Raw genomic sequence first — 57,671 nt, 5'->3', positions numbered from 1 at the left:
CATGGTACGAACAAAAAGCAGTACTTGTATTGCTTGCACTGCTCCACCTCGGTGTCAAGAACATAACACTTGGACCTACACTGCCTGCATTTGTGTCTCCGAATGTACTCAACGTCCTCGTTGAGAACTTTAACATCGCACCCAACACAACAGTTGAAGAGGATCTGAAGAGGCTGCTCTAAGCCTTTTATTCCTTTTCAACCCCTATCACTCCCTTTTTTATTTTTAGACACTACAAAAAGTTTCACCAATTCTTTTATAATTAAATAAGCAAGAAGCCACCCATTTCAATTTCGCATTAAATCGAATATCTAATGGGAGTTTCATTTCATAGAAAACATCCAGATCAATCTGGATGTCTTGCAGTGTAACTGCAATATGAAACAGGTGGATGAATTGCATCAAGTCTTGTTTGAATTACTTCGCCCATATATTCCATAAGAATGCGTATATGATATGCCGTCGTATCTCACATTAGTCACTGGTTGTGAGAACCAGGCAACCTCTGTACGATATGTCCACCTACAAGGCGAATCAGGTCGTGGATAAAGTTTCGTTCTTACTCGAAACACGTAAAGCCGAATCGAGATAGGAACGAAGACATAGTAGGGTAGGAACTTCCCCATTTCAAGCTCGTGGAGATTCCGGTAGGTAATCAATGAAACAAGAAGCCACCTATTTTACTAGGCGGTGGTTCACACTAACATCAACCACATTATTAAAGTGGGAAAATGTTCAACCTGAACAATTACAACAAAAACTGGATGGTACTCCTTCTTATTGCAGCCACACTGTTCACGATAGTCGGAGCCATAATGGTGCTGTCAGACTATAATTACTACAATGGCCTGCAATTACTGGCAACAGCGCTGGTCTTCTTTACAACAGCATATCTTATTAAAGCCGGAAAACTGGATATAGGGAGTACTACATCCAACGAGAAAAACCCATTCATAGCAGGTTTTATGATCACGGTCATTGCCCTGGGACTCAAAGGGCTTTTCTGGGCGGTAGGAATTGCCGTATTCATAATAAGTATATATAACATCTACAAAAAGTGAAATGCTTCAATTGATGATAACTTTCGAAAAACTGATATATCCCGGTGGCAATAGCCAGCGAAGCATAAAAACAAAAGAACATGGCGATAAACGATGAAACCTGAAATAAAAGCTGAACTCCTTGCTATTGGAAGCCTTGACATAGAACAATCCCTTCTGGGTAAGATAACAGTACCTACTGCCGGTCCCGGAGCAGGGAAAACCGCTTTTTTCTTCCGTTCAGGCAACCAGAGGGTCAGGTTGGCTTTGAACAAGGAGTCACCACTCAAAGCAGTTGAAGAAGGAAATGAGATAGTCATATTGAAAGATGGAAAGGAGCTTGCAAGAGGCCAGATAGAGGATGAGCTTATTCACTGCCCTGACCAGGCATATATCAATATGACAGAGAAGTGCATCTACGATTGTAAGTTCTGCCCGGTTCCTAAGCTCAATGGCAAAGTAAAGACAATAGAAGAGATAACAGAGCTTATCGGGAAGGCGAATGCCAGCGGTAAGATGAAAGCTATTTCGATAACATCCGGCGTGGATGAATCCACGGAAAAGGAACTCGACAGAGCACTGGAAGTCATTGATGCAGTGAAGAAGTACAATGTACCCATAGGTGTTGCCATCTATGCGACCCCGGATTCTAACAAAAGATTGAAAGCTGCCGGCGTGGACGAGATAAAATATAATGTCGAAACAATGGACAGACCGATCTACAGGGAGGTCTGCGGGGACCAGGACCTTGAGCCTATACTGGCCGCACTGAGAGAGGCTGTGGAAATGTTCGGCAAGAACAAGGTCTGTGCGAATTTTCTAATCGGTCTTGGGGAAACCGATGAAAGTGTTGAAAGCGGAATACGTGAGCTGGTTGCAATCGGAGTTGTACCCATATTGAGACCTGCGAGCAAACATCCATTGCGTGAAGGAGAAGTGTTCATTGAAAGACCTTCAAAGGAAAGGTTGCTCAAGCTTACAAAGCTGCTTCGTGAGGTACTGGACGAATACGGACTCCGTGCTGACACTTTCAAAACAATGTGCCTTCCATGTACAGGCTGTGACCTGAATCCACACAGTGATTTCGTAGAAGAATAACTTAAAGAATGTCATGACAACTGCGCAAAACGATGCCACATTCGAGGCATCCATCGAAATGACCGAGAAGGACTTTGAATTTGCAAACCATCCAATGTCAATGGAGAGCATCGTTAGCACATTCAAGAAGTATGACCTTCGATACATCGTCATTTTTGCAAATAACATGTTCTATGTTGCGCAACAGGACCTGCAGCCATATCATCCCATGTATGTAGATGACTCGTATCCTGAAGACATCGAGCAAATATTCAACCTTATGACCGTTGAGAGAATACGGAAAATAGAATATATCAACGGAGTGCTCAAAAGAAGTCCCATAGAAGAACATCCTGATGTTTGAGTACACGATAAGATATAATACCGATAAGTTACAAACATGAGGACCAACATGATAGAAAAATTATATAAGAAGCCGACCACATACGTTGTTATAATCGGATTGATCTTAACAGTGTACCTTTTCATCACCTTAATGAATTTTGCTGATGAAGGTAACCTTGTGATGGTACTATTGACAAGTGTTTCCATAGGAATTGTAGCATTCTTCATTACAAGGACCTTGGGCCACCAGAAACAGATCGATATTTACAAAAGATGATCATTTTCTTGATCAGGTGAACAAAAGTCCTACAGTGAATATTTCCACGGCTTGGCTCGATGTTCACATCTTTCTTTTATTTTGAGACCCTTTTTGCTGCACACATCATCTTGAAAAAGTGTCCTTTACACTTGCTTTTTTACTACAGTGAGCTTTCATGAATTCACCCTCTGGATCCTTGTTCAGAACCTTTGGAAGAACCTAAATGCATGACAATAACCGGTTGTGCAGATTTTATGAAAAACCATCCAAAACTTTAAATGTTTTAGTAACATTAATCTGCACCAACACAAGAGTACACATTATTTAATGTGATCACTTTAGTAACAATGCGATCATAAAATTGAAATTATGTCCTCACGAAAAGATACAGGTGAGCATTATGGATGATTTAGAGAAGATTAGAAAACAACGGTTGGAACAGATCAAAAAGGGCCTTGAAGCTAAAGCGTTCCCGGATGCACCCATACATGTTATGGATGCAGATTTCAATGAGTTCATATCAAAGTACCCTATCACTGTAATTGACTGCTGGGCAGAATGGTGTGGACCTTGTAGAAAACTTATTCCCATTATTGATGCCCTTGCAAGAGAATATCAGGGAAAGATAGTTTTCGGGAAATTGAACACTGATGAGAACCAGATGATCGCAAGAAATTTTAATATAACATCCATTCCAACACTTTTGGTCTTTAAAAACGGAAAAGCTGCTACCCAGATAGTAGGAGCACTCCAGAAAGAACAACTCGTTGAACGCCTTAACAGATTCATACAGTGACCGGAAGAGAAATAATGTCCCACAAACCAAAAATTGCAGAAAATCCCGGTGTCCGACTCCTTGACCTCAAATCAAGCTCAAAACCATTTTTCATAGTTGCTTCTGTGGAAGTTGGTAACACCACTACGAAGTGTATACTTACAGCCACCAATATGGATGAAGGTAAGACATATCTTGTCACCAAGATAGTGAAGATGACAAGGGATGTCAGGCCTCCAAAGAAAGGAGAGACCATTTTTGGCAGAACTCTAAATGGAATAGAGCTTACACGCGAATCGGTATCAGAACTTGTCAAGAACACATTGATAGAGGCAGTTAAAAAGGCAAACCTTGACATAAAGACCGATATAAATTTTGTTGTCCGCTCAACCGGAGTTGTTGCCGGGTTCGATACTCCCGAAGAAGTAGGAGAGTTCATTAAAGCGCTTGCTGATGGCTGTCTTCTAGCAGGGGTACCTCCTAAGAACATGACACCACCAATGGGAATCGACAACATACCCGAGAAATTCCGAAAGCACAGCAAGCTTGACAAAGTGTTCTTTGACGGTGCTGTTGCCAGTGTACTCCCACCAACCGGAGCTACCGGTGTGGAAATAGTTGCAAACGAAATGGAGGGCGAACTTGCCACCGCCGGCATCAAGGAAGGTGCCAAATGGGTGGATGTGGATTTCCGTAACCCCTGCATGTCAATGGACTTTGGTACAACCCTCGATGGCAGGATAATCAGCCCTGATGAACCCTATGCAAAGACCATTGGTAATTTCTGTGGATTTGCAGGTGCCATTCCGGATGCCATGATAAAAGGAACTGGTTCAGTAGATAAGAAAGTTGGAACCGCCCTTGATGTTTTCAAGGACGTACATGCGGATAAGCTCACATTGCTTCTGAAAGGCAAAAATATACATGAATACGCAAAGAAAGCCCTTGAGTACATCATAATCGAAAAGGTTCCTGAGAATAGGGACCGTTACGGAAGTGTGCCGGTAAACCCTACCGCTGCAAAAGAGATCGGTGTCGTGCTCATCGGCTGTGATGTGGGAGTGAACGGTTCAGATTTCGATAAATTATCAGAGATCGGCGGAGAGATATACGATAAATTCGGCATGAAAGTGCTTTTTGCTGTCATTGATGAGGTAATGGCACATGTGATCTACCGAATTGTCAGTGTTGCAAAGGAAGAAGGACTCGTTTTCCCGGAAACCACGATCGGAATCACCGGAAGAGCCGGCATCAGTGGCGACAAAGCAAAGCTTGCACTGAAATATCTTGACAAACTCGACCTTCATGAGAAGATCGAAGAGAACGTTGTTTTCGTTGATGACGGTCTTGCAAGAGGTGCAGCGGTCATGGCAAGATGTATGAACTCCCTTGGAACTACGTTCAATCCATTGGGAGGACATCGCGGCGGAAGATGTATTCTCGGAAATAGGATCAAGCTTCAGAACAAATAATAGAAACGGCAGACATGCAAATGTCTGCCTGTGATATTTTTATCCTGACAGACCAGTGATCAGTTTTTTAATTGAAGCATCTATTACTTTTTTGTGCATCTCAGATGATTCATGAATTCCGCCCATATTCCCACGAACCGCACGACAAGGGTATTGTGATATCAATAGACCTGCCTTTGCGCCGGCCTCTTCAACAGGTGTACCCACAAGAGCATCTGCCATACGCCAGGTACTGCCACAGGGCGCTCCCCGGATGACATTGACTTTCGAGATCTTACCGTCCTTTACCTCGACATCGAGAACAGGGTTTCCAAAAAAGGAAGTAAAGGCGTCTGTACTGGGATCGGATGCAATGTTGCAGCAAATATCATCGACCTCAATGAAGATACCATACTTTGAAGATATCTCCTCCAGTTCCCGGATAGGTGCCTTTGCCGCACCTCCGGGAACTATCAAAGCACCTACGCCGGCCTCACCGGCTATTTTGGCGATCTGTGGGGTGATGTCAGGGTGCAGCGAGTAAGTGATGATTATATCAGCATCGAAAACCTTCTCGTTAAAATCAAGTTCTGAAAAGAACTCTTCAGGCTCATCGATCAGCTCCGGCAGGTGTTCAGGGACCTCGGCGACGATCACTTCCAGATCCGATCTGGACCTAACGGTCTCAATAAGCCGGCCACCGTATTTTCCACGTACTATAACTCCCAGTTTTGTCATGTTCAATACCTTGAACAATGTTATTGAATAGCGGTATATTAATATTGTTTGCTTTACAATCAATTGACTGTATAAATATTCAGGTGATCAAATGGATGATATTGACCAGTCAAAGGTATATTTCAGATGTAATGTGTGCGACTTCGTCTTTCAGGCAGATCCTAATTTTATCCCTATAAAATGCCCGCAGTGTGGAAGTGAAAGCACCTCGAGGACATAAATTTAAAATTGTAAGGATACATGTAATCCCCATGAAAGGAAAGCTCATAACACTGGAAGGAATAGATGGGTCCGGAAAATCTACCATTACAAGCTTTCTTAACTCCCATCCGAGCTTTGCTAACGCGGTGTTCACAAGAGAGCCCACCACAAGCTGGATAGGGGATGCTGTTTACAAGGCCATCCAGTCAGACACCGATGAACTTGCCGAGCTTATGCTTTTCACTGCAGACCATGCAGACCACATTGCAACCCTGATAAGACCTGCAATCGAAGAAGGAAAGATAGTTATTTCGGACAGGTATTCAGACAGTCGTTATGCCTATCAGGGCATGACTCTGAAAGAGAGAATGGAAGAGCCCATGGAGTGGATACAGATGATCCACAGAGGTTGGACAATTATCCCTGATCTCACGTTGCTTTTTGACATCGATCCGGCTGTTGCGGTACAACGATGCAGCAAAAGAGGGGAACAGACAAAGTTCGAGAAGATAGACCTCCTCAAAGGAGTCAGAGAGAACTACCTGAAGCTTGCAGAAAAGGAACCAGAAAGATTCGTTGTTATCGATACGGACAGGAAATTAAAAGAAATAGAGAAAGATGTGTTGCAAGCAATCACATCGATCATTGAAAATTAAAGGTCGTTAGAGTCTGCGAACTTTACAAGAAGTTCACCGAACTCACGGACGTGTTTTGGATTCAGATTAAAGCGGCTTCTTTTCTGGCCACTCCTTTCCTTTGCAACCTCTACATACTCATTTTCATACTTTTCACTTGTTGCAAGAGATATTGTAAGATACCATCCACCACCCATTTTGATCTCCATATATTCTTCGCTGTCACGGACTTCTTTATTTTCTTCAGATTCATTTACAACTTTATTTTCTTCTGCCATATTTATCACCCAAATTCAATGTAAATTGAAGATCTATTAATTACCTGACCATCTTCATAGGAATGGAACCATTATGCAATCCGGTTGCAACCAATGCACCTTTGATACCAATAGCTTCCAGTTGCCTAATATCTTCCACGTCCCTTACGCCTCCGCCAAGGAGAACATTGTGGTCAGAAATATCTGCTATAAGACTTAAAAATTGTGCATCGAACCCTGAGGAGGTTCCCACCATATCTATGTCAAGGAATATTATGTCATTTATCTCCAGACCGTTCAGTACCTTTACGACCTCAAAGGGATCTTTCGGCATCAAAGGGTCAGACGAGAGGATATTGCCGTTCTTTTTATCAATGCTCACATTTATCTGTGAAGGGTATGCGGCAGCTATCTTAGTAATGGAATCCAAAGATGCGGTCTCTGTACCCAGTACAAGATGCTCTGCAAGCCCTAAAACCCCGGCAACATCTTCAAAGGAGCTGATCCCAGGATCCAGCATCGTTCTGGAAAGCTCTGAAACTCCCCTTATCACATCAAAATTTATGTTTGGCTCACCCTGCCCCTGAAGTCTGTTAAGGTCTGCGATATAGACCTCGGCAGGACGCAGTTCCCGAACAATACCAACCGGGTCCGATGTTGTGCAGATATTACTGATTTCGTGTACCGGACGATATTTTTGCCGGTCCCCTCCCTGCGCATGGACAGCATTACGGTTATATACATCAAATACAAAGACGGTTTGAAACATATTAAATTGATAATTTATCTCATCTTATAAAAAAGAGGCTAATACATGAAATTACTCGTAAGTCCGATCAACACTGAAGAAGCGGTAGCTGCACTCAACGGAGGAGCAGACATAATCGATGTAAAGAATCCAAAGGAAGGTTCACTGGGTGCTAACTATCCATGGGTCATTAAGGGAGTAAAGGATGCTGTTGGAGGTAAAAGACCGATCAGTGCCGCACTTGGGGACTTCAGCTACAAGCCAGGTACCGCAGCCCTTGCAGCATACGGAGCTGCTGCTGCCGGTGCAGATTATGTGAAGATAGGCCTTTATGACATCAACACCGAAGAGCAGGCATACGAAATGCTTACCGGTATCGTTGAATCCGTAAAGGACATGGACGTCACTGTTGTAGCTTGCGGATATTCCGATCACGAGCGCATTAACTCCATCAACCCGAAACTTCTCCCTTCAATTTGTGAGAAAGCAGGCGTTGACCTTGTTATGGTCGATACTGGCCTCAAGGACGGACGATCTACATTAGAGTTCATGACCGAGGAAGACCTTATCGAATTCGTCAACGATGCACACTCCCGCGGACTCGAGACCGCCATTGCAGGAACCATCAAGTTCGATGACATTCCAGCATTGAAGCGTATCCAGCCAACCATCATTGGCGTACGCGGAATAGTCTGTGGTGGAGACCGCAGCACTTCAATTAAACAGGAACTTGTTGAGAAATTGAGACGTGAGATCTGAAAAGGTCTCTTTTTTTTATTTCCAAAAACACTTTTTTAAAACATTTCTTTTTTATACTAGTACTGTGAATTTTACTCAAGTGGATCTTAGCGCCACTACTTAGACCAATACTACTTTTTAATTGAGCAAGGTGATCAGGATGTCCGAAGATATCACAGTACGTGTTACAGAAGCAAACCACCGTGATGCGGGAAGAGGGATTGCCCGACTTCCAAATGCCCTTATGCAGATTATCGATGCAAGAAGCGGAGACGTCATCGAGATCAAGAACAAGAAAAATACCTACGCAAGGGTATATCCGGCAGGTACGGATGATGAAAAAAAGAGCATTATCCGTATCGACGGAAATCTTCGCAGCAATGCGAGGGTCGGTATTGATGATCATGTGACTGTAAAAAAGATACTTGAGAAAGATGCTGAAAAGATAACTCTTGCTCCAACCCAACCTGTTTTGAGCGAAAGGCTGTCACGTTCTGTGCACCTTAGTTTAGAAGGAAGACCTGTTGATAAAGGCCAGCGCATTCGTGTGGAGAACATAAATAACCCGCTTATTTTTTTGGTAAAGGCTACCAAGCCCCGTGGACCGGTAGTGGTCACAAGAACTACCAAGATAGAGATAGTTGAGCCTATAAATGAAGCCGATGCAGGGGAAGAAGTGTCATATGAGGACATTGGCGGGCTAAAGCGAGAACTCGGCTTGATGCGCGAGATGATCGAACTGCCACTAAGGCATCCTGAACTTTTCGATAAGCTTGGAGTGGACCCTCCCAAAGGAGTTTTGCTTTACGGACCTCCAGGTACAGGAAAGACAATGATAGCCAAGGCCGTAGCGAACGAAAGTGAGGCAAATTTCATACCCATAAGCGGACCGGAGATCATCTCAAAATATTACGGAGAGAGTGAACAGAAGCTTCGAGAGATCTTTGAGGAAGCTGAAAAGGAAGGACCTTCAGTGATCTTCATTGATGAATTAGATTCCATTGCACCGAAAAGAGATGATGTTGTAGGTGAAGTGGAAAGAAGGGTCGTGGCCCAGTTGCTTACGCTGATGGATGGGTTAACGAGCAGGGGGAAAGTTATAGTCATTGCTGCAACCAACAGACCAAATTCCATTGACCAGGCACTGCGCCGTGGAGGGCGTTTTGACAGGGAGATAGAGATAGGGATCCCTGACAGGGGTGGAAGGTTACAGGTATTATATGTTCACACCCGAGGTATGCCGGTCGAAGAGGAACTGGACCTTGAAGGCATTGCGGACATCACCCATGGATTTGTCGGAGCTGACCTTGCATCTCTTTGTAAAGAAGCCGCAATGCATGCCCTGCGCAGGATGCTTCCGATGATCAGTCTCGAAGAGGAGATCCCACCTGAGATAATGGAAACGCTTGTGGTGACCGAGAGCGATTTCATAGAGGCACACCGCAATATCGAGCCTTCGGCCTTAAGGGAGGTCTTTGTGGAGATACCACACGTGAGGTGGGAAGATATTGGCGGACTTAATGAAGTGAAACAGGAACTGATAGAAGCAGTTGAATGGCCTCTTAAATATCCCGAGATGTTCACTACCCTGAACACCACACCACCAAGAGGGATACTGCTGTTCGGACCTCCAGGTACAGGCAAGACCCTTTTGGCAAAGGCAGTTGCAAATGAATGTGAGGCAAATTTCATTAGTATCAAAGGACCGGAACTGCTAAGTAAATATGTGGGTGAATCTGAAAAAGCGGTAAGGGAAACGTTCAGGAAGGCAAAGCAAGCAGCTCCGACAGTTGTTTTCTTCGATGAGCTTGATTCAATGGTGCCAAAGCGAGGGATGGGATCCGACCAGCAGGCAACTGAACGCGTTGTCAGCCAGATACTGACCGAAATGGACGGCATTGAGGAACTGAAGGATATAGTCATAGTGGCTGCCACCAACAGGCCGGATATGATCGACCCCGCCCTCTTAAGACCAGGGCGTTTTGACAGACTTATCTATGTAAGGCCCCCTGATAAAGAGGAGCGTACCAAGATACTTGACATCCATCTTTCAGGTAAGCCTATTGCAGAAGATGTCAGACTGGAAGAACTTGCTGAACTTACCGAAGGGTATGTAGGAGCAGATATTGAAGCCATCTGCAGAGAAGCTGCAATGATGACACTTCGAGAGGTTATCAGGTCAGGAATGACAAAGGATGAGGCCTATGAAACTGCAAAGAACGTTGTCATTCAAAGATCACACTTTAGCACAGCGATAAAAAGAGTGAGAGCTTCGACATCCCCGGATGGAATGAAGATGTATGACGAAACTGCACAAATGTTCTCGAATCCAGACGCAAATGAAAAGGACTTAAGGGAAAAGGCATAAGTCTTTGGTTTAATAGTAATTAATAGGGGGAGTAAGTTACGTTGAAACAAAGATTTGTTTTAGATACGACCGCTTTGACCGATCTTCAGACACGGGAGATGCTGGAGATAGAGGACCTTTGCCAGGGAATGAGGGCAATACTTGAGCTTATTGCGGAATCAAGGCTTCATTTACAGATCAGTTGTTATGTTCCATTCCCATCTGTCTACAAAGAGCTCCATGAGTTTGCAAAAAATAATGGCTGCGATGATGAGATCATTGCGATGATAGATACATGGCTTGTCAAAAAGACACCGGACAGACATGAGGTGAAGATACCATCCCATATTTTCCATGAGTACGTATCCTATATGCGAGAACGTATCAACAAGGGTATGACCGTGGCCGAGGAAGCCATCAGAGAAGCTTCGATGCAATGCCTATCCCTTGATTCGGAGATCGAGGATAATACAGATCGTGAGGTTATTGGACCCATTGTAGGTAAATTCAGGAACAAGTACCGTTCAGCACTTCGTTATGGCATCCTTGACAGTGCACCTGACATCGATGTACTGCTCCTTGCAAAGGAACTGGACGCAGCGGTCGTTGCAAGCGACTACGGTATTCAGAAATGGGCAGAACAGCTCGGAGTAAGGTTCGTGCCTGCTAATACGTTCCCCATGATGTTGAAGGAATATCTAAGACACACGCCTTCGGACGGAACTCATCAAAAGTGAGTTTTTCAGGCACCTACGATGAAAGAAATGAGTGCAAAGAGCATTGCGAACTTAAACAGTTTTGATGAGTGTGCAGCATCCTTTTTCCCTAGTATCTGGTAAACCGCGATAAGGAAGAAGATGTCTGCAATGGCCACGACGAAAAGATATTTTTCATTTAATATGGATTGCAAGTAAGGTACCGGACTTGCAAGCATGGCCATAAAGCCAAATACTGCTGCGATATATGATGCTTTTTTGGCTCCGATCAGGATCGGGAGTGTCCTTGCACCATCCTTTTTATCACCCTCGATATCCTCAACATCCTTTACGATCTCACGTGCTATTGTCGCAAGGGTTGCCAGAAGGAAAAGGACTACAAGTGCCTGAAGTCCCGACATGCCGAAGACCGCACCGCCAAAAAGGAAGGTCGAGCCGGTGAGATAACCGACCGAAGCATTGCCAAAGAAGGGAGTGCGTTTCAGGCTTTGTGCATACAATATCAGTATTATAGAATTGAATAGAGCTATGATGCCACAAAGGGAGTTCACCAGAAATGCCAGTGCTATCCCTGTTATGAACAGAAGCAGCGAAAAATAAAGGGCGCTTTTCAAGGAGATCTTACCGGAAGGTATCGGCCTTGAGGGTTTGTTCACTTTATCGATTTCGATGTCGAAATAATCGTTCAAGCCGTTGCCAGCTCCTGTAACGAGGAAGACTATGGCAAAGATCAGTGAAGTATCGAACAATGACAGCGATAAGTAAGGTGAAGCAGAGGAGAGAATATTATAAGCTATCAGAACACCAATGAAGCCTGCAAAGGCAGCCATTGCACAATTTCCGGCACGCATAAGTTCAAGATAGGCTTTCATTCGTTCTCCCGTAATAATTATCGGTTGCGTTTTACTTCCAGCATACGGTCAAGGGTGCGCTTTGCACGTACCTGAATATCTTTTGGCACGGTCACAACGGTCTCCATGTTCTCAAGACAGCGAAGGACAGAACTTAGATCTATCATTTTCATGTCCGGACAGAATGTGAATTTTGAGACGGGATAGAATTTCTTATTGGGATTCTCAGTCTCAAGCTGGTGCAATATACCCTGCTCCGTGGAAATTATGAATTCATTGTTATTGGAGCTTTTCACATGACCTATCATCCCAGTGGTACTGAACACATGGTCTACTTTTTCCAGAACCTCTGAGCGACATTCCGGGTGGGCCATTATCTCTGCCCCTGGATGCTCGTTCATTGCAAGGTCCACATCTTCTGCAAGTATCTGATTATGTGTAGGACAATAGCCATTCCAGGGAATGATGGTCTTATCGGTGTGTTTTGCAACGTATGCTGCAAGGTTCTTGTCAGGAACGAAAATAACTTTGTCTGAATCAAGCGAGTTTACAACTTCCACAGCATTTGCCGAGGTGCAGCAGATATCACTTTCTGCTTTGATATCGGCTCGTGTATTGACATAACAGACGACCATGGCATCCGGGTGTTGCGCCTTTAGTTCACGCAGTGATGCGACATCTACCATTGCCGCCATGGGGCAATCGGCATCTGCATCAGGTATAAGAACTGTTTTTTCAGGAGAGAGGATGAATGCACTCTCTGCCATGAAGCTCACGCCACAAAAAACGATAACTTCTGCATCCTGGTCTACCGCTTCCTGACTCAGCCCCAGCGAATCGCCTACGAAGTCTGCGATATCCTGCACTTCACCCCGTGCATAGCAATGGGCCAAAATAACAGCATTACGTTCTTTTTTCAATGAATTGATCTTGTTGATGAGAGATTGCCTGTCCTGCATACGATCACTTGTTTTTCCGTTCTTTATTATTTATATACGACTCCAACGGACCGGCATACAATATCCGTGTATCTGATAAACGTTTTTCGGCATGCTATCAGGTCCCAACCTTAATTGGATCGGCTATCTTCTTCAATGTGGAAATTGCAGATAAAGCTGCCAGATAACTTGTCTTGGGGTTAGTCGGTGCCGGCACGTTCTCCACTCTTGTTGTGAACATACCGAACTCGCCTTCAACGGTTATCTCATGGATGTTCCTTGTGAGCGCAGGGTTCGCGACGATCTTGACCTTTGTCTTGTCAAAACCAATGCCTGCGATGCTCAAAGATGCTGCAACATTGACATTTGCAGGAAAAGCCTTTACAGCTTCTGATGCCATGCCTTCGAAAAGTACGGTCTTTCCTTTGATGCTGTCAAGATCGATGTTATTCTGGACGATGTACGGAGCACCTTCAAGGCTTCTCGGGTGCTTCTGGGTCGTCAGTGTAACTGAGTATATAGAAGCTGCAGATGCAGATGTTAAACCATCCAGCCCAACGATGGCACCGGATGGGAAATAGACCTTACAACCATTTTCCTTTGCAATATCGAATGTTGTATCGAGAAGTTTTTTGTCTGCAAAAGCGCCGACACTGATGACCATTACGTCACATTTTGCATGAAGGGTGGTCGGAACTACCTCATACACTGCCTGTTGGGATGCGCATTCCACTACTAGGTCAACGTGCTTTACCATTTCCACTATCTCAAGCACTTTTGGGTCAGTGTTTTTGAGCTGTTCTTTCAAATCAATTAGTGACTGTTCATGCCTGTCATATACAGCATACAGTTCGACACCGATGTGGCCTGAATCGATAGCTTTACAAAGCTCAGTACCGATCGCACCACATCCGAACACTCCGATCTTTAGCATCCTGGACTCCTGCAACTTTATTTTATGATATTGAAATGTTAATAATAATATATCTTAATTATCCTGAACATCGTTCGAGATATTCTCTCGACAACGTAGCATTCAAACACGCTAAAAGCATATAAACCTCTTGAGGCATTGGTATACATGGTAATATGATACTGACCAGCGAAATTGAAAGATTCATTGAGGAAGACCTTGGAGCAAATGACATTTCCTGTACCCTTGTTCCTGAAAAAGATATCAAAGCGATCGTTTTTGTCAAACAGGATTGTGTCGTTGCAGGCATTCCGATCGCACAACGAATATTCGAGTACTTTGGACTTGATTCATCCGCAAAACATAAAGATGGAGATAAATTAGTATCAGGAGATACTATTTTTGAGATCTCCGGTAATGCGGTATCGGTACTTCGTGCAGAAAGGATAACTCTCAATTTCCTGGGGCATTTGAGTGGCATCGCAACCAATACCCGGGAATATGTAGAAACGGTCAGACAATACTCAGATGTGAAAGTGGCCGGTACAAGAAAGACAACGCCTGGGATACGAAAGTTCGAAAAACTTGCCATAATTGCCGGAAGAGGCGATCCTCACAGATTCGACCTTTCTGAAACCATTATGATAAAAGATAACCACGTTAACATGATGGGACTTGAAAATGCCATAAATTCAGCAAAGGAATTTGCAGGCTTTACGCAAAAGATAGATGTTGAAGTTGAATCCGTTGAGAACGCAATTCTCGCTGCAAAAATGGGCGTTGACATCATAATGCTCGACAACATGTCACCCGGACAGGCAATAGAGGTAGTTGAAGCATTAAAAAGTGAGGACCTGAGAAATAATGTTATCCTGGAAGTTTCAGGCGGGATCGATCTCTCAAATATTTCCGAATATGCCAAGACAGGAGTGGATGTCATTTCTGTAGGTTCACTTGTACATAAGTCGCAATGGATAGATATCAGCCTTGAATTTATGTAAAATATCAAAATATATATCATAAACTATTTATTGGATTCTTATTGTATTGATACTGGAAGATTATACACTATTGCGTGATTCATTTCTGTGTTGAGGGAAGTATGGTTCAGTTCAAAAATATGTGTTTGTTGATGCTTACATTGGCACTGGTATCTTTATTTTTCACGGGCAATGCCTGTGCTTCTAAAGAGATAGTTTTCAATGGCAGTATCCAAGAAGGGGATGGATATCAGATCAATAACATTGTTATAGATGTGGCCGAAGTTTTCGTGAGCGCTGAGTCTTGCGTCTTCAAAGTATATGATGAAGGAGAGCTTGAACACGATAAACTGATCAATATAGATGATACCATCACTTTTACTGCAGAAGGTGAGACCATTGAGGTCACTTTGTTATCCGTAGGAGGAGGGACATTACCCCAGGCAACTGTTTCTATCACTATTACAGATGATGATGACGTCTACCTGAAACAGGCAGTGGATGGAGGTCATGAAAAGGCAACATATCCCGGAACCCCTTCACTGGAGATCACAAAGGAAGTTAGCAGTTATACTGTTGATCAGGGAGAGGTCGTAACGATCAAAGTGACTGCCAGAAACAAAGGTGATGGGAAGGCTACGGAAGTGAGGTTCTCAGATCCAAAACCTACAGGATTTATCCTTCAGGAGATCCTTCTTGAAGAGACAGGTCAGATGACCATCGACAAATACGAGACAAGGACCATTTTTCTTTACAAGCTTCAGGCAAATGAAGCTGGAACATTTGAATTCCAGCCTACCAGAGCCTCATATTCCAATGAAGCAGAACTGGATTTTCCCGAAGCGGTATCTAACATACCAGTGATAACTGTAGCTGATACGGATAAAAATGCACAAAAAGTTGCTGAGCTTGAGTTTTCCACATCCATCGAAAGTAGTAGTATAAAAAGGAACGATGAAGTGGAAGTGGTCATTAACATCAAGAACCAGGGAGATTCTTCTGCGAATGGGGTCGTACTGAACATCCACCTTCCTGAAGAGGTTGAATACAAAGGCAGCAACTCCAATATTGAAATTATAAATGGAATGCCAAAGGCTTATCTGGAAACATTTGGACTGGATCAGGAAAAAGAGATAAAATTCGTGATAAAGCCAACAGAATTGGGTACTTATACCATTACAACCGATTATTCATATCAGTATGAAGATGGAGTGAACCCTGATCGCCAGGAAGTGACGGGCGAATTCACCACAAGTACGATCGATGTAGCCAGAGGGGACCTCGATTCAGTGATCGAACAACCATGGTATGTGATTGCGATCCCGTTGCTGATCATTGTCGCTATTGGAGGGTGGTTGTTCCATCGGTCCAGACAGTACAGGTTCTGATCAGTTACGATTTCATAAAGATATTCAATTTCATTAAATATGGAGGAATTATTTGCTCAATATACTGATCGTAGGAAATGGTCAATGTGGTAACCGTATCCTTGATGCGATAAACAAAGAGGCTTTTGGTGGTAAAAGCAAATTTGCGAAATTCTATTCACAACAAAAATACAAAAGCAAGGTCGAAACTATCGCCATCAATACTGCGATAAACGACCTGAAGGAATTGAGTTTTACCAAAGCCAAGGACAGGATACATATTCCTCACTTGCATGGCGTTGGCGCCAACCGTACTCTTGGTAAGAGCGTATTTGAAGATAATAAATCCCATATAATGCGCAATATAGAGGAAAGAGGTAATTTCGATGTGGGATTTGTGATAACTTCTGCATCCGGCGGGACAGGATCATCTTTCACACCACCCCTTATCAAGGAAATTAAAGAAAAACATGATTTCCCGGTATATGCTGTCGTTGTTCTTCCTTTCAGAGAGGAGGGAACGCTCTACCTCCAGAATGCAGCATTCTGCCTGAAAGAGATACGTGACAGTGGTGTCGATGGGATCATACTTGCTGATAACCAGTTCCTCAAGCAGATCGGAGGAGATGTACAATCTGCATATAATAGCATCAATGACATGATCGCAAGACGCATACTTTTCTTGCTTGATGCACTTGACAGTGAAATGATGATGGTTACTGACCTTGGTGACTTCAAAACAGTGATGAGCGGAGGAGCAGGCCTTGCTACGATAGGTTTCTATGAAGCTGAAAAAGGAATGAACGTCAAGACCACCATCCAGAAAGCATTATCACCAAACGGCCTTTTGTTCTCGACCGATGTTTACAAAGAAGGAAGCAGGGCCATGGTCATCATCAAAGGTGATAAATCATATCTGAGCATCGATGAGATATCATCGGAAGTGGAAAAACTTTCTTCATCCGTTGGCCATGTATTTAAAGGTATTATCGTCAGGAAAGGTGAAGCTCCACAGGTGCTTGTCGTCCTTACCCTTGAAGCAGCAAAGGAGCTGGAAAATCTATATTCCGTTGCAGTAGATGCGATCCATCAGGAACGCGAGAAGAAAACAAGAGTTGAAGAACAAAAGGAGATCGATAAAGCATTCTCACAGATAGATGGGCTTGAACCCGACTATTGACCTTAAATTATATCCTTAGCGGGATATTCACCCCCTTTTTTATAATTTTAACAAAACCGATGATGGTTTGTGCATACCATTCATTATAAATGATCCAGCAAGATAATGGTAAAGAATCGAGCAAAAAGCAGGTATAAAATGGTTGATATATCCAATATAATCGAGATCAGAGACCTTACGAAGACCTACACAGATGGATTAGGGGGCAAAGCACTTGACGGGCTTAGCCTTAAAGTCAAACGTGGAGAGTTTCTCTCCATAATAAGACCTTCAGGATCTCATGATCAGGCTAAAGTACATTACTGCACATAATAGGCATACTTGATTCGCCAACAAGCGGGACTATCTTGATAGATGGCGAAGATGTTACGACCATGTCGGACAAGGAACGTTCCAATGCACGTAACAAGATGCTTGGATTTATCTTTCAGTACCATCATTTATTACCCGATTTTTCAGCGCTCGAGAATGTGATGATGCCTTTACTGATATCTGGAAAAAAAGCGATAAGATATATGAGCTTCTAAGGAAGCTAAACCGGGATTATGGACAGACCTTCATACTTGTGACGCATGATGAGAACATGGCAGCTAAGACCAATCGTATCATTCGTATTGTTGATGGAAGGATAGTAAATGATCATTTTTAATTTAAAACGTTTTATCAGGTGAGAATATGGAATATTCAAAAGGAAATATTGGCAGAGTATTTACTGTGAGGATAGATACTGGAGAAGACCTGCTTCAGGAACTTGAAGGTATTGCAACAAAAGAGAACATCAAGTCCGCGGTATTCACTCTGCTTGGCGCTGTGGCCAAAGTCAACCTTGTCGTAGGACCTAAAGAGAATGCAATCCCCCCTGAACCCATGTGGGTCAACCATACTGAGCCACAGGAAGTGATAGGTATTGGGAATATATTTACAGAAGAAGGCAGACCTAAGATTCACCTCCATACCGCTGCCGGACGTGGCGACAATGTCAATGTCGGCTGCTTGCGCGGAGAAAGTGCAGCATTCATGGTCCTTGAGGTCTTCATAATGGAGATCGATGGCATGGAAGCTATGCGTGCATTCGATGCCACCAAGGGCTTTGCTCCGATATCATTCGGAAAGAACTAATCGAAAATGAATCAAAATATCACAACTTAATCTACTAAATTACGCAGGCTCTTTACAACTTCCAACCTTTTCTCATTTTCTTTTAGAATATCAGATTCATATTCTTTCAGGATCTCAGTGAAATCCATATTGAGCGAGTAATATTTTGCAGGCCTTCCTCTGCATTTAGTCCTCTTCTCGTTCTTTTCCTCCACCCAACCACGTTCACACAGAGGTCGCATAGCTACACTTACCTCTGGTTGCCTCAGGCCTGTAACATTTTCTATATCCTGGGAACTTAGTTCACATCCATTAAGAAGACAGGCAATTGAAAGTGCTTCTATTCTCGAAACGTTAATGCTTTGTAATAGGGATGATACCTCATACCCCTTCTCATCTATAAAGTTAGACATCTCACTCGCCATGAATGGTAATAGTACTTAGATGTTTATATATTTATGCTGTGCATAACTAACGCTGCTTAAATAGAGTATATAAAGAACAGTGCAAAATGCGGTAACAATATATACTGTAATGTACGATTTATTCATAGAATAACCAAATGGTGAAGACATGAACTCTATCAGCGAAGAAGCAAAATACACAATTCAAAAAGTGCATGCCAGAGAGATACTTGACTCCAGAGGAAACCCTACGGTAGAAGTAGATATTTACACTGGATGCGGATTTGGAAGGGCAAGTGTTCCTTCTGGAGCTTCCACAGGTTCTAATGAAGCCCTTGAACTAAGGGATAAGGACGCTGACCGGTACAACGGGAAAGGAGTATTGGACGCTGTAGACAATGTTAATAAGACCCTTTCAAAAGAGATTTTGGGAATGGATGCACGTAACCAGCGTGAGATAGATGAGCTGATGATCGCACTGGACGGCACTGAGAACAAAAATACCTTTGGGGCTAACGCCATTCTGGGAATTTCCATGGCCACTGCAAAAGCAGCAGCTGATTCCCTTGGAATTGCCCTTTATCGTTACCTTGGTGGTACCAACGCTTTTGCATTGCCTGTTCCAACAATGAACGTGATCAATGGCGGAAAGCATGCAGGTAATGACCTTTCCATCCAGGAATTTATGATACAGCCAAAAGGTGCTGACACTTTCTCAAATGCATTGAGAATGGGAGCTGAGACATACCATGCTCTTGGTAAGGTCCTTGAGGACAAATACGGCGCTTCTGCAACAAATGTAGGATACGAAGGCGGATATGCACCTCCGATCTCAACAACTGCTGATGCACTGGACGCACTCGTAAGTGGAATTGAGGAAGCCGGATATACCGAATCAGAGATCACCATCGGGCTTGATTCCGCTGCATCCGAGTTCTTCGATGGCGAGAAATATTTCATCGATGGAAAAAAGATAGCTCCTGCTGAACTTGTGGACTACTACCTTGATCTTATTGAAACATATCCGATCCTTTCAATTGAGGACCCATTCCACGAGGAATCATTTGAGGACTTTGCAACTCTTACGAGCGAGGCATGGGACACTATAATTGTCGGGGATGACCTGTTCGTTACAAATGTAAACCGCCTGGCAAAGGGTATTGAGATGGAAGCAGCAAATGCACTTTTACTCAAGGTCAACCAGATAGGCACGATATCTGAATCATTCGATGCTGCAAATCTTGCACAGAGGAATGGTTACAGCGTTGTTGTAAGCCATCGCTCTGCAGAGACAGAAGACCCAATGATAGCTGATATTTCAGTAGCTATTGGAGGAGACCTCATTAAGACAGGCGCACCTGCGAGAAGTGAGCGTACTGCAAAATACAACCAGTTACTCAGAATTGAAGAAGATCTTGGAGATGCTGCACGTTATGTGCAGCTCTGATCCTTTTTTTAAATTTATTTTTTAATTTAGAAGTCAAAAAGTGAGCTTTGCGTTTTTTGATCTTCATTCGTTGAGACTTCTTTTGTCCTTATGACCTTTTTCAAAGCAGGGCTATTTTCTTCCACGGAACTGTCAAAGTCAAAGAGACCTTTTTGCTTTGGATCATGATTAAGGGTAGCCATATCAACGCCGAAAACACTAAGGATACGCTCCACAGGAGGCAACATCTGTTTCTGTATGTAGTAATCCACATCCAGTGGAACATTGTTCTCGCGGACATAGTCAGGATCTTCTGCCCGATCTACGAACAAGCCTTTTCCGGCAATTATCACGAATGGGATTCGCTCACCAATGGAAGGTCGAACACCGGTACGTCTCTGGATGTTCTCGACCACTGTCAAATGTGGCTGTTTGTTCTTATAACTTGAAGGGCTTTTTGAAAAGTTCTTTGTAAGCACCAGGTCTTCAAAGAGATCGGCATCTTTCTCTGCATCAAGGTTCCTTACCCTGTCCACAAGGTCCCTCACATGCTCCACAGAGCCTTCAATGTCACCTTCCTTAAGTACGAGTTCCAGCACCCTGTTGAGCATTTTTGAAGTAAGTTCACACCAATCCCGCCGTACAGTCTCCAACCCTTTTACCTTGATAGAGTCAGTCCAGCCGTCGTTCGTAGGCTCAAAGATCCATTGTGCATATCTTTTCTTAGCAATTAGCAAAACACGTTTTGCGGCAGCTTCAAATTCCAGCTCCATGGGATCAGGTAAAGATGCAGTTACTATGCTTGCAACTTTTTTCCCAACAAGTGCTGAATCGTCAAGTGAGAAAACACCCTCTTCGAACTCCAGATCCTGCTCGTTCTTACAATGTACGAACACACTGTCAGTATCCCCATAAGCGACCGAGAGCTTTACGACCTTATCATCACCCCTTAGCTCATCGATCTCATCCAAAAGATAAGCTTCATTGCCCCTGAGGATGATCTTTCCTATGCGATTACATACAATATCTTCCGTTCTGGCAATGTTCCCCCTTCCAATACTGGTCACCGAATTTGCCATCTGCAAGCTGTAGAGCCTGGCACGTGCATATCCTGAATAGCCATAGAAACTGTTAAGAAGGATCTTCAAAGCAAGTTGTGTCGCATCAAGGACCTGATATTCACCTTCGTCACTTGCCTGCTTCATAAGATTCTTAGTATCAACCCTCTTGTCAAGCAAGGCTTCCAGAACAGAAGGAACTATACCTTTGAACATCTCAGGTTTTACAAACTCGCCTTTTGAGGGTGACCTTATCACTTTATCTTCCGGATACTTCCCAGGGGCAACCACAGTGGTATAGCAGAGGTTGTGGGCCATCATGATGGTTGGATAAAGGGATTTATAGTCAAGTACAATCACGTTCTTATGCAATCCCTTCTCCGGTTCGAGAACTGCACCCCCTTTAAGCTCCTCATTCTGCTTTCGTCTGAAAGCAGATGTTTCTTCATCGGGTTTTGTGGACATCACACGCCCCTGTTTACCGAATTCGGTCAACAGTATATGTTCGACCATATTGGTCTGCCCGCCACTTACAGTATCCTGAAGAAGCACTCCACTGACCCTTGAAAGAGCGATATACTTGTCCAGAAGTTTAAGTTCCAGAAGGAGATCAAGAGCAAGTTCTGAGTCGCGTCTTGAATAGTCAATGAATTTACGTATCTTTTCACCGGAATCGTTCCAGTGCTCTTCCATGTCAGACGCATCGACATCAAGTTTTTCCCTATTAAGCAATTCTTTGGAGACATTACGTAATGTATATCTTTTCAAGCTGAACTGTTGCCTGATAAGAGGAAGAGAATCGACTACGACCCTTCCGGTAATGGAGACCATCGTACGATTTATGACTTTCCGATAGCTGAGTGCCCTTGAGTCCCTTCCAACAGCAGAATTGATGTTAGAACCTGATTCGTTCAGGAGCTTTACCCTGTCTGTGATATAGGGCACGTCAAAACCGTTTATGTTATAACCTGTAATTACGTCAGGGTCATAGTCCCTGATAATCTCAAAGAAACGGTCCAAAAGGTCGGATTCCTCCGGGAACATCTCGACATCTTCATCAACACCCTCCACTTCTTTCATTACAAGAACAAGGGTCTTGTGACCTTTGTAGGCCGGCTCAAAGGCGAAACTTACCATGATGACAGGAGAAACATCTGGTGTTGGCATCCCGCCATCGTGTGGGAGGCATTCAATGTCGAATGCCATGTATTTCAACGAGGAATTGGCAATTTTCTGGACCTCGGTAATATGAGAACTCTTTATGGCACGTTCGCACAGTATCCTCCCATTCGAAACCGATTCTTCCGATTCCGTTGACACCCAGCCCATACCCTTGAAGCCCTTATCAATAAGGAATCGGTTCCTGAAAAGGATGTCTGTTTCATATATAGCATTGACACCAAGCATAGATGCCACATCATCCCTGATCTCAGGCACATTGCCAGGATCATAGGTAGTGATCTTGAGCATGTGCTTTTTGGTTTCCTGATAACCTATTGGCTCGAACCTTTCAACGATCTCAAAGGTCTTTACACCCTCGAAACATTCCATGATCTCTTCACCGAGCTTTTGTAGGTCCCCTGAAGCACTCAAATAAAAATAAGGCTCAAACCCCGGAACCAGACAGCAAACACTCTCCCCATCTTCCGATCTCCCAAAGATTCGGATGATAGGTTGGTTATCCTCGCGAAAATAGTCTGCATCCAGAATTTGAAAATTCATGGAACTACTTAATGTGGAGGGTTAATATATGCTTTATCATCAAGGTAAAGATATGGGCACATATCTTAAAAAAATAAGAAAGGCAAAGTGCCCGGAGCGTGACTCGAACACGCGACCTCCAGATTTCTCAGGAGATTTGGACGCACGGTTAAATATTCCCTATGAGTCTGGCGCCCCAACCAACTAGGCTACCCGGGCATTGCAGCACCTACATGGACATAGTATTATTAAAGCGTATCGATTGAATAGCTTATTTTACAGATATTAAAAAGGAAACCGGATTAAAATCCGGTTGCTTTTGCAAGATTTAATACAACTTCAGCATCATCAGTATTGCCTTTTACAAGGAAAACGAAATTCTCGTTGTTCCAGACATAGCTGTACCTTGGCACATTGTATTCCCCACCTGCTGTTATATATTTAGTGATAACTGTAGCATCATGTTCATTGAAAGGTACTTCAGCGAACCTATTCCCCACAGCAAGAGATCCAAAACCTGCCTTGTACTGTGTAATGAAGTTTTCTGCGCTCTCCACGGAATCCATCTCGACGCCCATAATCCAATAATCTGCTGAATCAAGGTTGTAGAAAGCCTCAGATGCATTGAGAATACCCTCTACATCAACATAGTCCACTCTTATGTCGTCGGCTTCAACATCGTGTGCACCAAGATACTCAAAGCCTTCAGGAACTGTTTCCAGAACAACTCCATCAACGCTCAGAACAACTCCATCAACTGCAGGACCAGTTGGTTCTGCCGGATCCGTACAACCAGACACTGCCACAAGAAGCAATGCGAGAAAAGGTATCATTAATAGTTTCATATTCATCTTAAAGACCTCACTGACTAACAATGAGAGAACAATAAGACTATTGGTATTTTAAATTATCGACAAACGTGTCAAATAAAAGAAAAGCTAAGAAGGATTTTCACCCTTCTTAGATTTTAGAAAATTAGTTCCTTCTTACGAAGTATGCTACTGCAAGGAGACCTGCAATTGCGAATACTGCTTCAAAGCCTGGAGTCTCATCTGGAGTCTCTTCAGGAGCTTCTTCGTCAGTTGTCTCGTTAACGGTTTCGTCAACTGTCTCGTTAACGGTCTCGTTAACTGTCTCGTCAACTGTCTCGTCAACTGTCTCGTCAACTGTCTCGTCAACTGTCTCGTCAACTGTCTCGTCAACTGTCTCGTCAACTGCGCCTTCGATTGTCTGTTCAGTGAACAAGAAGAATCTTACATCATCGTTCTCACTGTCAGCAACTCTGAAGTTGAGGCCTTCTGCGATCTCGATTGTTGAGTCCTTGTTCAAGGAGATCTCATTGTCAACGTTATCCATTGTGATGGTTCCGCTTGGACCTGTTGTGATAGAGTTTACTTCGAGGTCACCAAATTCATCACTTGTGTCGATTTCTATTACTTCATCGCTGATCAACCAAAGACCCTCGATGATAGCAAGACTGTCAACCTGACCCTGGAATACTTCGTTGATGTGTACTCTCAGCATAACGATATCATCTTCGCCACCAATGGTGGTGTCATATTCCCATGCGGAGTCGTCAGTGTTGTCTACAGTGTTGAATACTTCATCATCAATGAATTCGCCGTCTTTTGAAAGCTCGAGCCATACCTTGTTACCGTCAACATCGATCTGCTTTGGTGTGATTGCGAAACCTTCACCGAGTTCGAGTGTCTGACCGGTACGTAGGGTGTACTTGTCATCGGAGTCGAGGATCAACTTGGAAAGGATTCCAGGATCCTGGTCTATTGGAACGTATTCCTCTGCGAGGAAACCGATCTTGTCATAGGTGTTGACTGTAGCAGTGTCCCATCCTTCATAGGTGAAACCGACCTGCTGAATCTCTGCAGTGTATACAAGAGCATCCTCTGCAATGGTTCTGTTTTCGCCAGTAACGGTTACAGTCAGCTCTTCTGATGCAATATCGTCATCGATGTCATAGTAGAAACCAGCAAAGCTTGCTTCGTCCCATGTGAATACGTCACCTGAAGTTGTTGGTGAAGCAACAGTGCCTCTGATCTCATAGGTACCTGGCTCTGTGATCTGCTTTACGAAGAAGAATCTAAGAGCATCTGTACCTGTTGCAGGATCTGCAGTCTGTATGGAAATACCATCAGAGATTGAAATAAGTGAATCATCGTTAAGAGTGATGTCATTGTCGACGTTCTTCATTTCGATCATTCCGCTTGCACCTGTTGTAATAGTTGTTACTTCGAGGTCACCGAATGAGTCACTTGTGTCGATTTCTGTTACTTCATCGCTGATCAACCAGAGACCCTCGATGATAGCAAGACTGTCAACCTGACCCTGGAATACTTCGTTGATGTGTACTCTCAGCATAATGATATCTTCTTCGCCACCAATGGTGGTGTCATATTCCCATGCGGAGTCGTCAGTGTTGTCTACAGTGTTGAATACTTCATCATCAATGAAGTTGCCGTCCTTTGTAAGCTCGAGCCATACCTTGTTACCGTCAACATCGATCTGCTTTGGTGTGATTGCGAAACCTTCACCGAGTTCGAGTGTCTGACCTGTACGAAGGGTGTACTTGTCATCGGAGTCGAGGATCAACTTGGAAAGGATTCCAGGATCCTGGTCTATTGGAACGTATTCCTCTGCGAGGAAACCGATCTTGTCAAATGTCTCACCATTGTTGTCCCATCCTTCGTAGGTGTATCCTACCTGCTGGATCTCTGCGGTGTAGACAAGGTCATCTTCTGCAATAACGTCAGCAGTACCAGTGAATGTGATGGATTCGGATCCGACACCATCATCAATGTCATAGTAGAATGCTGCGAAGTCATTAAAGTCAATTGAGTTTCCGTCGTTAGCGATGAGGTCAGTTAAATTGTCACCGCTGAAAACCGGACTTCGGATCTCAATTGTATCTGCTGCGCTTGCTACTGAAACAAAGCTCAGTACCATTAAAGCAGCCATTAAGATTGCTATAAAGCTTTTCATTATTTTCCTCCATTATTTAATATAAATAAGTTAGTGAGTCAGAATCAAGATAAACGAATTACCGAGTATCATTCTTTCAAACAATGCACAAATACGTTCATTGCCGAAAGAGTCATCATCACCCTCTGAATCCCGTCATATTGGATTACATCTGTCTAATAAGAGAATTGCCTATTAAATCTTTTGTGGTCTCATTTAACAGATTTATAGCGAGGCATTAGTAAATATCGAAGCAAATTACGGTAAATGTCGAAGATAGACCTGCCAAATTGATATAAAAGGGTATGATATGGTCCATTTGGGTTCGTAAATTGTCGATTTATCACACATGGCCCATTTAAGTCCATTTTTAGCCAATCGATATTAAGCCAGCTTCAATAAATTTATATGTACTTCATGTATATTATAAATAAAGCAAAAAACCCTATTTGGCATCATATATGTGTTATTTACCTATAATTGTTTAATATGCGTTGAATACCAGCTTCAAAACAACGTGTACATTATATAAGGCGAGGAGTGAAAAGATAAATGTTCGAAGGTTCAGATTCTGAAGAGATCTCAATGGAAGACGAAATTAATAGGGTCAAGACCGGGATTCCCGGATTTGATGAACTATGCGGAGGCGGAATAATTCGTGACCGCACATACCTTATATCAGGCACCTCAGGAGCCGGAAAAACTAACTTTTCTGTGCAGTATATATATAATGGTATAACAAAATACGGCGAGAACGGTATAATCGTTGCAACCGAAGAAAGACCAGAGCAGATACGTGAGAACGTAATGAAATTCGGCTGGGACCTTCAAGCCCTCGAAGACGAAGGAAAGCTCGTTATCATCGATGCATGTTCTACCAAGATCGGAATTCCATCACAGGAAAAATATGTCGATGTCAGACCATTCGACACACGTTCAATGATGGACCAGATCATCGCAACACAGGAAGAGATCAACGCTAAAAGAGCCCTCATCGATTCCACGACCTCGATCAGCTTCTATCTCCATGACCCTGCAAAGATACGTGTGGAACTGCTAAAACTTAGCACCACACTGGAAGTAATAGGACTAACCTCACTAATGACATGTGAGATCGTAGATGAAAATAGCCCTGCAAGGTTCGGTGTAGAAACGTTTGTAACAGACGGTACCGTTGTGCTTCATAACGCCATGCACGATAACGTCCGCACACGAACCATGGAAATATTCAAGATGCGTGGTTCAAATCACAGCAAGAAACTCCACCCATACGACATCACTCCCGAAGGTTTTGTAATACACCCACACGAAGAAGTGTATACAGCATTCTGAAAATTCAGGAAAGAAAAATAACAACAACAGACATCCCAATTAGGGGATGTCTTTGCTTTTCTTAAAGACCATCACAGGCCAGGATACATATCTTCATTACCACATTCAATACATTTATAGATCACAAGGTCACGCCCATCATTATCACGCTTTTTATGGCTGGAAATCTCCAACGGTTCATATGACCCTCATATATCGTACATCTACAATTCATCCAGATCACCTGAATACAACAAATTCAATTATATTATCATTCAAATATCTCTTTTAAAATTATTCCATTGGACTTCCCGATCTACCGGTAAAACCTTCTTGACCAACTCTGCCATTACCATGGTCAAAAAAGCAGCAGATATTGGAATGAACCAATCCATCAAACTCAAAGGTACAAGGTCGAACAACTGCCCAAGGGGCCTTACATACATTACAACCATGGTCAACAAAAACGTACTTGCCACCCCTACAAGCATAAGTTTGTTAGTGAAGACACCCACACTCAAAAAGGAAGATGTCAATGACCTGAACACGAACGGAATGAAAAGAATCATACTAACTATCGTTGCAAACGTCAGCGTACGAGCTTTCTCAAGATCACCGGCAGGATCGGAAAGTACGAACACGAGGAAACAAACGACCCCCATGAGAGCAGCTATACTGACCACTAGCATCAGATTTCTCCTATTGAGTATCTTCTCCCCCGGTCTTCTGGGACTTTCATACATCACCTCATCTCGCACCGGATCAAGTCCAAGCGCTATTGCCGGCATGACCTCATCGAACATATTAATGAAAAGAATCTGCAATGCAAGCAGCGGGATAAGATCGAACCCTAAAAGGATAATACCCAGCATAATGAGGATTATCTCAGTAAAATTTCTCGAAACAAGATATGTAGTAAATTTCTCAATATTCTCATAAATAGCACGACCACGTTTCACAGCCTCCACAATGGTCCCAAAATTATCGTCCTGCAAGACCATAAGACTGGATTCTTTGGCAACATCCGTACCTTTTATCCCCATGGATATACCAATATCCGCCCTCTTAAGCGCCGGAGCATCATTAACGCCATCTCCTGTCATGGCAACAACATGCCCCCTATTCTGCAATGCCTTCACTATCCTCAATTTCTGTTCAGGCATGACCCTTGCATAGACACTGATGCCCTCGACAAGCTTGTCAAACTCCCCATCATCAAGGGATAGAAGTTCACTTCCGGTAATTGAACCATCTTTGATAATGCCATGAAGCCTTTCATCCATCCCATCCAGAGAACCATGATAATCAGCCATCAATCCTATCTTTTTCCCTATGGCCTTGGCCGTCTCCTCATTATCGCCTGTTATCATCACGACCCTTATACCTGCCCGCCTGCACAGAGCTATCGATTCTTTAGCCTCTTCCCTCACAGGATCTATCATGGCCACAAGGCCTACGAAAATAAGGTCCTTCTCAGAATCCTCAACTGCCGTACCTTCAGGTAACTTCCTATATGAAACACCAAGCACACGATATGCAGAACTTGCAAACCCATTATTCTCATCAAGTATCCCTTTGACATCCGCAGCGCTCAGATCGTGGACACCATCATCCCTCTCTATCGAAACACATCTGTCAAGAACAAATTCAGGAGCCCCTTTACAAAATACCAGCCTACCCTCAGGGCTTTCATGGATCGTTGTCATGAGCTTTCTTTCAGAAGTGAACATAATCTCATGTACCTTCTCATATTCCACCTCAAGATCATCTTTCCATAACCCTGCTTTCGCTGCAGCTACTATAAGTGATACTTCGGTAGGATCACCTGAAACTTCCCATACCCCATGCCTTTGGACCAGTGAAGCATTGTTACATAAGGATATACCTGTGAGCAAAGTTCCAAGCGCCTTGTTCTCATTTACATCTGCTTCCAAATCATCTTTTAAAAGAACACCTTCGGGCTCGTATCCGATACCAGTCACATCAAAGAACTGGCCATTGACAAATAATTTCTCCACGGTCATCTCGTTCTTCGTCAATGTTCCTGTCTTATCAGTGCATATCACAGTAGTAGAACCCAGGGTCTCAACCCCCAACATCCTCCTTATGATAGCATTATGTTTTGCCATACGATTCATGCCATAGGCAAGCGTTATGGTCATAGTAAGGGGAAGTCCTTCAGGAACAGCAGCCACTGCCAGTGCAAGAGCAATGATAAGCATCCCCTCAAGCGGTGCACCTGTGGCATAACCCAGAACAAAAGTGAGACCAGAAGCAACAAGGGCAATGATGGCCAGATGCTTTGAAAGCTCGTTGATCTTTTGCTGGAGGGGTGTCATAACCTCATCTTCCTGTATCATGGAAGCAATGCCACCCAGCTGGGTCTGCATACCAGTGGCCGTAACAACTGCCTTGCATTTACCATGCACTATCTGAGTACCCGAAAAAATAGGATCTCCGATACCTTTTTCTATCGAAAAGCTCTCGCCGGTGATCGCAGATTCATCAACTTTCAATCTCATTATCTCAAAAACAAAAGCATCCGCTGCGACCTTATCGCCGGTCTCCAGAACGAGGACATCCCCCACAACGATATCCCGGGTAGGGATCTCTGCCACAGTACCATCCCTGACAACATGGGTTATGGACTGGACCATCCTTTTAAGTGCTTCCATGGCTTTTTCAGCCTTATATTCCTGAACAAAACCAAGAACAATAACAAAAGCAACTAAAAAGATGATGACACCAAAGTTCACAACCTCATCTATCATAAGAGAGATCACAGCCGCTGCCAGAAGGACCCAGACGATAAAATTGGTGAACTGCCTTAACAGTACTTTAGCAGGTGTGATCTTCGCTTTTTCCTGAAGCTCATTAAAACCTGATACCTCTAGCCTCTTTTTCACATCTGTCTCAGAAAGACCTGATCTGGAACTATCCACTTCAGCAAAAACAGACTCGATATCAGTATTTTCATATACCAATGAAACACACACTCCAAATTAAATATGTTACAATAGTATTTCTTGATTTGCCATCAGCTTCAAAAATGAGCTTACACCATCCCCATCAATATCATTTAGGTAAATCTAAATAACTGCATAGACAATTTTCTTTTACCACTAATGGAATATCTAATTATTGTGGAGGTACTAACATGGCATGTGACCTAGAGATCAAAGAAAGAATAAATGAATACTTGAAAGAACACCCATACTTAAACCTTGCAACCGTTAGCCCGGATGGAAGACCAATGGTCCACAGCATGGCTTTTGCATCAGCCGGTCCGGTCGTTCACTTCGGAACAGGGAATACCACAAGGAAATTCCGTAATATCGAACAGAACCCAAACGTCGCATTCACAGTCGATGAAGACGGATCTGATGTAATGAACATAACAGGCATTCAAATGGAAGGCAAAGCATCATTTGTGACAGATGAAGCAGAATTAGAGCAGATATTCCAGTTAATGCTAGAAAAATTCCCGTTCATGAAGGAACTACCAAAGAACCCGGACAATGTAATCATAAAAGTAGAGCCAACAAAAGCTTTCTTCCTTGACTACGCCGTTGAGTTTGGATTCAGGTACGAAGTCGCTTACTGACTTCGCACTTTATCTTTTTCCATTTTATCCATCCTAAAGGCAAAACTGAGATGTCAGATCAGCATCCGCTTTCCTTGCGTTCTGTGATATCCTGGATAACTCCCTGATAATCGGTCACTTTGCCCTCATTATCCCGCTGTATGAAAGTCTGTTCATCTACCCATCTGATATCGCCTGAGCGGGTCAATATACGATATTCCTTTACGAACATCTTCCCGCCTTCATTGCATATATCCGAAAGTTCGAGCTGAACCTCAGGCAGGTCATCAGCATGGATAATATTCCCATAAAGAAGGTCACCCGAGAGGAAATCATCCACATCATAGCCAAACTGAGTTATATTATCCGACACAAACTCCACCGGCCATAGCTCCTTTTCATCATCCTCGCCTGCCTTCCAAAGAAAAGCGACCACAGGACTATGATTCACGATCGTCTCAAGTGCCTGTTTCCTTGAAAGGAGATCATTCTGCTTTACCAGAGCCTCATCCAATGCGATCTCACTCAACTTTTGTTTTGTGATATCCTGCACAATTCCCTGGAAATGTGTTACATTGCCGTTCACATCTCTTTTGATAAAGGTCTTCTCATTGACCCACAGCAGCTCTCCTGCCTTTGTCAATAAACGATACTCATGGATGTAATCATCATATCCTTCCCTAGACCTCTGCTCAAGCTCGTCTTTAACAGCATTATAGTCGTCCGGATGGATCAGATCCCCATAGACGATCCTTCCAAGCACGAAATCCTCTGCACTAAAACCAAGTCTTGAAACGTTAGCAGAAGCATAATCAGCAGGCCAGAACTCCTCTGCTCTCCAAAGGAAGACCATCGTAGAACTATTGTTGATTATATCCTCAAGGTTCTTTTGTTCCTTCAATGCCTTCTCACACAGCATTTCATTGTTCTTCTGATCAGTGATATCAAAAATAGTACCCTGATAATGGGTCACATTACCATTCTCGTCCCGTTGGAGATATGTCCTTTCATCGACCCAGCGAATATCCCCTGATTCCAGAACGATACGGTATTCCTGATCAAAGAAGCTCTTACCTTCCACACGACTTTTTTCGAGAGACAGTTGAACTCGCCTCAGATCTTCCCCATAGACAATATCAGCATAATGAAGCCTTCCAGATATGAAATCCTCCACGGTATAGCCTAACTGGGTGACGTTTGCAGAAACATATTCCACTGGCCACTTTTCCTCAGGAGTGTTATCTGCGGTCCATAAAAAAGCAATAACAGGACTATGATCTATTATATTTTCAAGTATTTCCTTCCTGTCAAGAACTTTTTCCAACGGACTTTTCCCCGATCTGCTGCCAGTTTCATTCGATATGTTTGATTCCATACATAGCCCCCAATTTTAATGATCAACTTCTTTAATAACTTATTAGACGGATGAGTTTAAGTATTATTCGAATTTGCCCTGTTTTTGAACTGTATGGCCTTCTTAAGGAGTACCGGCGAAACAAAAATTGAGACCGCCACCATCAAGACAATCGCCGAGAACACTTCATCCCCTATTATCCCCATCTCTTTTCCTATAGAGATCAATACAAGTTCCACCCCTGCCCTCGGCATGACACCAACCCCGAATATAAGACTGTCATAATTATCAAAACCTATCAAACGACTTCCCAGAAAGCCCCCTATCAGTTTTCCTAAAAGAGCAAGTACAACAACAAGCACCGAGAAGAGGCCTATTGTTTGTAAGGTAGCAATATTAAGGGATATTCCAATAAATGCAAAGAAAATAGGAACAAAAATACCATAGGCAAGCCCTGTGACCTTACTTTGCACATGCTCGATCTTCGCATGGGGAACATCTGAGAGCATTACCCCTCCAATGAACGCACCTATCACAGCATGAAGGCCAAAAACCTCTGCAAGGTACGCAGAGAAAAGGGCGATCACTATCACAAATGCAAAGATAGATTCCTTGACATGCATCCTATGAATCTGATCAAAGAGTTTGGAAAATACCCATTTTCTTAAGGAGAACATGATCGCCACGAAAGCAACCATCTTCAACAATATTATTAGAACCTGCACCCCGGAGGGGAATTGTTCGTAGGTTGCCATGGTCACTACAATGGAAAGAAGAAAGATCCCTATGATATCATCAAATATAGCTGATGTTAGCATCATGGAACCTGGTTTGCTCGAGAGGTAATCCATGTCAATGAGAGTCCTGACCACCACACCGATACTTGTCGGACTGAAAGCAACTCCTATAAAGATGCTTTCAAGGACACTTAAATGAAAATACACACCAATTGCCGCTCCAAAAGAGAAAGCAACAATTACCTGAACTACTGTAACAACAGAAGCTTTCGCAGAGGACTCTTTCAAATCACGAAGATGGACTTCCTTGTAACCTGCTGTGAACAAAAGGAAGATAGCACCCATTTCAGCCAGGAACTTCAGTATATCCGATTCCTGATGTATCAAAAGTATCCCGAGAACCATACCGGAAAGCAGTTCCCCAAGAATTGAAGGAAAACCTGCCCTTTCTAATACTTCGCCAAAAAGCTTAGCCAGTAGAAGTATGAGCAAAATATGAAGAAGGATCTCCATTCAATATAAGCCCCTTAATTTATACACTTCCTTTATAATATCGGGTTTACAGATCATCCCAACAAGTTTTCCATCTTCAACGATACAAAAACGATCGATCTTATGCTTGAGTATCATATCCGCTGTATCACAAAGAGTTTCATTCGGAGATATTGAGATCGGGTGGGGGATCATAATGGTTTTTGCAGTATCACCCTGAAAAACAACTGCATTCAAATGAGTGTGCTCTATTCGGGGAGCCCTGTGTACAAGAAGGATCTTCAATATAATATTCTGATCAATTGTTCCTACAAGGACATTATCTTCACTTACGACCGGATATGTGTGAAAATGATATTTGTCAAAGGTTTCAAGGATCTGGTCTATACTATCATTTTCTGAAATTGTTACAAGGTCCTTTGTCATAAAATCTTTTATGAACATCTCACTGCACATTTCTGCAAATGACCGCACACTCCGAATACGATCTTCATCCCCATCATGATCAACCACAGCTTTAAGCCCCCTTCAAAGCTATTTTTGTAAAAAGAATATTACAATAAAAAGAAGGGACGTCATCTTACAAATATGGAACACATTAAAAAAGAACAAAGAAAACAATTTTTTTGAAAATTAAAGAGAAAAAAGTTAAAATCGAAAAAGAAAAGGGTGCTTAGATATCCAGCTCTTCCCTTTCAGAATTTACAAGAGATAACTGTATAGCAATCCCACTGCTTTCTGCATATTCATCAATACGTTTGACAGCATGCTCGATCATTCCACCTGAGGTCAGTATCATAGATCTCTTGCCACAAAGTGCCATAAGGATGGACTTATCGATGACACCTGATGTGATCTGAAGATCGAGAAGATGCTTTTCCGCAAGGATCTTGCTCTTCTTGCCCATGGCTCCAATATTATCGATATCCTCTTCAGCCAGTATCCTCTGGAAAGGACCCGCATCATATTTGTCCATGTCATAGATGAATATCCCACCGGACTTGATACCATGCCGTGTCATTTCTGCAATCGCATGCCCTTCCGGATGGATGTGAAGCACCTTTGCATTGACTGCTTCATAGGGGCTGTTTATCGCATATTCACCATATAATATGCCAAGGTTCACAACATCACCTTCCTTGACATCAGGAGAAACTTCTATCCACATTAGTTCGGGTGGTTTAAGTGAATTGACAAGTTCAGGAACACTTGTAGGGAACTTGTTACGAGTTGCAAGGTTCCTTCTCTCAAGTTCATTGTATATTTCAAGTGTACGGGGTTGTCTTAAATTAGATTTCTTTAAAAGCTCCATGTCTTTGAAAACATCTTCAGGAGCACCTTCCCCGATAATATTACCCTCGTTCATAAAATAAACATAATCTGCCCAACTATATGCAAGTTCCACATCATGAGTGGAAATTATCATAGTGGTGTTGTTTTGATTCAACTCATTCAAAAGATCAAGGATCTCATCCGCACCCACAGGATCGAGGTTCGCAAGAGGCTCATCAAGGATCATTACCTCGGGGTCCATTGAACAAACACCTGCAATTGCCACTCTCTTTTTCTGTCCGCCGCTTAAATGATGAGGAGGTTTGTTCCTGAATTCGGTTATTCCGATGTATTCAAGGGTTTTTTCTACAAGTTCATCAACTTCTTCTTTTGAATGGCCCAGATTGGTAGGTCCAAAGCCTACATCCTGATAGACCGTGGGGGCAAATATCTGGTCATCTGAGTTCTGGAAGACGATGCCAACACTTTTGCGTATCTCACGCAGGGACTTAGAATCATATTCCATGGGTTTCCCATGAAAGTGAACAGTTCCCTCTTTTGGTTTAAGGGTTCCATTGAGCAGCATGAAAAGGGTTGATTTGCCAGAACCGTTCTTCCCGACAAAGGCTATTTTCTTACCTTTTTTGATCTTTACATCAATACCTTTTAAAGCCTGAGTCCCATCATGGTAGGAATACTTCAAGCCTTTAGTTTCCAATATCATCGTTTTAACCTCAACAGACCTTAAAATATAGAATTAATTCTTGTTAAATACCACAATGCCAATACCACAGCAAAATAGGTGCAGGTCAAGACGAGCTCATTAGCTCTGATCGGTCTTTTTTCCTCAAAGAAAATAAGTTTGCCATCATAACATCGGGCACTCATGGAAATGAATATCTTTTCTCCCTGTTCCCACGACCTTATGAAAAGTGTGGTAGAGAGCATTGCAAGTGAGGTAAGAGAAGTTCGCCAGTCCTTGTAACCAAGCCTGACCGTCTGTGCATACTTGATACCCCATGCAACTTCAAGGAAGACAAAGATGTAACGGTACATCATCATGGATATCTCAATGAAAGAATCCGGCAATTTTGTAGCTTTAAGAACTGAGAATAGTTCCACCATGGGTGTGGTCAGTGCAAGGAAGAACAAACAAGACATACCGCTAAGCGTCCTCGAGAACACTAACAATGCCATTTCAAGACCGCCTGTGTTCACTCCCAGATGATAACTAAAAATATTAAAGCCAAATATCTCAGTACCTGAACCAAAGAAGAAGGCTATGATAATAACACTTAATAATACGAAAACAGCAGGTGCAGACAAGATCGTTAGATAAAATTTAAGAGAGGTCTTCCCAAAATGAACCGTTGTGAAACTCATGCACAATGCTATAGCAAAAGGTGGAATGAAAGACTGTGAGGAAACTCCTACAAGAACACCAAACCCAACAATAGCTATCTTAAGCCAGTTGTTACGATACCTTAAGGGACTCACAAGTGCATAATCATCAAGAATATTTGTCATATTATGTTCACACCGTTACATTCGTTTTGTATTTTTTCTTCATAGTACAAAGAACTAAAATAAAAAAGAATCCCCAAGAAAAAACGAAGGAGGGAAAGAACAGTCTTAATTAGACTGTCCTTTACCTTTATAGTAACCGAAGAAATATCCAAGAACCAATGCACCGATAGCTGCCTGGAGTGCAAAGAGCAGGCTTTCAGTTTCTCCACCAGGTGGCTCGAATTTCAGAGAGTCAACCCATGTCCCTTCTGTCCATGGCATGTATTCGCTGTCTATCTCTGCAATGACATCTTCAGCCTGACCATCAGCACCACCAAACTCAGAGTCTGGGTTTAGTGCCATGCCATAAAAGAACGAGGCTACGAAAAGTACTGCTATTACTCCAAATATGATCTCACCTTTCACTGACCTGCCCCCTTGAGCTTATTGAGAACTGATTCTGTTATAACATTGAGTTCCACGAGAGCATCACTCTTGACCTGTATGACATACTTGAAGATCAGAGCTGTCAATGCACCCTCCATTATAGCCAGAGGCACCTGCGTTGTAGCAAACACAAGCAAGAACCCTTTAAGTGAAGCAGCCACTCCACCGACCTCCGCCGGGAATGCCAGCGCAAGTTGTGTAGCTGTCACAACATATGTCGCCCAATCCGCAAATGCTGTGGCAAGGAAGACAACAACATAGAAATTGATGTTAGCTTTCATACCTGCTTTATAGATTACATATGCAAAAACAGGACCAATTATACCCATTGATGCGACGTTTGCACCAAGTGTCGTAAGACCACCGTGAGCAAGGAAAATTGCCTGATACAACAAAACGATCAAACTCAGGACCGCTGCAATAGCAGGGCCAAAAAGAATAGCTGCCATACCTGTACCTGTCGGATGGGATGAACTTCCCGTGACAGATGGCATCTTCAAGGATGAAAGTACGAATATGAATGCTCCTGCTACTGCCAATAAAGGCAATAGTTCGCGCTTTTCAGACACAAGCTTGTTAAGCCTGTACATACCAAAGAATATTACAGGTATAGAGAATACAAACCACAATTGCCACCATGGTGATGGCAAGAATCCCTCGAATATATGCATTATTGATACTCCTTTTCCAAATTAGTATATTAATAGATCAATTGAAGTTAAATCAAGATAACTTGAATTAAGACATACCTAAAAAGAAAAGGAGGTATATATAACTTTAGATACTACATATTGCCCATTTAGATAACATGATGATGGGTCAACTCAGATACTCATCTCACAACAACTACACAATGCAGCACTGACATCGCTTCTGGCGGCTCATCTACAGTGCCCCCTGCAATGCGTTCTTCAGGATAACCAAAGTTCTCGCACACATAAATCCTGGCATCAACGCCCATCTCTTTAAGCACTTCTGCTATTTCTGCCACACCAAAAGTGTCTGCAGGAAGCATGAAGATATCCTTCCCCAGTTCAATTTCCTGAACAAATGCTTTCTTTGCAGGAGAGGGATCTCTTCCGTGTGCGGTTATTGCAGTTATGTTGGAAAGGCTGACACCTAAACGTGAACATGCGACCTGTATAGAAGAGATGCCCGGAATTATCCTGTCGCTTTCCCTTGCAAATTTACCAAGCCCTGAGAACATGGGGTCACCGGTCGATAGAACAACAGCATCTTCTGGCAGCTCATGCAGAGCCTTGTAGTCCTTAATAAGATGTGCTTCGCCTTCAATATATGGCTCAGCAAGCTCGAGCGAGCGCTTTGAACCATATACGACCGAAGCATTACGTATAGCTTCGATGGCCTCCAATGTCAGCATGTTCGGTCCGACACCGACACCCGCGATTATCATTCTTGTTCCCCGCTGTCCATGAGAACTGTGCCGTCCCTGTCCACGACCACAATTCGTGCACCTTTGCCCTTTTCGACTGTCTTTTCAAATGCACGCCTGATGTGTTCCCCTTGAGGCTCCACTTCGATCATCTCTGAGACAGTAGCAAAACCACTGTCCTTGAGCATATCAGGGTCCCCCCATTTAAGGACAAGACCGGGAAGGCCACAGATAGCCACTTTACCAGTAGCCGATTCCATGAATTCGGAGATACGACTGCCTGCAAGAACCACAGTATAGTCCGGGAAAAGCATTGTAGAATAGCGAATACCGATACGACCTGTTGTGAGAACCACTTTTGCAGCATCACGTATGAGGTCACTCTTCATCTCACCAAGATGATCGTTCCAGGGTTCAACGAAACCGGTGGTTCCAAGGATAGAGATACCGCCTTCAACCCCTATACGGCTGTTCAGCGTCTGTTTTGCGATCTCCGCCCCTCTGGGCAAAGAGATCTCCACACTGGCACCCTTGATACCTATCTCTTCCACAGCTTCCGCAACAGCCTCCATTATCTGCTGCATTGGTCTAGGATTGATAGCAGGATAGCCTTTCTTTGACTGAAGACCGCCTCTTGTAACGATACCGATACCTTCGCCTGCGGTTATAGTGACCTTGTCCGACTCCACTGCCCGTGCCACGAACTCAAGCCCGCGGGTAATATCTGACTCATGGTCGTTCTTCAATTTAACTGCCACAGCATGCCCATCTTTTGCTTTCACATCCATGTGGGCACGAAGTCCCACAGGTGTCGGGACAGACACATGATCTATCTCTTTCTTGAGTGACAACACCGCCGCCTTGGCAGCAACAGTTGCAGTGGTACCTGTGGTATACCCTCGTTTCAGAATAGAACCATCACTGAGAACCACCAGCATACCGCTCATTATGCCTTCTTCAAGCTCATCTCTGGATATATTTGACTTATTTATCCACTCTTGTGGGACCTTTGATTTATTAACTGGATCGATAATTGACATTATCAGTAATTCGATATTAGTTGGTTATAAAAGTTACCGCTAAAAGCCCAAAGACTCATCCTGTCCTCTTGAACAATTTGTCAAGTTCACCTTTTGTAAATGAGATCACAGTCGGACGCCCATGAGGGCACGTATATGGGTTCTCAGCCATGTCCAGCTGCCTGAGCAAGTTCTCCATTTGCCCCATACTGCAGCCTGCTCCTGCTTTTATAGCTGCACGGCACGCCATGGTCTTGCAGAGACTATCGAACATACCTGTATCCCTCTTCACCTTACCACTGGAAAGCACATCCATGATGATGTCATGGATCAGTTCGGTGTTCTCCAGTTTTCCAAGAAGGGAAGGGATTGATGTCACAACATAACTATTAGGACCGAATTCGGAGATAGCAAATCCCATCTCTTCAAGAAGGGGGATATACTCATCCAAAAGCACCTTTTCCTTTGAGGTCAGGTCGAGCATCACAGGTGTAATAAGTTCCTGCCACCCAGAGCTATTGCCATCCCGTATCTGTTCATACATCACCCTCTCATGTGCAGCATGCTGATCGACTATCATAAGCCCGTCCTCAAGCTCCACAATAATGTAAAGCTCTTTTATCTGCCCTACTATCCTCGCCTTATCAAGACCAGTAGCTACTCTGTCAGGCTTCTTTTCTGTCTTTGAAAGTACCCTTTCCGAGCGTTTCAAACGTTTTTCAGTATCCCTTGCACTGGCATGATAAGGCTCATCCGCTTCCTTTGCCACCGGAACGCTCACACTTTCAATCGCAGAAGATAGGATCTCAGTACCTGTCTTGCTCTCTTCACTGAAAACAGCCTGTACTGGCCTGTTTTCCGGCAAAGAGACCTTTGGGAACAGATCGTCCCCCTTCAAAGCGTTCTCAACAGCAAGAATGACCGCATCAGAGACCTCACGCTCATGGCTGAGTCTCACATATCTTTTCGCAGGATGCACATTGACATCCACCTCATGCAGATCAAGTTCCAGATCAAGAACGGCGACCGGATAACGCCCTTTCGGGATGAGGTTGTAATATCCAAGCCTCACGGCATTGCTTATGCTCGTTGAGGATACGCCTCTGCCGTTTATGAAAAAGAACTGCTGATCAGTACCGCTGCGGGTAACTTCCGGTTTGGAGATATAACCTGAGATGTTCACAATATCCGACCTGAACTCCACAGGAACTATCTTCTTTGCAATATCGACCCCAAGAAGATGGATGATACTATCAAGAACATTGCCGGATGTCGGGGAACGCACAAGGACCTTGCCGTCACTGATCAGAGTAAAAGAGATGTCAGGATGACCGAATGCATGCCTTGTAACTATATCGGTTATGTGTGCAAGTTCTGTTCGCAGACTTTTGAGATACTTCTTCCTTGCCGGGGTGTTGTAAAAAAGGGATTCAACAGAGATACTTGTACCCGGAGCAGCACCCACTTCCACCACATTCTCCACCGACCCTCCGCTTATAACGACCTTTGTGCCAGCTATCTCCTCCTTTTGTCTGGTGGTCAGATAGACCTTGGCCACCGCTGCAATGGAAGAAAGGGCCTCACCCCTGAAACCCAAGGTAAGGACCTCCTCAAGGTCCTCTATTTGAGCTATCTTACTGGTGGCATGTTTCGTAAAAGCAAGAATCGCATCCTCACGAGGCATTCCGCTTCCATTGTCAGTAACAGTTATCAGCTCGGTCCCGGCAGCCACCACCTCGACTCGAATTTCAGTAGCCTCTGCATCTATAGCATTGTCCACAAGTTCCTTGACCACCGAAGCAGGACGCTCGATGACCTCGCCTGCTGCTATCTTATTGATAGTCGCCTCATCAAGAACACGTATCTTACCGCCCTTATCCTGGCTCATCTTATTTTCCGCCCTTACCTGCCTTTTTCTGCAATTCACTTAACTTGTTCAGTGCCTCGATGGGAGTCATACTATTGACATCAAGCTCTTTCAGTTCCTCAACAACAGGATCAGGCTCAGCTACAGGTGCAGAAGAGCCCTCCGGATCGAAAAGCATCAACTGGGTGTATTGTGCCGACTTCTTTTTCCTACTCCTCTTCGAATCGCTTTCCTTGCTGATGGCACTTTCATCTTCAATATCCTGTAGGACCTCCTTCGCCCTCTGTGTCACCTTGTGTGGCACACCTGCAAGCCTTGCAACATGGATACCATAGCTCTTATCAGTGGCACCGGGCACGATCTTTCGCAGGAAAACAAGATCATCGCCATCTTCCTTCACCGCGATATGATAGTTCTTCACCCTTTTCAAACTGGAAGAGATGTTGGTAAGCTGATGGTAGTGGGTCGCAAAAAGGGAGCGCACCCCGACCCTGCCCTTATTGTGGATATACTCGACCACAGCCTTTGCGATACTATAACCGTCATAAGTGCTCGTACCCCTGCCGATCTCATCAAGGAGTACAAGGCTCTTAGGGGTCGCATTGTTCAGAATATTGGCAAGCTCCACCATCTCTACCATGAAGGTACTCTGCCCGCTTGCAAGGTCATCGAAGGCACCAACCCTTGTAAAGACCCTGTCCACAATGCCTATGGAAGCATGGGAAGCCGGAACAAAGGAACCTGCCTGTGCCATGATAACGATAAGGGAGACCTGACGCATGTAAGTGGATTTACCCGCCATGTTAGGCCCTGTTATCAAAAGGAACTGCTCATCCACACAATCCATTTCCGTATCATTGGGCACGAATCCGCCACGTACGGTTTTCTCAACCACCGGATGTCTGCCTTCCCGGATAAGTATCTTGCAATCGGAAGTAATGTTAGGTCTTACAAAATTATTGTTCACCGCAACTTCCGCAAGGCTCGCAGTACAATCCAACTGCCCTATCAGAACAGCGACCCTCTGCAGATCGGATGCATGGGAAGCGATCCTGGAAGTTATCTCAGTGAACAGTTCATTCTCAAGCGCTGTTATCTTCTCGTCTGCGGAAAGGATGACACCTTCCCATTCCTTGAGCTCAGGAGTGTAGAACCTTTCAGCATTCCGCATTGTCTGCTTTCTAATATAATCATCAGGTATCTGTGCGATATTGGATTTTGTGATCTCAATATAATATCCGAACACTCTATTATAGCCGACCTTAAGCGATTTTATACCTGTCCTGTCACGTTCCTTTTTCTGGAATGAAGCGATCCAGGTCTTTCCGCCAGTGGACATACCCTTAAGCTCATCCAATTTCTCATTGTAGCCAGACCTGATCATGCCCCCTTCCCGCACACTTACAGGAGGCTCATCCACGATTGCATCATCGATCAGCTTCACGATATTTTCGAGCTGGTCGAACTTAAGAAGGCCATCCCTGATATTTCTGAGCATCTCACATCCGGGATCATCACCCATACTTTCGAGTATCTGCGGCACTGAACCCAGGGACTTTTTCAAAGCGATGAGATCCCGGGCGTTCGAATTGCCGTAAACGACCCTGCCTATGAGACGTTCCACGTCCTTCACAAAGGACAGATGAGAGCGAACATCGAACCTCAGCATGGTATCATTTGCCAGACATTCCAGCGCATCCAGCCTGTGATCTATGGAATCTACATTGATGAGGGGCTTCAAGAGCCATTTCTGAAGTAACCTGCCACCCATGGGTGTATTGGTATCATCGAGCACCTTCAATATGGAAGTATCGTTCCCTTCCCCTCGCACGTTCTTGACTATCTCCAGATTTCTCAGGGTGATCGAGTCAAGCATCATGAACTCTGAATCCGAATAGGTGCTCAGCTCATTTACATGCCCGAGTTCCCTCATCTGTGTGCTCAGCGCATAATCAAGTGCAGCTCCCGCAGAAGATATCGCGTAGGGCAGACCGACACAGCCCATTCCTTCAAGTGTGGAGACATTGAAATGCCTTTCAAGAAGCTTCCTCGAAGAATCAATTTCAAAAGCCTCATCCTTGAACTCATGTACCAGTACATTGAGCTCCTTCAACCTTTCAACAAGCCTTTCATCAGAGAACATCGTCCGTGAGATTATACACTCTGAAGGTCGCATCCGTGCAGCCTCACTGGCTATCCTGTCATAAGGAGGCGTATCAGCAAACTGTGTTGTCAGGAACTCGCCTGTGGAAACATCCAGAAATGAGACACCGTAATCCCCATCTCCACCTGAAATTGACATGAGATAATTATTGGACGGGTCCGTGAACATCGAAGTATCAATGGCAGTGCCGGGCGTTACGACCCTGACAACCCCACGCTTGATAATGCCCTTTGCTTTTTTAGGGTCTTCAAGCTGCTCACAGATAGCTACTTTGTAGCCTTTCTTTACCAATCGCGGCAGGTAATTATCAAGAGCATGATAGGGAATACCTGCAAGAGGCATTTTCTCACCCTCAATGTCCTTGCCCCGCGTTGTAAGGGTTATCTCAAGTTCTTTTGCAATGGTCTTTGCATCCTCTCCGAAGGATTCATAGAAATCCCCCATCCTGAAGAAAATAAGTGCATCACTATGTTGCTTCTTCGCATCATAATATTGTTTCATTGCAGGTGTTAGTTTGATCATTCTTGCTCTGCAGTGAATTGGGCAGGAGAATTTATCAGTTTGTTGGTATTTTTGTTTTTGCATTTCAGATATTACTCATTTGAATTTGGGACAGTAAAAAAATAATACAAATATTTAACACATTAGCCCTCTAAAACTGGTCCATTGTGATAAACGGTCAATTATTTCGTATATCATGATCTCAAGTATATGGAGGATATGTGTTCAATGGATGAAAAGGCAGAAGAAAAAGTAAATAAGACCGTATTCTATACATCGGCCACACTAGTATCTGTTTTTGTTATCCTCGGAATATTTTTTACATCATCCATTGGAGATGTCTTTGGAACCATCCAGAATTTCATCGTTACAAGTTTTGGGTGGGTGTATATCGTTTCAGTTGCATTCTTTCTCTTCTTTGTGATATGGCTCTATTTCAGCTCCTTTGGCAACATAAAGCTTGGAAAAGAGGATGATCTTCCGGAATACAGGGACAGGACCTGGTTTGCAATGCTTTTCAGTGCAGGTATGGGGATCGGACTGCTGTTCTACAGTGTTGCAGAGCCCATATTGCATATTGTTGAACCAAGAAATCCCGGGATGGATAGCATCTCCATAGCAAAAGAAGCCATCAACCTGACGTTCTTCCACTGGGGTATTCACGCCTGGGCTATATATATTATAGTCGGGCTTGCTCTTGCCTACTTTTCATATCGCCATGATATGCCCCTTACTATCAGATCAACAATGTATCCGATATTCGGAGACAAGATCTACGGTTTCCGCGGAGACCTTGTGGAGATAATTGCTATTTTCGGAACACTTTTCGGTGTGGCGACATCCCTTGGTCTTGGTGTCATGCAAATAAATGCAGGCCTGGAATATATCGGAATTATGTCGGTATCCCTTCGTAACCAGATAATCCTTATTGTAATAATCACCATCTTTGCCACAACTTCTGTGGTCTCCGGACTTAACAAAGGGATACGTATATTGAGCCTGATGAACGTAGGTCTTGGAGCTTTACTCATACTCTTTGTATTCATCACAGGCCCGACGGTCTTCCTTGCCAGTTCCTATGTTCAGAGCATCGGATATTACATGCAGCACCTGGTAGCCCTAACCTTCCAGACCGATGCCTACAGAGGTGTGGAGTGGCAGAGCATGTGGACAATGTTCTACTGGGGCTGGTGGATCTCATGGTCACCTTTTGTGGGCATGTTCATTGCACGTATATCAAAGGGCAGAACCATAAGGGAGTTCATAAGAGGTGTCCTGATAGCACCTGCACTTATTACCTTTTTCTGGATAATCGTCTTTGGAAATACAGCTATACACATAGAACTGTTCGGAGCCGGCGGTATCTCCCAGGTTGTTCAGACCAGTGTACCCACTGCATTGTTCGTTCTTCTGGAAAGGCTCCCAGTACCATTTTTGAGCTCTGTGCTTGCAACCATTGTTATCACCACCTTCTTTGTTACCTCATCGGATTCCGGATCACTGGTCATCTCTATTCTATCATCCAACGGCAATCCCCAACCTGGTGTTGGTCTCAGGTTCTTCTGGGCTATCCTTCAGGGTGCAGTGGCTGCTGTGCTCCTGCTTACAGGAGGTCTTGTTGCATTGCAGACAGCAGCTTTGACAACAGCACTTCCGTTCTGTATGGTCATGATCCTCATGTGCTACAGCATTGTAAAAGGTCTTAGAAGTGAGGGCAGGGGTACTAAGATCATTGAGGCTGCAAAGATCAACAAAAATGAACCGGAAGAAATATCTATTAATAGGACAAAAATTTTGGTAGACAACATCTTCAGGAACGGGGGTACCAAGAAGTGAGTGAGCTGAAAAAGAAGTTGAATAATATACTTAAAAGTGAAGATGAAGAAGGAACTCCGTCCGATGTCTATTTGAAATTCGCCCGGATGAATATCAGGGATTTTATTAAAAATGTGGTTCTTCCATCTTATCATGAGCTGAAGACAGAGCTTGAAGAACACGGAAAAGATGTTGTCATCGATATGGATGAACCAAACCTGAATTACGCATCCATCATAGTTTACACACCATCCCAGACCAACCCGGATGAAGAGATAGAAGAATTCTGCTTCCGGATAAGAGGCAAGACCTACCAGAAGATGCAATTCGCATTTCCACAGCATGCCGAGGAAGACCAGCCACGCGTTCAGAAAGCAGAGATCGTATTGAGAACCGGTACCCTGAAAGAATACGATATTGAGGAACTGACAACAAAGGAAATCATCGACAGGTTCCTTGGAGAATATGAGAAATGGATAAAGTACTGATCCTTATATCTGAATTTGATTAACTGCTTGAAAAGACGTTTTCTATATCCATAAAGTTCCTTTTAATCTTTCTTTTGTGTCATAGATAATATTCACAATATAGACATACTTGTCTATTTTTCGACATGTTTAATACATGCTCACTGTATATAAATTTTAGCTCCAAAATACAACGCCTTCAATGTGTACTCAATAAAAACATTAGCACTTGTAATGCTCAAAAAAAGAGAAAAGGAAAAAGAAAACGGATCACGTTACAGTCACGTTCATACCCTTCGCTTCCGCCTTCACCTCTGGACTATAGTATGAATACGCACTGCTCTCCTGCACCATCGCCTTTACCGGGAACATTGCCCTCATATTCAACGAGAACTCCATTTCCTCTCCGGGCATCATCTCATCGATGTAAAAGATCACCTTGCGACCGGCTATTTCGTAGCGGGTGATGGTGCCGTCTTCCTTAAGGGCTTCGAGACTGGACCCTACCGGAGTGAAACCTGTGGGTACTGCAATATCCACTATCATCATTCCACTGGACTCAACGACTCCTCTGATACCAGGCATACCATTGTATTTCAGGCGAACATCAACCTTTACCACGTCATCGACTTCCACATCTGTTGAATCGTACTCAACATCAAGCTCGATCTGTTCATGCTCGATGATCTCAGGCAGGATCACATTGAACCTTCTGACAACCTGATAGTTCAGCTCTCCGGTCCCGGAAAGTTCCATCTCGAGAACTTCAACGCCTTCCGGAACTTCAATGATGTTCACAACATCGTAGTTCTCGGAAGTTATCCTAAGGCCCTTGAGTTCCACTCCATCCCCTCTGACAGAAACAGTGGCATCCACATCCCTTCCTGCAACCGCTGCCGCCGTCATCAATGCCCTGAAAGCCATGACAGTATCCTGCGTGCTTGAAAAACCGCCATTGGAATTACGCTGGGCTGCTATCCATTTCAATGATGAGCTTGCCTTTGGGTCATTCGTTTCGATCAACGCAAGTGTGGCATAGGCTGTGGTTTCAACATTCTTGCTTGAGATAGGATGGAAACCATAACCACCAAACTCGTAAGGCTCAGGCATGACATCATCGTATCCCCAATACACGCCGTTTTCGTCCTCTTTTGCCAGCTCGAGAAGTCTTTCCGTTGCCTCATCTACCCTGTCACTTTCAAGCTTTTGAAGAGCAAGAGTACCTATGGCAAGGGCGTATGGATCATCCTGCTTATCAAGTTCTGCTTCCAGATAGCTGCGGGCATTTTCCATAACTATAGGAGCAGCATAGCCATATTCATCGAGTGCCAGTGTCACATAGGCCGTAAGGGCATAAGTGCCGCTCACACCTCCCATCATATCCTGATGAATAACGAAGCCGACTGCCTCCCATGAACCGTCCTCTTTCTGGTGTGAACCTATCCACTGCGCTGCTTCCCTTACAACATTCTCATCGATGGTCGTCAGGTCTCTGGCACCACTGAACTGGGAAAGTACAAAGGAAGTAAGCCACAGACTGCCTTCACCATCACTCTCTCCAAAAGCAGAGAAAGAGCCATCGGCATGCATAAAAGTGAGCTCCCTCTGGTATCCTGTTGTGATGAACGTCAATGCCTTGGCCTGTACCTCGGGATTCTGCTGATCGGTGGCCTTGAGATAACGCAGCACCTCAACATCGGTGGAGAACAACATCATGTTCTGTTCACCACATCCGTAAGGCATACCCAACAGATCATCGACTCCGCTGATCGTCTGGGCTACGATGCTTGGCGTAAAGCTCAGTATCACTTTTTCGGAATCCGGTACTATGGCATCAGGCAGTGTTGCATCCAGCTCAACGGTACCGTTCTTAAGGATACCATTATCCACTATCTCTCTAGTGACCCCTTCCGCCTCAACAATGATCGTCTTACGGATAGCATCCGCTTTCTCAGTGGTCTGTCCTGTCAGTTCAACTGTCTGCACCCCGACCTTGGTGGGACGAATGGTGAAACTTACATGGGTCACACTATTGGCATCCACGCTCACTTCAACAACATCATCTCCCACCAGCTCGAACCATTCTGCACCGGAAAGTGTCAGCTTCACATTCTGAGGCTTGTCGAGATAGTTGTACACATGCACCTGAACCGGGAACTCCTCGCCACGAATAACAGCATAAGGCAGATCAGGATCGATAAAGAAATTCTGGAACACCGTAAGTCCTGCTTCGGATATTCCGATGCCTTCCGGACCTGAGGACACCGCATGAAGTCTCCACTTGGTGATGGAATCAGGCGCATTCAGGTCAAGGGTTGCCAATCCGTCATGATTGGTCAGAATATCAGGCATCCAGATCCATGTTTCAGGGAAGAACTGGCGTACTCTCTCCACTTCTGCAAGCTGCTCCCCTGAACCTGCTTTGTCATCTATTGCAGCATCTTCCATGGGCATCTCCATTACAGCTTCATCTACAACTTCCATACCATCTATGTTTGCCATAAATGCCACAAACCGAGGTTCGCCCATACCCCCATCCACTTCTGACCTTGGTATCTCAAGACTGCCGGATGCCAATACTATCATTCCGGCCTCATCAAGAACATCATAAGCAGTTGTTTGATATCCAAAATATTGTGGATGCGCTTCGACCTGAGGTTCCATAAAGCGAATTTCAAGCTCATCGAACACCTGTTTCAGATTCAGTCTGCCCTCGCTCAATGCATATACGGATTCGTCCACAATGGAAAGTCCTATCATGGACTTGGTGCCTGCATCCAGCTCGACCGAGACAGCGTCACCCGGTGCCACAGTTTCCTTATCGAATCCTGTGGAGAAGTCCACCTGAGTGCTGAACTTGACATCGAAGGGCAGGCTGTCGGCGGAAACCTCATTGTTCGGATTTATCAGGTATGCAACGACCTTCGCTGACGGGCTCATCTGTGGTGTGACCGGGATGTTTATCTGCGGCTCATCACTTGTTGCAGAATAAACTGTTCTACCGTTTGCGAAAACATCGTAGAATACAGTTCCCGCGTTAGTTGAATAGACCTTGAGCGAGATGGTATCCCCGACTTCCGGTATGCCTTCACTTACCTGGCTTAAGTGCAGAAAACTGGCACTTGGGGAATAGACCGAGTTCAATGTACTGGTAACTTCAACTTCTTCTGAGACAGCATGCAGTTCGACACTCACAGCATCCTCGGGTATCTCCAGTGTGACCAGAGCAATGCCGTTCTCTGTTGTGTAGGTATTTTTGCTCTCGTCATAGTTGTAACTGTCATCCCTGAAATTGGAAACTAGGGTAACCTCTTTTTCAAGGGGTTCTCCTCCGGGGTCCTTTGTTACAAGAAGGACCAAAAGAGGCATTCCCGGTTTGATGGAATTGGATTCCGGGATCATTTGCATTATGAACGGATGCTCTGCTATGGTGAGCAGTTCGGTAGTTTCTTCACTATTCCCTCCGGTGTCGGTCACGGTCACATTCAGCATGACACTACCCTGCCCTCCGGCCCCAAAGGTGCCTGCCACATATCCAACAGCAGGAAGTGCAAATTCTACATTTCCGTCTTTAAGAGGAGCAGTGGAAGTTGCGTATTCTTCCCAGACACCTACGTATCTGGAAGCCTTTACCTCAACAGTACCTTCAACGACCTTTCCGAAAAAATAGTTAGCAGAGACCGTGCCTGTAATAGGTTCATCGGCAAGGAACCAGCTTTTCTCAGTGGAAGTTTCGAGGTCGAACTTGGGAAGTACATATTTTTCCACCCTGATATCCACTTCGGACATTGAACTTCCTGATGTCACTTTCACCTTCCATGTTCCAAGGTTCAGCTCAGAGGCAAGCGGAAGATCAAAGAAAGCAACCCCATACTCGTTGGTGACAAGATCATCCTTGAAGATCTTCACTCCCTTTGCATCAGCTATCTCAACGGTGGTGTTCTGAACGACAGGAACAAGGTTGTTGTTCAGGCTGAGAAGACGTACATGGATGGTCTGCCCGGGTTTGTATATAGGTTTGTCAGTTTCGATGAAGATAGGATTATTCTGCACCACCTTAACGGTTGTAGTAAAACCCTTTTCAGCACCGGAGGGTGTTGCGGTCAGTGTATAGCTTCCCTCTTCGACATCCGGTACATCGAATTTCGCTACATTGTTACCAGATTCAGACGTAGCCGCCTTTACCAGTGGGGTGATCTCCCCTGATGCACTGGTAAGGGTATATTCGATACCCCTGCTGACCGGTTCATCATCAAGGAAAGCAGACATCGTTACAGAACTTTCCCCGCCTGAGAACAGCGATTTCGGTACAAGCACCAGATATTCGTCCTCTTCGGAATAAGTTCCACCCTCATCATAGGTGAGAGCTTCATTCGAAGAAGTTTGAGCTTGTCTCTCGTCCTGCCCGATACATCCTGCCAGCAGAATACACGATAGCAAGACCAACAAACAGAATCCTTTTTTTGTAACCCCGATATATTTCATTTTGACACTACCTTTGTTCAATTATTTTTTTGATATGTAAGAAGAAGATTGTTGCCAATTGCGTATAAACTTAGCTTAAACTTCGAAACTGTTCGAACCTATGGTTATATAAAAAATGTCAATATCAAAAAAGAGAACCTCCGGCATCATGCCGGAAAAGATCAAATATCAGTCAAGTAAGTGAAGCCCCGCCTGTTTTGCCTGCTCCATCAATTCCACATCCTTTCTCGCAGAGCCTGGCAGGTCATATCCAGCTGCAACAAGCTTGTCTGTGACCGTCATACCAAAGAATAATTTCAGAATATTTCCGAACTCATCAAAGACGTTCTCATACGTCGATCTGTTAGGATCTCCCTGTGCCCTTACGAGAACAGCGTTCTTCCCCACAGGTAACCTTGGTTTAAGCTCTGCATCCACAAGAGCATAGCAACGATCCAAAAATGAGCGCATCTGTCCGGTGAACTGATCGAAATATATAGGGGAACCGAACACAAAAGCATCCGCATCTTCCAGCTTCTTATAAACATCCGTCATGTCATCCTTGAGCTTGCAATCTGCCATCACATTACAAAGCCCGCACCCCTGACAACCCCTGAAATCCAGCTCATTGATGTAAATGCTCTCTGTTTCAGCACCCTTTTCTGCTGCCCCTTCAAGCACCTTCTGTACAACTACATCCGTATTACCGTTCTTACGCGGACTTCCAATTATTGCCAATACTTTCATTATTTCACTCCCTATGCGTGAATAAATATGGATGATTATTATTTTTAAAGTTATCTAAAGAGTTAGAATGATGAGGATTCTGAAAGGGGTTTTAATGCTGTTAAATTTTACAATTGTACGTTAAATGTTAAACATTATTGAATGAAATGTAAATTTAAGGAGTGAAACACTAAAAAAAATAGAAAGAAGATTGGTAGCATTATCTGAAAATTACATATCTTCTCGTAATCCTATACGTAAACGTAATTGCTCATAATCAATCTTTACACTCATATTATTTAGTAACTCATCTTTTATTTTATCATTAATACCAATATTTTCAATAAAATCTTCATATGATTTTACTTTTTTGAACACAGAATAGAGAGTATCTACTTTTAAAGTTTTATCCTCTCTCATAATATACTTGATGACATGTTCTGACTTAAAAAGGCGTTTTTGAAGTAAAATATTCTTTTCTTTTTCATTGTTTATAATTTCTTCATAGTCATCCGGTTGAACTTTTCTCATGATGGATTCAGTATATTCTCTCAAAGTTGCTGTTAGTTGAGACAATTCTTCTATCTTTGTAGACATGCCTTTTACAATTTTTTCATTCCTTTGATTCATAAGATAGTCTGCAAATAACCCTGCCCATTGATCCCTTAACCAATTTGATATATCTTCAAATTTATCAAAGTCACGCATTACATTATTTCGGTCTTGCTGATTAATTTCATCAAGTAATTTGAAAACATTTATATTGTCTACATAAGCATATTTGATTTCAAATTCTGCATCTCTATTTTCCTTGTAAGTGCGGTATTCTGAATATACGTTTTTTTCAACAAAAATAAATATGGGTATATCGGTCTCTCGAGCGACTCGATATTCCTCAATGGTGACTGAATTATATTCTGTGCAAATCTCATCTTCGTCTTTTTTTTCTCGAAGTTCAGATGATGGGCTTCCATACCGTCCACCTATAATTAAAATAAACATATGGCAACTGTCAATTTCATCATAGCATGATATATCGAGTGGGGCTGTGGATTTATATGGAATATCTCCCTTCTCAAATAATATGGAGTCATACCCCATATTGTCAATGAAAGTTTCAAGGTTACTTCTAATGTGTTTTAAATCATAATATGTAGAACTTACAAATATTCTTGGCTTTGTCACATAAACACCTGAAGATAGTTTAAAAAAATGCTAAACTATTAAATCTATATGGTAAGTAACATTTATTAGTTATATGTTTTTCTTAAGCTACATTAATTATAAAAAGTACACTTTTTTCATGTTACTACATCCCCTACTTGCTATATAAGGTATAAAATTTACATCCACAAATCTATACAAGTCTTAATTTTCACATTCCTTCAAAAAGTGTCAAATATTAGAGATTTACAATTGTACATTAAAAGTTAAATTTGTACAATTTGCTTTGTACCCAATATTTGAAAAAATATCCATTATTACGTATAGCAGATCTTGTCCCATTGGATACATTTGATTTGTTTTTATCTATGGCGATTAGATCAGCAAGCGATTCTCCATTAGAATGGTTACAATGTAATTGTACAACAAAATCTTTTTTTGGAGCATTTCTGAATTGAGAATAGTCCATTATATTTCCTGATATAGATAATCCAGCTCTCTTACCGTGCCCTAAAAGATAGATTCCATAACAATTTTGATCATATAAAATTGATTTGACCTCTTCTGGTGTTATTTCGGTCAAAATCTTGTAATTTATATTAAAATTATTTAAGGCTTTAATTAGCCATCCGACACCAGAATAATAAATCATCAATTTGTCAATTAAACTATGATCTGATATTATTATACATTCGTATTTTTCATTCCCTATGTAACTATTTGCAGTTTTTACCGTTTTATAATTCATTGATATTTTAACGATACAAAAAAAGGGGAATACTAAAATCGCATACATTATTATGTATATGAAATCCATGTTTTCAAATAATCTTTAAAAGTATAAATAGATAAAGTAAATATCCTGAAAGTATTAATTTTTACATTCCTTGTTTAGATGTCAGATATAGAAGAATTACAAATGTACATATTTTGACAAATTACACATAAATGTTTTGTATAAAGAGTTTTACAGATGATAACATGAAACGCGAAGTAACAAGTGTAGAGTTAGTTTTAATTTATTTCATTGCTTTTAGTTTGCTTGCATTGGTAGGTATTCCTCTTTATGGTTCAGCGGTAATTGGAGCTGGAGTAGCTATAGTAGTAATGTTTTATTTTCGCAGAAAAGTCTAATAATTCACATTCCTTCTAATTTTGTTAAACATAGTAGAAATGTCAAACTTAAAATAACGCCTATACAGCCTTTTTTTTGATTCCGTTTGTCATAATTCACCTAATATTTTACATTTCTTCATTTTGTCCACTTTAACATCCCTTCCAATAAAATTAAAATAAAAAGATCATTATCATTTTCAAGCATCAAAGAACGGAACACACCAATGACCAACAAAAAAGAAACTGACAAGGAAACATGCGAACTGACCGAAGAGGAACTTGATGAGCTGATGGTCAAGACTGCAAAAAAAGAGATAAGGTCTGATTACAGACGCAGTCTCGGATGTGAGAATAGTCGTAGGTGTATGGAAGTCAAGGACCTGTCAGGCAAAAAGTGAGTGTTAAGCTCAGACGACCAGTCTTTTCTTCATCATATTGACCGAGACAACAAACCCTATTGCACAAACTCCAATTATCCATGCAAGGTTGAAAAGCAGTTCCAATCCCGGTGTTCCGAAGGTCAGTGCTCTTATTATCATCACGACATGTGTCAGTGGCAATATTGCCAGTGCGATGTACTGGACTATCTCAGGCAGTACGTTCAGAGGGAAGAACGTTCCGCTAAAGAGGAACATCGGTGTGATGAAAAGCATTATCGGGTAATTGATGGACATTATATTCGGGGTAACCGCTGCAATACACATTCCAAGACATGCGAAAAGCAGGCCTGCAAGGAAAGCGAATGGGATTATCAGCAGTGAATGGGGAAAAGTGATGAGCCCGAACAATGCAATCACAGGCAGCATCAATGTGGCACTTATTGTACTGCGTGTGGCACCCCACAGCAGTTCTCCGATTATGACATCCTCGATGCTCAAAGGGGTTGCAATGATGGCATCAAAGGTCTTCTGGTAGTACATCCTCACATAAGAGCCGTAGCTGCACTCGAAAAAAGCACCATACATAACAGAGACCGAGATCAGTGCCGGGGCTATGAACTTTGCATAGGGTACACCGTCTATTTCCTCGATGAACATGCCCAAACCGAATCCCATGGCAAAAAGGTAGAGCAAAGGCTCGATGAATGGTGGCAGGAGATTCAATTTGGCATTCTTCATGAAAACATCCTTATTTCGCCGCCAGACCTTGAAAGCTCCCGATGTTAATTCCGGGGGTTTGAAATACATGCCTATGTCCATCTTCTCACTCCCTGAGCTTCCTTCCCGTCAATTTCAGGAAAACATCTTCAAGTGTTGCTGTGCGTGCAGTAACCCTTTTCAACTTGCATTCCGACAAGAGATGATCAGTTATCTCCTGTGGGTTATCAGTATATATCTGGATCTCCTCCCCGAGCACCTCATAGTTTGCCTGATGAGCTTCAAGGCAGGAGATGATATTAGGATCTTTATCGGTCTCGACTATTGCAGGACCAATGTGTTCCTGAATGAGATCTCTGGGGCTGCCTTCAACGAGTATCTTCCCATTGTCCATGATGACAAGCCTGTCACATAATTGAGAGGCCTCTTCAAGATAATGTGTTGTGAGCACGATCGTAACGCCCTGCTTTTTGAGACCTTTGAGCTTGTCCCACATAAGATGTCTTGACTGGGGGTCAAGCCCCACCGTCGGTTCATCGAGTATCAGCAACCTTGGTTTGTTGATCAGTGCCCTTGCAAGCACAAGACGTCTTTTCATACCACCTGAAAGCGATTCGGTCATAGTATCGCGTTTTTCTTCCAGATGCACAAACTCAAGAAGTTCTTCAACTCTTTTTTTAGCTTCATTCTCAGGAATATCGAAATAACGCGAAAAAACAAAGAGGTTCTCATAGACCGTAAAGTCAGGGTCCAGATTATTCTCCTGAGGAACAACACCCATCTTGAACTTTATTTCCCGCTGGTGAGAGTTCACATCCATCCCAAAGACCTCCAGTGTACCCGATGTCATTGGAGAGATACACTGTATCATACGCATGGTGGTCGTCTTGCCCGCACCATTGGGTCCCAGAAAGCCGAACAGCTCCCCTTCATCAACAGAAAAAGCAACGCTATCTACAGCCGTGAACTCACCAAATTCTTTTCTGACATCTTTGCCTACGATAACTTGAGGAATGTATATCACCGATCTTTTCTTTGAACAAATATTGGTGTGAGAACTGATATAGGTTTTCTTATTTTTCGAACAAAAACCTCACAGTAAGAAACAAATAAAATAATATAATATAATATAGACACTGTATTATTTTAGTTATTGAATTAATATTTCAAAAGATGAAGATCAGGAGCAAAAAAATATGGGATGGTTTGATGTAGTGGCTGGTGTCTGCACAGGCGGACTTTATACTGTTGGAAAAGCAATTTATCAGGCAGGAAATGCAGCGGAAGATGCAGGGGACGCTGCTGAGCAGGCAGGACTTGCCATTGCAGTAATAGGCACAACGATCCAGTCGTTGGGAGAAGAACTGAAATCGTTCTTGAAAGAAACTGAAGAGCTCATTACTATTCGCAGGTTGAGCCCCAGAGATGAAGATGAACTCTGGGATGAGGAAAAAGAGAGACTTGACGATCTTAAAGCCGAAAAAAAGCGTGTTGAGGACGAATTAAAAAGTCTTGGTGTAGATGACCCGGATAATTTTTCATTTAATTTTTGGGATATGTTCTCTGATATGGAAAATGTCATCAAACAGTTCCAGTTGATCGCAAGGATAGCTGCGGTAAATGCTGAGATAACAGAGATATTGTATCAGGAACCTGGAGTTCTAACCACTGGCATCTATAACGCAAAAGAGGTCCTTGAACGCTTAAATACAATTGAACAACCTCTGATAGAAGACATTCTCAAATCCGTTGATGACAACTTCGAAGTTACTGAGGAATTGCTTAAAGAGGTTAAGAAACTCTTCGTCACAAGAGAGAAGGTTCCTATTTCAACAGCAGAACTTGGACCTGAAAGAATACAAAATATTAATGCTCTCGAACTTGACAGAAGATACTATTTGAATGTTCTCCAGCGCAAAAAAGAGGTCGTTTCCGGGATTCACACCGTCATGAACGATATGCCTGCCAAGAATTTTGAGTTCACTGGCAGCATGATCCATATGAACCGAAAAATGAATTCGGACCATGTATTTGATGACAATATTTTAGATAATATCGAAGTTATTGATGATATCAAAATTGATGATGATATCAAAATTGATGAAGACATAAAGATCGATGCTGATATCGGAAATATAGGTAATATTGAAGTTACCGGCACTTCTGATAAATTCTCCGGAGCTACAGGTGAAACCAGAAGAAGAAATATGAACATCGCTGGTGCGACTTTGGAAGATAAGAACATATCTGACAACCACACACCTGCACCCAATATGAATTCTGCCGGTTCTACTGGTCCTACTGATTCTAAAAGATCAGCCAACGCTGGCAGAAAGGCCAACAGTGCTCACTCTTTTGCATCTGAGAATATGAAATTCCAGATGGATAAAGAGCAAAAGTTCACCGGTGCCAACATGCAGCCCCATGGTGCCAGGATCTCGGCATCACTTGCCACAAAATTCGATGGCTACCAGAGGAATTACGATCTTCTGAACGCTCAGGCTTCCTACTACGATCACCAATTGCTAAAGCTCGAAAGGAAAAAAATGAGGTTTACTCATGAGATCGTTGATAAGCCCGGATTGATACCTCAAACACTGGATGAGGCAAACGGGGTACTCGAAAATGTCAGAACCGAGCAGCAACCTCGCATCGATAAAGTCCTTGATAATCTGAATAGCAACCTTGAGACATTGAACACCAAGGTACTCGAAACCCTGAACGACAATCTTGAAGAATCCAGGTCCACGCTGGCAAAGGCCAATGACACCATGGAGACTGTACAAAAAGCATTATCCATACTTGATTTTGATACAAAGTATATCAAATATGGTGCAGTGGCAATTGGGGGGCTAGTCGTGCTCAACCTGTTCGTTGGATTGATAGTGCTGACAAGAGCTGCTTTCGGGATTTGAATGAGAGATAGAGAGATGGTGAAACTAGATTTTGCTTTAAAG

General features: G+C 43.2%; 51 protein-coding genes, 1 tRNA gene and 1 pseudogene (1 of these 53 only partly in view). 24 read left to right on the top strand and 29 right to left on the bottom strand.

From position 1 onward, the window contains the following. From hcp to PBV53_RS04210, 7 genes are all read left to right on the top strand, one after another. A protein-coding gene (hcp, locus tag PBV53_RS04240) for a hydroxylamine reductase (protein WP_270095936.1) crosses the window boundary here: on the top strand, positions 1-182 show its 3' end. 1,507 nt of this gene lie to the left of the window's left edge; the window shows 182 of its 1,689 coding nt (coding positions 1,508-1,689); its start codon lies off the left edge, out of view; its stop codon occupies positions 180-182. Between the two features lie 582 nt (positions 183-764). Beyond that, positions 765-1,061 carry a hypothetical protein gene (locus tag PBV53_RS04235; protein WP_270095935.1) on the top strand — a complete coding sequence of 99 codons (297 nt, stop codon included), beginning with the start codon at positions 765-767 and terminating at the stop codon, positions 1,059-1,061. Between the two features lie 93 nt (positions 1,062-1,154). Further along, complete coding sequence (locus tag PBV53_RS04230) at positions 1,155-2,138, top strand: radical SAM protein (protein ID WP_270095934.1); 984 nt, start codon at positions 1,155-1,157, stop codon at positions 2,136-2,138. Between the two features lie 13 nt (positions 2,139-2,151). Beyond that, entirely contained in the window at positions 2,152-2,481 is a 330-nt protein-coding gene (locus PBV53_RS04225; protein WP_270095933.1) for a hypothetical protein, read from the top strand. A 48-nt stretch (positions 2,482-2,529) separates the two neighbouring features. Further along, positions 2,530-2,739 (top strand): hypothetical protein, encoded by a 210-nt coding sequence (locus tag PBV53_RS04220; RefSeq protein ID WP_270095932.1) that lies wholly within the window; start codon positions 2,530-2,532, stop codon positions 2,737-2,739. Between the two features lie 382 nt (positions 2,740-3,121). Continuing rightward, complete coding sequence (trxA, locus tag PBV53_RS04215; protein WP_270095931.1) at positions 3,122-3,517, top strand: thioredoxin; 396 nt, start codon at positions 3,122-3,124, stop codon at positions 3,515-3,517. A 14-nt stretch (positions 3,518-3,531) separates the two neighbouring features. Further along, the gene (locus PBV53_RS04210) at positions 3,532-4,968 is read left to right on the top strand and encodes a methanogenesis marker 14 protein (RefSeq protein WP_270095930.1); all 1,437 of its coding nucleotides are present in this window, start codon (positions 3,532-3,534) and stop codon (positions 4,966-4,968) included. A 39-nt stretch (positions 4,969-5,007) separates the two neighbouring features. Here PBV53_RS04210 and PBV53_RS04205 read toward each other — a convergent pair whose 3' ends face one another. Then, positions 5,008-5,685: a DUF166 domain-containing protein gene (locus tag PBV53_RS04205; protein ID WP_270095929.1), complete on the bottom strand. Its 678-nt coding sequence runs from the start codon at positions 5,683-5,685 to the stop codon at positions 5,008-5,010. A gap of 251 nt (positions 5,686-5,936) precedes the next feature. Here PBV53_RS04205 and tmk point away from each other — a divergent pair, with 251 nt between their 5' ends. Beyond that, entirely contained in the window at positions 5,937-6,542 is a 606-nt protein-coding gene (gene tmk / locus PBV53_RS04200; protein ID WP_270095928.1) for a dTMP kinase, read from the top strand. On the opposite strand, the gene PBV53_RS04195 is transcribed toward tmk, so the two are convergent. Continuing rightward, positions 6,539-6,730, bottom strand: a complete 192-nt coding sequence (locus tag PBV53_RS04195; RefSeq protein WP_157196784.1) for a hypothetical protein — start codon at positions 6,728-6,730, stop codon at positions 6,539-6,541. The genes tmk and PBV53_RS04195 overlap by 4 nt on opposite strands. A 109-nt stretch (positions 6,731-6,839) precedes the next feature. Further along, a complete protein-coding gene (locus tag PBV53_RS04190) occupies positions 6,840-7,547 on the bottom strand; it encodes a HisA/HisF-related TIM barrel protein (protein WP_270095926.1) in 708 nt (235 codons plus the stop codon). 45 nt (positions 7,548-7,592) lie between these two features. On the opposite strand from PBV53_RS04190, the gene PBV53_RS04185 reads away from it, so the two are divergent. From PBV53_RS04185 to PBV53_RS04175, 3 genes are all read left to right on the top strand, one after another. Continuing rightward, entirely contained in the window at positions 7,593-8,285 is a 693-nt protein-coding gene (locus PBV53_RS04185; RefSeq protein WP_270095925.1) for a (5-formylfuran-3-yl)methyl phosphate synthase, read from the top strand. 139 nt (positions 8,286-8,424) lie between these two features. Then, a complete protein-coding gene (locus PBV53_RS04180; protein WP_270095924.1) occupies positions 8,425-10,632 on the top strand; it encodes a CDC48 family AAA ATPase in 2,208 nt (735 codons plus the stop codon). 41 nt (positions 10,633-10,673) lie between these two features. Beyond that, on the top strand, positions 10,674-11,348 hold the full coding sequence (locus PBV53_RS04175) for an RNA ligase partner protein (protein ID WP_270095923.1): 675 nt from the start codon (positions 10,674-10,676) through the stop codon (positions 11,346-11,348). Between the two features lie 5 nt (positions 11,349-11,353). Here PBV53_RS04175 and PBV53_RS04170 read toward each other — a convergent pair whose 3' ends face one another. The 3 genes from PBV53_RS04170 to PBV53_RS04160 all read right to left on the bottom strand — a co-directional run bounded on the left by PBV53_RS04170 (position 11,354) and on the right by PBV53_RS04160 (position 14,050). Continuing rightward, positions 11,354-12,199 (bottom strand): geranylgeranylglycerol-phosphate geranylgeranyltransferase, encoded by an 846-nt coding sequence (locus PBV53_RS04170; protein WP_270095922.1) that lies wholly within the window; start codon positions 12,197-12,199, stop codon positions 11,354-11,356. A 17-nt stretch (positions 12,200-12,216) separates the two neighbouring features. Beyond that, positions 12,217-13,137 (bottom strand): quinolinate synthase NadA, encoded by a 921-nt coding sequence (nadA, locus tag PBV53_RS04165; protein ID WP_270095921.1) that lies wholly within the window; start codon positions 13,135-13,137, stop codon positions 12,217-12,219. Between the two features lie 97 nt (positions 13,138-13,234). Further along, a complete protein-coding gene (locus PBV53_RS04160) occupies positions 13,235-14,050 on the bottom strand; it encodes an aspartate dehydrogenase (RefSeq protein WP_270095920.1) in 816 nt (271 codons plus the stop codon). Positions 14,051-14,205: 155 nt separating this feature from the next. On the opposite strand from PBV53_RS04160, the gene nadC reads away from it, so the two are divergent. The 5 genes and pseudogenes from nadC (at position 14,206) to PBV53_RS04135 (ending at position 18,675) form a co-directional block, all read left to right on the top strand. Beyond that, positions 14,206-15,030, top strand: a complete 825-nt coding sequence (nadC, locus tag PBV53_RS04155) for a carboxylating nicotinate-nucleotide diphosphorylase (RefSeq protein ID WP_270095919.1) — start codon at positions 14,206-14,208, stop codon at positions 15,028-15,030. Positions 15,031-15,161: 131 nt separating this feature from the next. Beyond that, on the top strand, positions 15,162-16,397 hold the full coding sequence (locus tag PBV53_RS04150) for a COG1361 family protein (RefSeq protein WP_270095918.1): 1,236 nt from the start codon (positions 15,162-15,164) through the stop codon (positions 16,395-16,397). 52 nt (positions 16,398-16,449) lie between these two features. Then, on the top strand, positions 16,450-17,556 hold the full coding sequence (locus tag PBV53_RS04145; protein ID WP_270095917.1) for an FtsZ/tubulin family protein: 1,107 nt from the start codon (positions 16,450-16,452) through the stop codon (positions 17,554-17,556). 138 nt (positions 17,557-17,694) lie between these two features. Beyond that, positions 17,695-18,205 (top strand): annotated as a pseudogene (locus PBV53_RS04140) (ABC transporter ATP-binding protein). 26 nt (positions 18,206-18,231) lie between these two features. Then, positions 18,232-18,675, top strand: a complete 444-nt coding sequence (locus PBV53_RS04135) for a PPC domain-containing DNA-binding protein (RefSeq protein WP_270095916.1) — start codon at positions 18,232-18,234, stop codon at positions 18,673-18,675. Between the two features lie 26 nt (positions 18,676-18,701). Here PBV53_RS04135 and mreA read toward each other — a convergent pair whose 3' ends face one another. After that, complete coding sequence (mreA, locus tag PBV53_RS04130; RefSeq protein ID WP_270095915.1) at positions 18,702-19,079, bottom strand: MreA family transcriptional regulator; 378 nt, start codon at positions 19,077-19,079, stop codon at positions 18,702-18,704. 148 nt (positions 19,080-19,227) lie between these two features. Here mreA and eno point away from each other — a divergent pair, with 148 nt between their 5' ends. After that, positions 19,228-20,505 (top strand): phosphopyruvate hydratase, encoded by a 1,278-nt coding sequence (gene eno, locus PBV53_RS04125; protein WP_270095914.1) that lies wholly within the window; start codon positions 19,228-19,230, stop codon positions 20,503-20,505. A gap of 26 nt (positions 20,506-20,531) precedes the next feature. Here the strand turns inward: eno and PBV53_RS04120 are convergent, their stop codons facing one another. The 4 genes from PBV53_RS04120 to PBV53_RS04105 form a co-directional block, all read right to left on the bottom strand. Further along, entirely contained in the window at positions 20,532-23,264 is a 2,733-nt protein-coding gene (locus PBV53_RS04120) for a DNA-directed DNA polymerase (RefSeq protein ID WP_270095913.1), read from the bottom strand. A gap of 88 nt (positions 23,265-23,352) precedes the next feature. After that, positions 23,353-23,462: transfer RNA gene (locus PBV53_RS04115), tRNA-Met, on the bottom strand. An 83-nt stretch (positions 23,463-23,545) separates the two neighbouring features. Continuing rightward, complete coding sequence (locus tag PBV53_RS04110) at positions 23,546-24,088, bottom strand: hypothetical protein (RefSeq protein WP_270095912.1); 543 nt, start codon at positions 24,086-24,088, stop codon at positions 23,546-23,548. A 130-nt stretch (positions 24,089-24,218) separates the two neighbouring features. Beyond that, a complete protein-coding gene (locus tag PBV53_RS04105; protein WP_270095911.1) occupies positions 24,219-26,240 on the bottom strand; it encodes an MA0829/MM1976 family S-layer protein in 2,022 nt (673 codons plus the stop codon). Between the two features lie 531 nt (positions 26,241-26,771). On the opposite strand from PBV53_RS04105, the gene PBV53_RS04100 reads away from it, so the two are divergent. Then, the gene (locus tag PBV53_RS04100) at positions 26,772-27,551 is read left to right on the top strand and encodes an ATPase domain-containing protein (RefSeq protein WP_270095910.1); all 780 of its coding nucleotides are present in this window, start codon (positions 26,772-26,774) and stop codon (positions 27,549-27,551) included. 254 nt (positions 27,552-27,805) lie between these two features. On the opposite strand, the gene PBV53_RS04095 is transcribed toward PBV53_RS04100, so the two are convergent. Beyond that, positions 27,806-30,514, bottom strand: a complete 2,709-nt coding sequence (locus tag PBV53_RS04095) for a cation-translocating P-type ATPase (protein WP_270095909.1) — start codon at positions 30,512-30,514, stop codon at positions 27,806-27,808. A 173-nt stretch (positions 30,515-30,687) separates the two neighbouring features. On the opposite strand from PBV53_RS04095, the gene PBV53_RS04090 reads away from it, so the two are divergent. After that, the gene (locus PBV53_RS04090) at positions 30,688-31,134 is read left to right on the top strand and encodes a pyridoxamine 5'-phosphate oxidase family protein (RefSeq protein ID WP_270095908.1); all 447 of its coding nucleotides are present in this window, start codon (positions 30,688-30,690) and stop codon (positions 31,132-31,134) included. 58 nt (positions 31,135-31,192) lie between these two features. Here PBV53_RS04090 and PBV53_RS04085 read toward each other — a convergent pair whose 3' ends face one another. The 11 genes from PBV53_RS04085 to mutS all read right to left on the bottom strand — a co-directional run bounded on the left by PBV53_RS04085 (position 31,193) and on the right by mutS (position 43,886). Beyond that, positions 31,193-32,488, bottom strand: coding sequence for a PAS domain-containing protein (locus PBV53_RS04085; RefSeq protein ID WP_270095907.1), 1,296 nt, complete (start codon positions 32,486-32,488; stop codon positions 31,193-31,195). 56 nt (positions 32,489-32,544) lie between these two features. Continuing rightward, entirely contained in the window at positions 32,545-33,717 is a 1,173-nt protein-coding gene (locus PBV53_RS04080) for a cation:proton antiporter (protein ID WP_270095906.1), read from the bottom strand. Next, on the bottom strand, positions 33,718-34,209 hold the full coding sequence (locus tag PBV53_RS04075) for a CBS domain-containing protein (RefSeq protein ID WP_270095905.1): 492 nt from the start codon (positions 34,207-34,209) through the stop codon (positions 33,718-33,720). It abuts the gene before it with no gap. 160 nt (positions 34,210-34,369) lie between these two features. Continuing rightward, on the bottom strand, positions 34,370-35,692 hold the full coding sequence (locus tag PBV53_RS04070) for an energy-coupling factor ABC transporter ATP-binding protein (RefSeq protein ID WP_270095904.1): 1,323 nt from the start codon (positions 35,690-35,692) through the stop codon (positions 34,370-34,372). A gap of 20 nt (positions 35,693-35,712) precedes the next feature. Beyond that, positions 35,713-36,495 carry a cobalt ECF transporter T component CbiQ gene (gene cbiQ / locus PBV53_RS04065; protein ID WP_270095903.1) on the bottom strand — a complete coding sequence of 261 codons (783 nt, stop codon included), beginning with the start codon at positions 36,493-36,495 and terminating at the stop codon, positions 35,713-35,715. A 105-nt stretch (positions 36,496-36,600) separates the two neighbouring features. Beyond that, positions 36,601-36,900: an energy-coupling factor ABC transporter substrate-binding protein gene (locus tag PBV53_RS04060; protein WP_270095902.1), complete on the bottom strand. Its 300-nt coding sequence runs from the start codon at positions 36,898-36,900 to the stop codon at positions 36,601-36,603. After that, a complete protein-coding gene (locus PBV53_RS04055) occupies positions 36,897-37,592 on the bottom strand; it encodes an energy-coupling factor ABC transporter permease (RefSeq protein ID WP_270095901.1) in 696 nt (231 codons plus the stop codon). The genes PBV53_RS04060 and PBV53_RS04055 overlap by 4 nt, the downstream gene beginning before the upstream one ends. Positions 37,593-37,753: 161 nt before the next feature. After that, positions 37,754-38,335: a cobalt-precorrin-7 (C(5))-methyltransferase gene (locus tag PBV53_RS04050; protein ID WP_270095900.1), complete on the bottom strand. Its 582-nt coding sequence runs from the start codon at positions 38,333-38,335 to the stop codon at positions 37,754-37,756. Next, positions 38,332-39,348: a cobalt-precorrin-5B (C(1))-methyltransferase gene (locus PBV53_RS04045; RefSeq protein WP_270096654.1), complete on the bottom strand. Its 1,017-nt coding sequence runs from the start codon at positions 39,346-39,348 to the stop codon at positions 38,332-38,334. Before PBV53_RS04045 ends, PBV53_RS04050 begins: the two co-directional genes overlap by 4 nt. A 61-nt stretch (positions 39,349-39,409) precedes the next feature. Next, positions 39,410-41,260 (bottom strand): DNA mismatch repair endonuclease MutL, encoded by a 1,851-nt coding sequence (mutL, locus tag PBV53_RS04040; protein WP_309740333.1) that lies wholly within the window; start codon positions 41,258-41,260, stop codon positions 39,410-39,412. Beyond that, on the bottom strand, positions 41,223-43,886 hold the full coding sequence (gene mutS / locus PBV53_RS04035) for a DNA mismatch repair protein MutS (protein WP_270095899.1): 2,664 nt from the start codon (positions 43,884-43,886) through the stop codon (positions 41,223-41,225). Before mutS ends, mutL begins: the two co-directional genes overlap by 38 nt. A gap of 207 nt (positions 43,887-44,093) precedes the next feature. Here mutS and PBV53_RS04030 point away from each other — a divergent pair, with 207 nt between their 5' ends. Further along, entirely contained in the window at positions 44,094-45,701 is a 1,608-nt protein-coding gene (locus PBV53_RS04030; RefSeq protein ID WP_270095898.1) for a BCCT family transporter, read from the top strand. After that, positions 45,698-46,168: a hypothetical protein gene (locus tag PBV53_RS04025; protein WP_270095897.1), complete on the top strand. Its 471-nt coding sequence runs from the start codon at positions 45,698-45,700 to the stop codon at positions 46,166-46,168. Before PBV53_RS04030 ends, PBV53_RS04025 begins: the two co-directional genes overlap by 4 nt. 249 nt (positions 46,169-46,417) lie before the next feature. Here PBV53_RS04025 and PBV53_RS04020 read toward each other — a convergent pair whose 3' ends face one another. The 4 genes from PBV53_RS04020 to PBV53_RS04005 all read right to left on the bottom strand — a co-directional run bounded on the left by PBV53_RS04020 (position 46,418) and on the right by PBV53_RS04005 (position 53,318). Then, a complete protein-coding gene (locus PBV53_RS04020) occupies positions 46,418-50,632 on the bottom strand; it encodes an alpha-2-macroglobulin family protein (RefSeq protein WP_270095896.1) in 4,215 nt (1,404 codons plus the stop codon). 168 nt (positions 50,633-50,800) lie between these two features. Continuing rightward, positions 50,801-51,358: a flavodoxin family protein gene (locus PBV53_RS04015; RefSeq protein ID WP_270095895.1), complete on the bottom strand. Its 558-nt coding sequence runs from the start codon at positions 51,356-51,358 to the stop codon at positions 50,801-50,803. Between the two features lie 210 nt (positions 51,359-51,568). Further along, a complete protein-coding gene (locus PBV53_RS04010; RefSeq protein WP_270095894.1) occupies positions 51,569-52,522 on the bottom strand; it encodes a DUF4062 domain-containing protein in 954 nt (317 codons plus the stop codon). Between the two features lie 238 nt (positions 52,523-52,760). Then, positions 52,761-53,318, bottom strand: coding sequence for a hypothetical protein (locus PBV53_RS04005; protein WP_270095893.1), 558 nt, complete (start codon positions 53,316-53,318; stop codon positions 52,761-52,763). Positions 53,319-53,482: 164 nt separating this feature from the next. On the opposite strand from PBV53_RS04005, the gene PBV53_RS04000 reads away from it, so the two are divergent. Continuing rightward, positions 53,483-53,635: a hypothetical protein gene (locus PBV53_RS04000; RefSeq protein ID WP_270095892.1), complete on the top strand. Its 153-nt coding sequence runs from the start codon at positions 53,483-53,485 to the stop codon at positions 53,633-53,635. 206 nt (positions 53,636-53,841) lie between these two features. After that, on the top strand, positions 53,842-54,015 hold the full coding sequence (locus tag PBV53_RS03995; protein WP_270095891.1) for a hypothetical protein: 174 nt from the start codon (positions 53,842-53,844) through the stop codon (positions 54,013-54,015). Positions 54,016-54,024: 9 nt separating this feature from the next. Here the strand turns inward: PBV53_RS03995 and PBV53_RS03990 are convergent, their stop codons facing one another. Next, a complete protein-coding gene (locus PBV53_RS03990) occupies positions 54,025-54,816 on the bottom strand; it encodes an ABC transporter permease (protein WP_270095890.1) in 792 nt (263 codons plus the stop codon). 4 nt (positions 54,817-54,820) lie between these two features. After that, positions 54,821-55,738, bottom strand: coding sequence for an ABC transporter ATP-binding protein (locus tag PBV53_RS03985; protein ID WP_270095889.1), 918 nt, complete (start codon positions 55,736-55,738; stop codon positions 54,821-54,823). 172 nt (positions 55,739-55,910) lie between these two features. Here PBV53_RS03985 and PBV53_RS03980 point away from each other — a divergent pair, with 172 nt between their 5' ends. Beyond that, on the top strand, positions 55,911-57,629 hold the full coding sequence (locus PBV53_RS03980; RefSeq protein WP_270095888.1) for a hypothetical protein: 1,719 nt from the start codon (positions 55,911-55,913) through the stop codon (positions 57,627-57,629). The last annotated feature ends 42 nt before the right edge of the window (positions 57,630-57,671 follow it).

The organism is Methanococcoides alaskense, from assembly GCF_027594145.1.
GTDB classification, from domain to species: Archaea; Halobacteriota; Methanosarcinia; order Methanosarcinales; family Methanosarcinaceae; genus Methanococcoides; species Methanococcoides alaskense.
This window is presented reverse-complemented; position numbering and strand designations above follow the sequence as displayed.

Excerpts from the sequence above, each read along its gene's own strand:
- PBV53_RS04235 (WP_270095935.1), top strand. The coding sequence starts at position 765 with ATGGTACTCCTTCTTATTGCAGCCACACTGTTCACGATAGTCGGAGCC.
- PBV53_RS04230 (WP_270095934.1), top strand. The coding sequence starts at position 1,155 with ATGAAACCTGAAATAAAAGCTGAACTCCTTGCTATTGGAAGCCTTGAC.
- PBV53_RS04225 (WP_270095933.1), top strand. The coding sequence starts at position 2,152 with ATGACAACTGCGCAAAACGATGCCACATTCGAGGCATCCATCGAAATG.
- PBV53_RS04220 (WP_270095932.1), top strand. The coding sequence starts at position 2,530 with ATGATAGAAAAATTATATAAGAAGCCGACCACATACGTTGTTATAATC.
- trxA (WP_270095931.1), top strand. The coding sequence starts at position 3,122 with ATGGATGATTTAGAGAAGATTAGAAAACAACGGTTGGAACAGATCAAA.
- PBV53_RS04210 (WP_270095930.1), top strand. The coding sequence starts at position 3,532 with ATGTCCCACAAACCAAAAATTGCAGAAAATCCCGGTGTCCGACTCCTT.
- PBV53_RS04205 (WP_270095929.1), bottom strand. The coding sequence starts at position 5,685 with ATGACAAAACTGGGAGTTATAGTACGTGGAAAATACGGTGGCCGGCTT.
- tmk (WP_270095928.1), top strand. The coding sequence starts at position 5,937 with ATGAAAGGAAAGCTCATAACACTGGAAGGAATAGATGGGTCCGGAAAA.
- PBV53_RS04195 (WP_157196784.1), bottom strand. The coding sequence starts at position 6,730 with ATGGAGATCAAAATGGGTGGTGGATGGTATCTTACAATATCTCTTGCA.
- PBV53_RS04190 (WP_270095926.1), bottom strand. The coding sequence starts at position 7,547 with ATGTTTCAAACCGTCTTTGTATTTGATGTATATAACCGTAATGCTGTC.
- PBV53_RS04185 (WP_270095925.1), top strand. The coding sequence starts at position 7,593 with ATGAAATTACTCGTAAGTCCGATCAACACTGAAGAAGCGGTAGCTGCA.
- PBV53_RS04180 (WP_270095924.1), top strand. The coding sequence starts at position 8,425 with ATGTCCGAAGATATCACAGTACGTGTTACAGAAGCAAACCACCGTGAT.
- PBV53_RS04170 (WP_270095922.1), bottom strand. The coding sequence starts at position 12,199 with ATGAAAGCCTATCTTGAACTTATGCGTGCCGGAAATTGTGCAATGGCT.
- nadA (WP_270095921.1), bottom strand. The coding sequence starts at position 13,137 with ATGCAGGACAGGCAATCTCTCATCAACAAGATCAATTCATTGAAAAAA.
- PBV53_RS04160 (WP_270095920.1), bottom strand. The coding sequence starts at position 14,050 with ATGCTAAAGATCGGAGTGTTCGGATGTGGTGCGATCGGTACTGAGCTT.
- nadC (WP_270095919.1), top strand. The coding sequence starts at position 14,206 with ATGATACTGACCAGCGAAATTGAAAGATTCATTGAGGAAGACCTTGGA.
- PBV53_RS04150 (WP_270095918.1), top strand. The coding sequence starts at position 15,162 with ATGCTTACATTGGCACTGGTATCTTTATTTTTCACGGGCAATGCCTGT.
- PBV53_RS04135 (WP_270095916.1), top strand. The coding sequence starts at position 18,232 with ATGGAATATTCAAAAGGAAATATTGGCAGAGTATTTACTGTGAGGATA.
- mreA (WP_270095915.1), bottom strand. The coding sequence starts at position 19,079 with ATGGCGAGTGAGATGTCTAACTTTATAGATGAGAAGGGGTATGAGGTA.
- eno (WP_270095914.1), top strand. The coding sequence starts at position 19,228 with ATGAACTCTATCAGCGAAGAAGCAAAATACACAATTCAAAAAGTGCAT.
- PBV53_RS04120 (WP_270095913.1), bottom strand. The coding sequence starts at position 23,264 with ATGAATTTTCAAATTCTGGATGCAGACTATTTTCGCGAGGATAACCAA.
- PBV53_RS04110 (WP_270095912.1), bottom strand. The coding sequence starts at position 24,088 with ATGAAACTATTAATGATACCTTTTCTCGCATTGCTTCTTGTGGCAGTG.
- PBV53_RS04105 (WP_270095911.1), bottom strand. The coding sequence starts at position 26,240 with ATGAAAAGCTTTATAGCAATCTTAATGGCTGCTTTAATGGTACTGAGC.
- PBV53_RS04100 (WP_270095910.1), top strand. The coding sequence starts at position 26,772 with ATGTTCGAAGGTTCAGATTCTGAAGAGATCTCAATGGAAGACGAAATT.
- PBV53_RS04090 (WP_270095908.1), top strand. The coding sequence starts at position 30,688 with ATGGCATGTGACCTAGAGATCAAAGAAAGAATAAATGAATACTTGAAA.
- PBV53_RS04085 (WP_270095907.1), bottom strand. The coding sequence starts at position 32,488 with ATGGAATCAAACATATCGAATGAAACTGGCAGCAGATCGGGGAAAAGT.
- PBV53_RS04080 (WP_270095906.1), bottom strand. The coding sequence starts at position 33,717 with ATGGAGATCCTTCTTCATATTTTGCTCATACTTCTACTGGCTAAGCTT.
- PBV53_RS04070 (WP_270095904.1), bottom strand. The coding sequence starts at position 35,692 with ATGATATTGGAAACTAAAGGCTTGAAGTATTCCTACCATGATGGGACT.
- cbiQ (WP_270095903.1), bottom strand. The coding sequence starts at position 36,495 with ATGACAAATATTCTTGATGATTATGCACTTGTGAGTCCCTTAAGGTAT.
- PBV53_RS04055 (WP_270095901.1), bottom strand. The coding sequence starts at position 37,592 with ATGCATATATTCGAGGGATTCTTGCCATCACCATGGTGGCAATTGTGG.
- PBV53_RS04050 (WP_270095900.1), bottom strand. The coding sequence starts at position 38,335 with ATGATAATCGCGGGTGTCGGTGTCGGACCGAACATGCTGACATTGGAG.
- mutS (WP_270095899.1), bottom strand. The coding sequence starts at position 43,886 with ATGATCAAACTAACACCTGCAATGAAACAATATTATGATGCGAAGAAG.
- PBV53_RS04030 (WP_270095898.1), top strand. The coding sequence starts at position 44,094 with ATGGATGAAAAGGCAGAAGAAAAAGTAAATAAGACCGTATTCTATACA.
- PBV53_RS04020 (WP_270095896.1), bottom strand. The coding sequence starts at position 50,632 with ATGAAATATATCGGGGTTACAAAAAAAGGATTCTGTTTGTTGGTCTTG.
- PBV53_RS04015 (WP_270095895.1), bottom strand. The coding sequence starts at position 51,358 with ATGAAAGTATTGGCAATAATTGGAAGTCCGCGTAAGAACGGTAATACG.
- PBV53_RS04005 (WP_270095893.1), bottom strand. The coding sequence starts at position 53,318 with ATGGATTTCATATACATAATAATGTATGCGATTTTAGTATTCCCCTTT.
- PBV53_RS04000 (WP_270095892.1), top strand. The coding sequence starts at position 53,483 with ATGAAACGCGAAGTAACAAGTGTAGAGTTAGTTTTAATTTATTTCATT.
- PBV53_RS03995 (WP_270095891.1), top strand. The coding sequence starts at position 53,842 with ATGACCAACAAAAAAGAAACTGACAAGGAAACATGCGAACTGACCGAA.
- PBV53_RS03990 (WP_270095890.1), bottom strand. The coding sequence starts at position 54,816 with ATGGACATAGGCATGTATTTCAAACCCCCGGAATTAACATCGGGAGCT.
- PBV53_RS03980 (WP_270095888.1), top strand. The coding sequence starts at position 55,911 with ATGGGATGGTTTGATGTAGTGGCTGGTGTCTGCACAGGCGGACTTTAT.